Genomic DNA, 55,629 nt, shown 5'->3' with positions numbered 1-55,629 from the left:
GCAACGTGATTCTCGAAGCGCTCGCCGCCGGCCTGCCGGTGGTGGCCTATCGCGAAGGCGCGGCGCGCGAACACATGGAACACGGCAGCAATGGCTACGTCATCGAGCCGGGCGACGAGGCCGGCTTCATTGATGCGACCGTCACCCTCGCCGGCAACCCCAGCCTGATCCGCCACATGGGCCGCGCCGCCCATGCCAGCGTGGGTGCGCTGTCGCCGGAATCGGTGATCCGTGATTTCGAATCGCTGTTGAGGCAACTTGCCCGGGAGAGCGCCGATGTCCAGCCTGCCGCCACTCGCGCCCATGCCTGAGTTTCCCGCTCCGGCCATGCGCGGCCCGCGCTTCGCGTTCGACCGGCGGATGTGCGTGGCCGCCAACCGCTGGGGCGCACGGCGTGCGGTGGGACTGTTCTTCGGCGCGGTGAGCCGGCTCGGCGACGGCGTGTTCTGGTATGCGCTGATGCTGACGCTGGCGGTGCTCGACGGCCGTCGCGGCGCGCTCGCCGCCGCGCACATGGCGGCCACCGGACTCACCGCACTGGCGCTGTACCGGCTGCTCAAGCGATGGACCAGGCGACCGCGCCCGTTCCGCGTGTGCGCCGGCGTGATCGCTCACGTGCCGCCGCTGGACGAGTTCAGCTTTCCCTCCGGCCATACGCTGCAGGCGGTGGGCTTCACCGTGGTGGCGCTGGCCTGGTATCCGCTGCTGGCACCCCTGCTGCTTACCTTCACTGCGCTGGTGGCCGCCTCGCGCGTCGTGCTCGGCCTGCACTACCCGAGCGACGTGCTCGCCGCGATCGGCATTGGCAGCACGCTGGGCGCGCTCGCGTTGTGGCTGATGCCGGTGACGATGCTTGCCTGAGCAGATCGTGCTCAGGCCGTGCGCATGTGCTTTGCGATCAGCACGATAGGCTACCTATCCACAGGGTTTACCCGAGCACTTCCACAGCGGCTGTGGAAAACGACGCGGGCGCTGCGCAAGAACTGACCGCCGCGTAGCAAGTGACTGAGCGCAAAGGCACAAGGCCGGGTTGTCCACAGGGTTCTCCGCCGCTCGTGCACATTCCCTGTGGACAACGCGCCGGCGCCGACCGTGCGCCACTGGACACCCAAAGACGAAGAAGCCGCCGCATCGCGGGGATGCGGCGGCTTCGCCAGGTGCCATGCTTTGTGCGCGATCAGGCGGCGCGGGGGGCCTTCATCAGCAGACCGAGCACGTCGGCCAGCTTGTCGCGCATCTCGCGGCGGTCGACGATCATGTCGATGGCGCCGTGTTCGAGCAGGAACTCCGAGCGCTGGAAGCCTTCCGGCAGCGTCTCGCGCACGGTCTGCTCGATCACGCGGGGCCCGGCAAAGCCGATCAGCGCCTTCGGCTCACCCACGTTGATGTCGCCCAGCATTGCCAGGCTGGCCGAGACACCACCGGTGGTCGGGTGCGTCATCACGCTGATGTACGGCACCCCGGCGTCGCGCATGCGCGCCAGCGCGGCCGAGGTCTTGGCCATCTGCATCAGCGAGAACAGCGACTCCTGCATGCGCGCACCGCCGGTGGCGGAGAAGCACACCAGTGCGCTGCGGTCGGCCAGCGCGCGCTCCGCGGCACGGGCGAACTTTTCGCCCACCACCGAACCCATCGAGCCACCCATGTAGGCAAACTCGAAGGCCGCCGCCATCAGCGGGCGGCCCTTCAGCGCACCGCTCATGGTGACCAGCGCGTCCTTCTCGCCGGTGGACTTCTGCGCGGCGACAATGCGGTCGCGATACTTCTTCGAATCACGGAATTTCAGCGGATCGGTGGGCTCCAGGCTGGCCCACAGTTCCTGCGCACTGTTCTCGTCGAACAGCGAGGCGAGCCGGTCACGCGCACTGATGTAGTGGTGATGGCCGCACTTGGGGCAGACCATGAGGTTGCGCTCCAGCTCCGGCCGGTACAGCACCGTGCCGCAACCAGCGCACTTGTCCCACACGCCCTCGGGCACCTTGCCTTTTCCGGCAGCGGCGCCCTGGGTACGGGCGCGCGGAGTCATGATTTTCTGCAGCCAGTTCATCGCAACACCTCAAAACGTTCCTGACCCGGGACGGTCGGACGGACCGTCTCAGTGTGCGTCGAGCGCGGCACGGATCGGCGTCAGGAAATCGCTGATCCGGGCCACGATGTCTTCCACCTGCAACGCGCCGTCGAGCCGGTCCACCAGCGCGCTGCCGATCACCACGGCATCGGCGAAGGCGGCGATCTCGCGCGCGCTGCGTGCATCACGCACGCCGAAACCGACCGCCACCGGAGCCTTCGCGCGCGACCGGATGTCGGCCACGCGCTCGGCGATATCACGGGTGCTCAAATGCCCCGCGCCGGTGATGCCGGCAAACGACACATAGTACAGGAAGCCCTCGGCAGACTCGCACAGCTGCGCCATACGCGCGGGTGCGGTGGTGGGCGCCGCGAGCCGGATCGGCTGCAGTCCGGCCGCGCGCAGCGGCTCCAGTACCGCCGACTCCTCCAGCGGGCAATCGACCAGCAGCACGCCGTCGACACCGGCCTCGGCGGCCTCCTTGCCGAACCGCGCATAGCCGTGGATCTCCACCGGATTGAGGTAGCCCATCAGCACGATCGGCGTATCCGGGTCGCGCTGGCGAAACTCCGCCACCCAGCGCAGCACGTCGACAAGGCCGACGCCCTTGGCAATCGCCCGCTCGCTGGCGTGCTGGATCACCGGGCCATCGGCCATGGGGTCGGAAAACGGCACGCCGAGCTCCAGCAGGTCGGCGCCGGAGTCCACCAGCGCATGCATCAGCGCCACCGTGTGCTGCGGCGACGGATCGCCTGCGGTGACGAAGGTGATCAGCCCGGTGCGACCGGCGGACTTGAGGGCGGCGAAGCGTGCATCGATACGGGACATGGGCGGACCAGGCAAGGAGGGAGTTGAAGGTGTGAGCGAACCGGCGCGGCGGCGAACGAGGCACAAGGCGGGGTCGGCCAGCCGGGAACACCGGGCAAGCCTGCCCGCGCTTCACGGCTGACGCCCGCGACTACACCGTGACGCCTTCGCGGGCGGCGATCGTGTGCACGTCCTTGTCGCCGCGCCCGGAGAGGTTGCACAGCACCAGGCCGTCCCTGGGCAGCTCGCGCGCGAGCTTCATCGCCTGGGCAATCGCGTGACTGGACTCGAGCGCGGCGAGGATGCCCTCGGTGCGCGCCAGCAGGTGGAATGCCTCCATCGCCTCGGCGTCGGTGATGCCCACGTACTCGGCGCGGCCGGCATCCTTGAGGAAGGCATGTTCCGGGCCGACGCCGGGATAGTCGAGACCAGCGGAGACGGAGTGGGTTTCGGCGATCTGGCCGTTGTCATCGCACAGCACGTAGGTGCGGTTGCCGTGCAGCACGCCGGGCCGTCCGGCCGCGAGCGAGGCCGCGTGCAGCCCGCTGCCGATGCCCTCGCCGGCCGCTTCGGCCCCGACGATGCGCACGTCGCGATCATTGAGGAACTCGTGGAACAGGCCGATGGCATTGGAGCCACCGCCGACGCAGGCGGTGATCGCGTCGGGCAGGCGGCCATACTCGGCCAGCATCTGCGCACGCGCCTCGCGGCCGACGATCGCGTTGAAGTCGCGCACCATCTGCGGGTACGGGTGCGGACCGGCCACCGTGCCGATGATGTAGAAGGTATCGGCGACGTTGGTCACCCAGTCGCGCATCGCCTCGTTCAGCGCATCCTTGAGCGTCTTCGAGCCCGAGGTCACCGGCACCACCTCGGCGCCGAGCAGCTTCATGCGATAGACGTTGATCTTCTGCCGCTCGATGTCGGTGGCGCCCATGTAGACCACGCACTTGAGCCCCAGCCGCGCCGCGATGGTGGCACTGGCCACGCCGTGCTGGCCGGCACCGGTCTCGGCGATGATCCGCGGCTTGCCCATGTGGCGCGCCACCAGCCCCTGCCCCACGGTGTTGTTGATCTTGTGCGCGCCGGTGTGGTTCAGGTCCTCGCGCTTGAGCAGGATGCGCGCGCCGCCGACGTGCGCCGACAGCCGTTCGGCGTGGTAGATCGGGCTGGGCCGGCCGACGTAGTGGGTGAGATCGCGATCCAGCTCGGCGATGAACTGCGGATCCTTGCGCAGCCGCTCATAGGCCTCGCTCAGCTCGGCCAGCGGCGCCATCAGGGTCTCGGCGACGTACTGCCCGCCGAACGCGCCGAAACGGCCGTGCGCATCGGGCCAGGCATGGAAGTCCTGGACGGGAGCGGGCGACAGGGGCTGGGCGTTGGCCATGGCGATGATTCCTGTGTGGAGCGGAGTCAGCGGGCACCATCGCCCGCGATAAGCGTGAATTCTAATCCTCGGATCACACCCGGAAAAGCGATAAGATCGCCGCAAATTGTCAGGAAATATCACATGACAGAGCGCGACCTGCCTCCGCTGAATGCCCTGCGCGCGTTCGAGGCCACCGCCCGGCTGGAGAGCGTGACGCGGGCCGCGCAGGAGCTGCACGTCACCCACGGCGCCGTGAGCCGGCAACTGCGGCTGCTCGAGGATGCGCTGGGCCGTCCGCTGTTCGCGCGTCAGGGGCGTGGCCTGGCGCTGACTGACGCGGGCGCGCAACTGCGCGATGCCGCGGGCACCGCGCTGGAACAACTGCGCGACAGCTGGGCCGGCCTGCGCCGCAGCACTCGCGCGCCGTTCGTGCTCGGTTGCTCCGGCAGCCTGCTGGCACGCTGGGTGATTCCACGGCTGCACCGGCTGAACCGGGATCTTCCCGACCTGCCGCTGCACCTGTCCGCCCAGGAGGATGCCCCGGGCGCGGAACTGGACGGGCTGGACGGCGCCCTGCTGCTGGCGGCGCCGCCGTGGCCGTCCGCGTGGCGGGTGGACACGCTCGCGACGGAGCGGATTGGCCCGGTACTCAGTCCGCGGTACGCGGGCTGGCCGCGCCTGCAGGGGCAGCCAATCAGCGCGCTGCTGGACGAACCGGTCTTGCAGACCCGCTCGCGCCCGCAGGCGTGGCGCGACTGGTCCGATGCCGCCGGGCTGGCCGGCCCGCCGCACGCGACGGGACAGGAATTCGCCCACCTGTACTACCTGCTCGAAGCCGCGCTGGCGGGCCTGGGGGTCGCCATTGCCCCCGCACCGCTGGTGGCCGAAGACCTCGCCAGCGGCCGGCTGATCGCGCCGTGGGGTTTCTGCGAAACCGCCTCGAGCTGGGTACTGGCTACGCCACAGCGGGCGGGCGATGGCCGTGCCCTGGCGCTGGCGCACTGGCTGCAGGCAGAGCTGGCGGGCGGCTGAGCGGCCACCGTCAAGGTTCGCCCGGAGCAAGCTGCCTCGGACCCAAGGGTGACTCAGAGATAGCGCTTGATCGCCTCGCGCAGCCGCTGCGCCTGTGCCGGCGACAGCGTGCCCAGCACGCCGCGACGATCCGCCGGAATGTGTTCGGCATCGGCGGGGTCGCCAAAAGCGAAGTGATTGACGATGGCACGCCAGCCGGCGCGCTCGCTGGCGCCCATTGAACGGAACACCAGCGTCGCGTGCAGCAGCGCCCCGAGCGCGGTAGCGGCCGCCACGCCACCGGGCGGCACCGGTTTCCACCAGTAGTTGGCCAGCGCGTTGATGCGCTCCAGCGATGTCACGTGGTGCCACCACAACGGCGGCAGGTAGATTGCGTCGCCCGGCGCCAGCTCGGCCACCTGCGCCGCCGCCAGCGCGTGCTTGAGCCGCGGAAAGCGCGGATCGTCCGGCTGGTCCAGCCGGGCCATGCTGATCGCCGCCCCGGTGGGGGCAAAGTCCAGCGGACCGATGTACAAGTTGTCCACCTGGTCCGGCGCGAACACGGTGAAACGACGGCGGCCGCCGATCACGCAAGCCACGTTGTGGAACTCGTCGAAGTGCGCCGGCGTGGTCACCCGGTTGCCGATCCACAGGCGCGGAAGGATCGCCGGGTCCAGCATGGGCAGACGATGGTGGTCGAGAAAGCCCGGCAGGCACGTCGCCACCGGCGCACTCTGGATCGCCAGTCCGTACGGCCGCGCCTGCCGGCTCTCGTGCACCAGCCGCTTGAGTCCGTCGGTGACGCAGATGCGGTAGTGCTCATAGTTGAAGCCGCTGAGGTCGGCGTTGTAGCCGACCCGTCCGCCTTCCTCCGGCGACATCAGCAAGGCGTCCACCTCGACGCCGCTGTCCAGGGCACCCAGGCCACGGGCCAGCGCGGTGTCGGACTCCCGCGCCCATGCCACCACCGGCCACGCGTCGACCAGGCCCCGCAGCACACGCGGCCTTGCCTGCTGGATCAGCGCCGCGAGGTCGAGCTCGCCCGAGCGGCAGTCGCACTCATCGATCGGCGTGGGCATGGCGGAGTGGGCCACCGGTGCGGCTCAGGCGAGATCCGCCGCGTGCACGGCGGCAATGAAGGCCGCCAGTCGCGCCGGATCCTTGATGCCGGGCGCCGACTCGATGCCGCTGGCCACGTCCACCGCCCACGGCCGCGCCCGCCGGATGGCCTCGCCGACATTGCCCGGGTGCAGGCCCCCAGCGAGGACCAGCGGCTGCTCCGCCGCGGCTGGCATCAGCCCCCAGTCGAACGCCTTGCCGCTGCCGCCGGGCTCACCGAGCCCATGGCCGTCCAGCAGCAGGCCCTCGGCCTGCGGATAGTCCCGCAGGCGCGCCAGCGCAGCTGCGCCCTCGCCCATCGCCACCGCCTTGAGGTACGGCCGACCGAACTGGGCACACCAGGCGTCGGTTTCACTGCCGTGGAATTGCAGCAGGTTCGGCCGCACGCCCTCGGCGACGGCGCGCACCCATTCGGCGTCATCGTCCATCAGCAGCGCCACGCTGGTGACGAACGGCGGCAGGGCCGCCACGATCCCGCGCGCCTGCTCGATGGTGACGCGGCGACGGCTGCACGCGGTCAGCACCACGCCGATGGCATCGGCGCCCAGGCGGGCGGCAAGCAGCGCATCCTCGACGCGGGTCATGCCGCAGCATTTGATGCGTGTGCGGGTCATGCCGTCACCGCCGCCGGCAATCCCCAGTGCGGCTCGTAGCGCGGACCGATGAAGGTGAGTCCGGAAGCCGGCGCCGTGGGTCCGGCGACTTCGCGGTTGCGCCCGGCCAGCAGCTGCGCCAGCCAGCCCGGTTCGCGTTCGCCGCGGCCGATCGGCAGCAGCGAGCCGACGATGTTGCGCACCATGTGGTGGAGAAACGCGTTGGCCTCGATCTCGATACTCACCTGTTCGTCCTCGCGCCGCACCGACACCGCCAGCACCTCGCGCCGGGCGTGCGCAGCCTGGCAGGCGATCGCCCGGAACGCAGTGAAATCGTGCTCGCCACGCAGCACCTGCGCCGCCTCGTGCATCCGCTCGGCATCCAGCGGCTGACGCTCCCAGGTGACGTATCGCGCATCCAGCGCCGCCCGCACCGGACGGTTGAGGATGCGATAGCAGTAGCGGCGGCTGCGCGCGGAGAAACGTGCATGGAACGCGTCGGCGACCGGCATGGCCCAGAGCACCGCGACCGCGGTCGGGAGATTCGCGCACGTCCCCAGTACCCAGCCGCGTGGATCGCGCTGCACCTCGGTGTCGAAGTGCACCACCTGGCAGCGCCCGTGTACGCCTGCGTCGGTGCGCCCGGCACAGGTCACCTCGACCGGCTGCGCGGCCACCGATGAAAGGGCCTTTTCCAGCGCGCCCTGCACGCTGGGACGGTGGCTCAGCCGCTGCCAGCCGGAGAAGTCGGTGCCGTCGTATTCAATGCCCAGGGCGATGCGCATGACCGGGTGCAGATGCTCTCGAAACGCGGCCGCAAAGCATAGCAGCCCGCATAAAAAAACCCGGGCCGCATGAGCGGCCCGGGTCGATGGTGTTGCGGCCGCTCGGCGGCGCTCAGGCGATACCGTCGAGCAGACGGCGCGCCACGTCGCGCTGCGGCTGGCTGCCCTCGGCGAGCACTTCCTCGAGCATCGCACGCGCGCCGTCGGCGTCACCCATGTCGAGGTAGGCACGGGCCAGATCGAGCTTGGTGTCGATCGGATCGTCGCTGAACTCGGTCGGCTCGAAGTCGGTGTCGGCACCGTCGGCCTGCCAGGCCGGAGCGGCATCGGTCGACCCGGCAGTGTCGGCCGCGTGCAGGTCGTCCTCGAAGGCAAAGTCGACGTCCTCGATGGTGTCCGCGTGCCCTTCGTCGTCGTGCGTGGTGTCGGTCAGCGGGGCGCGGGCCGGTTCGCGCTGCGGCGTCAGGTTGAAGTCGAAATGGTATTCGCTGACCTTGGCCGGTGCCGGCGTGGGTGCAGGCATCGGCGGGGGCACCGAGTCGGCCGTCGCGTCGGACGGATAGCTGTCGAGGTCGAAGCCACCGAGCGGCTCGCGCTCGTTCTCCGGCACCGAGGTGTCCACCCCCACGAACAGCGGGTGGCCAGGCACCAGGTCCTCGCCCATTGCCGCCACGTCCTGCCACTCGGACTGCTGCGGATCGCTGATGTGCGCGTACATCGCCTCGGCCGCCGCTTCGAAATGCTCCACATCACGGCGGTGGTAGTAGAGGCTCACAAGCTCCAGATGCAGGCCGACATCGTCCGGATGCTCGGCCAGCTGGTCGAGCAGCTCGTCCTGGTCCGGATCGTCCGAGCCGTCGACGGGCAGCGGGGCTGCGCCGAAGCGGTCGGCGAGCGAGGAACCGGCCGGCTTGTTCGGTGCCTTGGAACGGCGGCCACGCAGGGCCAGCAGCAGCGCCAGGGCGATCGCCACGGCACCAGCGGCCCATGCCCAGGTCTGCATGTACCAGGGATCTTCGACCGGCGTGGGCGCGGGCGCACGCTTGACCGGGGCCGGCTTCTTCGCCGGCTTGGGCGCGACGGCTGCCGGCGTGGCGGCCGCCGTCGCGCTGGCAGCCGAAGTGCTGGCAACCGGTGTCGCCATCGCCGGCGTCATCGCGGTGCCTGCCGCTGCGGCGGCGGTCTTTTCGGCAGTCGGTGCGTTGGCTGGCGCACCGGCCGCCGCCGGCACAAGCGCGGTGGTGGCCTTGGCCGGGGTTGCGGTCGCAACTTCCGCACCGGCACCCTTCTGGGCCTCCGCCAGCTTGCGCTGCAACTCGGCGATCTCGTTGTCTTTCAGCGCCAGCAGGCGCTCGTTCTTGCCGTTGATATCTTCGAGGTCTTTCAGCCGCGACTTCAGCTCGGCGCCCTGTTGCTGCAGGGTGGCCAGGCTCTCCTGGCTACGCTGCAGCTCGCGCCGCACCTCGGCGCCACCCTTGCCCGAGCCGGCCGATGCACCCTTGCCGTCGGCGGAGGGAACCAGCGCCAGATGATCGTCCGCCGGCGTCGCCGGGGCGCTGGGCGACGTCGACGCACCGGCGCGGGTGGCCGAGTCGGCCACGGCGGTGGGCGCACTGACCGTGCCAGAACGCCAGTCGCCGTTCTGCCGACGCACTTCGGCCATCGCAGCCGCGGCGCTCATGGCACGGGCCTCGTCCGCGGTCGGTACGCGCAGCACGGCACCGCTCTTGAGGGCGTTGATGTTGTCGCGATAGAACGCGTCGGGATTGGCTTGCTTGAGCGCCAGCAGCGTCTGGTTGAGGTCGGCCCCCGCCGGCATCACCTGCTGCGCGATCGAGGACAGGTTCTGCCCGCTCTGGACCGGTCCGAACTGGCCGTCGACCACGGCACCACGGCTGGCCGCCGGCGCCGCGGCCGGCCGGCTCGCGCGGGGCGTGGTGCCTGGCACGGCGGGAGCGCGCGACGACGGCGCAGCAGCAACCGGCGGCGGCGCCGCGGCCACGCCGGGCGGATCGAGCAGGATGGTGTATTCCCGCACGCTCTTGCCGGCGGCGTTGTCCACCTGCACCAGCAGGTCGAGATACGGGTCGTTGATCGCGTCGTTGCTGGTGATGCGGATCAGCTTGCTGCCGCCGGGCCCGTTCACGATGGCGAAGTTCAGCGGTACGGCGGTGCGGCCGTCAGTGATGCCGGCGCGGGCGAAATCCTCGTTCGAGGCCAGCCGGGCGCTCAGGTTGCGCAGGTCGGCGGGGCTCTCCGGGGTCACCGGGATCTCGGCCAGCAGGGGCTGGCCCAGGGCCGACTTCACCTGGATCTGGCCCAGCTCCAGTGCCACTGCCTGGCTGCTTCCCAATGCCAAGGCCAGCAGCATGGACAGTTTCAACGAACGATTCATCGCGTTTTCCCCCGAACGACCCGTGACGCTCCCCGTGCCGTCGCAGAACGCGGCGGCCTCCCGAATAGCGCGTCACTTTAGTTAGATGCCAGCCAATCAACAATAGGCGTGGCGAATACTTGCACGATATTGCTGCGCCAGCTTCTCGAACACGCACGCGCTCAGGAACCGTCCTTTCCGGACGGCGGCGCAGGATGCGTCGCCTGCAACTGCTGACGCAGCTGCTCCAGCGCCCGATCCTGCTCGCGCAGGCGCTCCTGGGCCTGCCGGCTGCGCGACTCCTGCGCTGCCACCGCCTGCTGCAGCTGCTGCACCTCCGAGGCGGTGCGCTTGAGGTGCAGGCCGATCCGCTGGGGATCGGCCTGCGTGGTCGCGGCGGCGTCCTGCCCGCGGGAAGCCGCGGCAAGCGCGGGAGCGCCGCCGGCCTGCGCCACGGTCAGGAGAGCAACAAGGAAGGTACAGCGCATGGTTTCACCTCAGAGGTAGTCCTCGATCAGCAACTCGGCGATCTGCACGGCGTTGAGCGCCGCGCCCTTGCGGATGTTGTCCGCCACGATCCACAGGTCCAGACCCCGATCGTGCGATATGTCCTCGCGGATGCGGCCCACCAGCACCGCGTCCTTGCCGGCCGCGTCGCCCACCGGCGTGGGGTAGCCGCCGGCCTTGCGCTCGTCCATTACCTCCAGTCCGGGCGCCTGCTCCAGCAGTTCGCGCGCCTGTTCGGCGGTGATCTTGTCGCGCGTCTCCACGTGCACCGCCTCGGCATGGCCGTAGAACACCGGCACGCGTACCGCCGTGGGATTGACCGCGATCGAAGGGTCTTCGAGGATCTTGCGCGTCTCCCACACCATCTTCATCTCTTCCTTGGTGTAGCCGTTGGGCTGGAAGTCGTCGATGTGCGGAATCACGTTGAAGGCGATCTGCTTGGGAAACTTGGCCGGCTCCGCTTCCTGGAAGTTGAGCAGCGCGGCGGTCTGCCGCCCCAGCTCCTCCATGCCCGAACGTCCGGCCCCGGAGACCGACTGATAGGTGGCGACGTTGATCCGCTCGATGCCCACCGCGCGATGGATCGGCGCCAGTGCCACCAGCATCTGCATGGTCGAGCAGTTCGGGTTGGCAATGATGCCGCGGACGGTGTAGTCGGCAATGGCATGCGGGTTCACCTCGCTCACCACCAGCGGAATGTCGTCCTGGTAGCGGAACTCCGAGGTGTTGTCGATCACCACCGCACCGGCCGCCGCCGCACGCGGCGCGTGCTCGCGACTGACCGAACCGCCGGCGGAAAAGAACGCGATGTCCACGCCGCTGAAGTCGTAGTCGGCCAGATTCTGCACCGTGATTTTCTTGCCCGCGAATTCCACCTGCCCGCCCGCGGAGCGCTCGCTGGCCAGCGGCACCAGCTCGCTGATCGGGAAATCGCGTTCGGCCAGGATCGACAGCAGGGTTTCGCCCACGGCGCCGGTCGCTCCTACCATCGCCACCTTGTAACTGCTCTTCTTGCTCATGATCGTGTCTGTCTGCCTGGGAACTGAAAAAGGCCGCCGGGGCTTGGCCGTTCCCGCATCAGCGGAAATCTAGCCCGGGCGGAGCTCAACACAAACCAGCCATCTGCACGACCGTGAAAGCGGTCACGCTTTGCCCGGCGCTGGCCGGGCGTGCAGCAGCTGCGGATTGATCGGTGTGGGTGGATCGCCCGCCGCCGACCCTAGCCCGAGGCCCGCCAGCACATTGTCGACCGCCAGGTGCGCCATGTTGCGGCGGGTATCGGCACTGGCGCTGCCCAGGTGCGGACTGAGCACGACCTGGTCCAGTGCCAGCAGTGCCGGATGCACCACTGGCTCGTCCTCGTACACGTCCAGTCCCGCCGCCGCCAGCTGCCCCGCCGCCAACGCGGCGGCCAGTGCGGCCTCGTCCACCAGGCCGCCGCGCGCGATGTTCACCAGCACGCTGCCGCGCTTCATGCGGGCCAGCTCGGCGGCACCGATGATGTGATGATTCCCGGGCGTGTACGGCAACGCCAGCACCAGATGGTCGGACTCGGCCAGCAGCGTGGGCTGATCCACCCAGCGCGCAGCGCACTGGCGCTCGGTCACCTCCGGCAGCCGGTGGCGATTGTGATAGAGCACGCGCATGTCGAACCCGCCGGCGCGGCGCGCCACGGCCTGGCCGATCCGCCCCATGCCGAGGATGCCCAGCGTCCTGCCGTGCAGGTCCACGCCGAGCCAGTCGTCGATGCGCATGGTCCCGGTCCACTGCCCCGACCGCAGCCAGCGTTCGGCCGCGCCGACCCGACGTGCCGCCGCCAGCAACAAGGCCCAGGCGTAGTCGGCGGTGGTTTCGTTGAGCACATCGGGCGTGTTGCAGGCGAGCACACCGGCCCGGGTGAGCGCGTCGATGTCGAGGTTGTTGTAGCCCACCGCCAGATTGGCGATCACCCGCAGGCGCTCGTTGCCGGCAAGCGTGGCGGCATCGACGCGATCGGACAGGCCGATGATCGCCGCATCCACGTCGGCCAGCCGCTCGCGCAGCTGGGCCGGCGAGTGCTGGCGCTCGGTCGCCTCTGCAACCAGCGTGACGTGCTGGTCCAGTCGCGCCAGCGCCTCGGCGAACAGCGGACGTGACACCCACACTTTGTACCGCTTGGTCATGCCGGTTCCTGCAGGGATGGATCGATCGCGCGCCGCTCAGCCGATCAGCGGCTGCACCGGCCCGACATCACCGCACTGCGCGCGATGGCGCAGCGCGTGATCCATCAGCACCAGCGCCAGCATCGCTTCGACGATCGGCGTGGCGCGTATGCCGACGCAGGGATCGTGTCGGCCCTTGGTCACCACCTCCACCGGCTCGCCGGCGAGATCCACGCTCTGGCCCGGAATCAGGATGCTGGAGGTGGGCTTGAATGCGACCGAGACGGTGACCGGTTGGCCGGAACTGATCCCGCCGAGAATGCCACCGGCGTGATTGGACGTAAAGCCGTCCAAATGCATTTCATCGCGATGCTGGGTGCCGCGCTGGGCGACGGCGGCGAACCCGTCGCCGATCTCAACGCCCTTGACCGCGTTGATCGACATCATCGCGGCAGCGAGGTCGCCGTCGAGCTTGCCGTAGATCGGCTCGCCCCAACCCGGCGGCACGCCCTCGGCGATCGCGTTGACGCGCGCGCCCACCGAATCGCCCGACTTGCGCAGCGCGTCCATGTAGCGCTCCAGCTCAGGCACTTGGCCGGCGTCGGGCCAGAAGAACGGATTCTGCTCGATCGCCTCGACGTCGAACGCCGCCGGCACGATCTCGCCGAGCTGGGCCAGGTAGCCGCGCACCCGCACGCCATGGCGCTCGGCCAGCCACTTCTTGGCGATGACGCCGGCCGCCACGCGCATGGTGGTCTCGCGCGCCGACGAACGACCGCCGCCGCGCGGATCGCGGATACCGTACTTGTGCCAGTAGGTGTAATCGGCGTGGCCGGGGCGGAAGGTCCGGGCGATGTCGCCGTAGTCCTTGCTGCGCTGGTCGGTGTTGCGGATCAGCAGGGCGATCGGCGTGCCGGTGGTGCGGCCTTCGTAAACGCCGGACAGGATCTCCAGCTCGTCGGCCTCGCGGCGCTGCGAGGTGTGACGGGTGCGACCGGTGGCGCGGCGACCGAGATCGGCTTCGAACTCCTGTGCCGAGAGCGGCAATCCCGGGGGACAGCCATCAATGACGCAGCCGATGGCCGGCCCGTGGCTTTCGCCGAAGGTGGTGACGGTGAAGAGCTTGCCGAAGGAGTTGCTGGACACGGGATCTACCGACGCGACAGGGGCACTGACGCCGGACGGCCCGGCCTCATGCTGCACTGCATCTTGCCACAGCCGCGGCGGTGGACGGCCGCGTCGCGGCGCTCAGCGACGCGCCTGCGCCGCGGCGCGGATGGCATGGGCGTGCTCGATCAGGTCACGGCGCTCGAGCGCGAACACGCCCATCGCGCCCACCTTGAACTCGATCCACACGAACGGCACCTCCGGCAGCAGCGCGTTGAGCGCATGCTCGCTTTCGCCCACCTCGACGATCAGCAGACCGTCCTTGGTCAGGTAGTCGGCCGCCTCGTCGAGCATGCGCAGGCACAGGTCCAGCCCGTCCACGCCGGAGGTCAGGCCCAGCTTGGGCTCGTGGCGGTATTCGCCCGGCATCGCCGCGTACTCGTCCTCGGTGACGTAGGGCGGGTTCGACACGATCAGGTCGTAGCGTCGCCCTTGCACGCCGGCAAACAGGTCGGACTCGATCGCCTCCACCCGGCCCTCCACGTGCTGGAACACGATGTTCTCGCGCGCCAGCGACAGCGCCTCGGGGCTGATGTCCACGATGTCCACCTGCCAGTCCGGGTTGTACTCGGCCATCGCAATGCCGATGCAGCCCGAGCCGGTGCACACGTCCAGCGCGCGCTCCACGTGGCGGTGGTCCAGCCAGGGCGCAAAGCCCGACTCGATCAGCTCGGCGATCGGCGAACGCGGCACCAGCGCGCGGCGGTCGCTCTTGAACTTCAGGCCCGCGAACCAGGTTTCGCCCACCAGGTAGGCCACCGGCACACGCTCGCTGACGCGGCGTTCGATCAGCCCCAGCACGCGCTCACGCTCCTCGGCCACGAGCGCACCCGTACCGTAGGCCGGCGGCAGATCCGGCGGAAGGTGCAACGCCGCCAGCACCAGATGCGTCGCCTCGTCGATCGGGTTGTCGTGGCTGTGGCCAAAGGTCAGCCCGGCAGCCGAAAAGCGGCTGGCGCCATAGCGGATGAAGTCGATGATGGTGGACAGTTCGGCGGTCACGGCGATCCGGAGGGCGGCAGGTTGGCCGCCGATTATAAGCCGCGCTCCCGCTCGTTCGCGTCCGCCCGTGAGCCGCCACGCAGCCGCCCGACTCCGGCGAGGCCTCGAGCACCGAGGCCGGGCGCTGGAAACCCGTGTACCGGCGTCCGATGTGCGGGGGCTGCGACCGGCCGCTGACGCGGTAGCGACGGTTGCTCCGGCGCGCCGTCGAGGGCTTGCGGTTCGCGCCTTATACTGCCTCGATGAATCTCAAAGTCTTCCTGCAATACATCCTTCCGCACCGGGCGCTGTCGCGGCTGGTTTACTGGGCCACGCGCTGGAGATTCGGGCCGTGGAAGAACTGGCTGATCGGCACGATCGTGCGCAATTACCAGGTCGACATGGCCGAGGCGGCGCAGCCGGACCCGCGGGCCTACGAGCACTTCAACGCCTTCTTTACCCGCGTGCTGAAGCCGGGCGCGCGACAGGCGGATGCCGATCCGTCGTCCGTGCTGAGCCCCGCCGACGGGCGCATCAGCCAGTCCGGCGCGATCGCCGACGGGCGCATCTTCCAGGCCAAGGGCCAGTCGTACACCGCGGCGGAGCTGCTGGGTGACGAGTCGGCCGCCGCCCCGTACCGCAATGGCCGGTTCGTCACCGTGTACCTGTCGCCGCGCGACTATCACCGCGTGCACATGCCCCTGAGCGGCACCCTGACCGAGACGGTGCACGTGCCGGGACGCATCTTCAGCGTCGCCCCGTTTGCGGTGGAGGCGATCCCCCGCCTGTTCGCGCGCAACGAGCGCCTGGTATGCCACTTCGAGGGTGAGCACGGGCCGTTCGCAGTGGTGCTGGTCGGCGCCATCCTGGTGTCGTCGGTGTCGATCGTCTGGGACGGGCTGGTGATCCCGCCCTACGCGCCGGGGATCCGTCGCAAGTCGTTTGCGGGACGGAACATCCGGCTGGAACGGTTCGCCGAGATGGGCCGCTTCAACATGGGCTCCACGGTGATCCTGCTGCTGCCCGACACCGGCGCGCCGCTGGACCCGCTGACCCCGCAGCAGCCGATCAAGGTCGGCCAGCGGCTCGGGCAGATGTGACGCGCTGCGTCACCCCGACCTTGTTGCGCTGACGTCGCGAGTCACCTTGTGACGCACGTGGTGCAAATGTGCCGCTGGCTCAGGTATGCTCGCCGCCAGCGCCCAATGCGCTGCCGCTCCAAGCCAGGGATCGTCCATGCGCCTCTTGACCCAGCTCATCGCCATCAATCGTGCCCGCCAGCTGAGCCGGCAGTTGCGTGACATCCAGGGCAGCATCCAGGCCCTGTCCCGCCAGAACAAGACACGCCTGAGCACGCTGACGCTGCGCGAGATCGGCCAGGCCACCCGCTGCGATTTCCCGCATCTTTACGGCACCCCGCCGGAAGAGCGCTATCTGCCGTGGGGCCAGGGCACCGAAATCGGCTACGTGCGCGCGCGCTCGGAGAATGTCGAGGTGGCAATCCGCGGCATCGCCCTGTGGTTGGCCGTGGCTTACCACGAGACCAAGGACGCACGGCAGGGTGGACTGCAGAATGTCTACCGCCAGGTCATGCGCCAGTTGCGCGAACTCAAGGAAGTGCGCCGCGAAGGTGGCGCGACCACCGCCGACAGCTGGATGAACGAGTCGGCCGCAGCCTGAGCTCCCGGCCAACGGCACGCCTGCCGCTGGCTCAGCCGCAGTCCGGCACCTTGAGTACCTGCCCTACGCGAATCTCGTGGCGGCGCAGCCGATTGGTCCGGGCAATCTCCTCCACGCTGGAGCAGCGCAGCTTGCGCACGATGCTGATCAGCGTATCTCCACCCCGCACCTTGTAGACGCGATCACCCACGGGGGTGGACCGCGCCGGCGGCGGCGCGGGCACGGCTGCATGGTGCAGGTCGCTGGCAAGAATCGGCCACGGACCGTCCGCACAGCGAGAGGCGTAGGCCGACTCGAGCGGCTGGGGCAGCTTGATTGTGGCGCCGACCGGCTGGGCCTCTTCCGGATTGAGCCGCGGATTGAGGTTGCGCAAGGTGCGGAACCAGCCGTCACTCATGTCACCCGCGCTGCCCAGGCACACGGTGAGCTCGGAGATCGACGCAGGGCGCTTGAGCGTGACCTGCCCGGGACGACCGTCCACCTTGGGGAACCGCAGGTTGTAACTCTCCGGATGCAGGAACAGCCACGCGGCCGCCAGCACGGACGGCACGTAGTCGCGCGTCTCCTGCGACAGCTCGTCGTACACCGACGGGTCGTAGAAACTCACCTCGGGGCGATCCCCTGCAAGCCGGCGCATGCGCCCCTCGCCGCCGTTGTAGGCGGCCAGGCTGAGCTCGAGGTTGTCGTTGAACACGCGCAGCTGCTCGTTCAGGTAGGCGGCGTTGGCGCGTGCCGACTGACCCGGATCGAAGCGTGTGTCGAAACCGCTGTCGCTGCTCAGCCCGAAGCGCAGGCCGGTGGCATACATGAATTGCAGCGGCCCGGCGGCGCCCGAGCGCGACACGGCGTGCACCTTGCCACCGGACTCCTTGGCCATGATGCCGAACAGCACGGCCTCGGGCAGATCGGCCTTCTCGTACTGCGGCCACATCTCGAAGCGCATGTACTGGTAGTTCACCCACGCGTCCATCAGGTTCGGCCGCCACTGGGTCAGCCACATCTCCAGCGCCGCCTTCACCGGGCCGTTCATCGCGATCAGCTCAGACAGCTTCTGGCCGTGCAGCAGCGTCACGCTGCGCTGCGCCTGCGGCAGGCTGGCGGCGCCGGTGTTGGCGCCGCCGTCGGGCGAGGTGGTCTCGCCGGCGGTCTCCAGACCCTCGTCGCCGATCGCGCTGCCGTCCTTCAGCCGCAGCAGGCGGTCGAACACAGCGTAGAAACGCTGCGGCTCGCAACCCGGCGTGCTGTCGCAGCGGGCCGACGCACGCTTGAGCTGGTCCAGCGCCGCCGACAGGGTCTTCTGCGACGCCTGCTCGTTCCCCTCGCGCGCCTGCCGCAGGGCGGCCTCGTAGCCCTTGCTGGCGCTGTCCACCTGCGCATAAAGATCGTTGAGCGAGGAGCCGGCCGGACCCTTGCCTGGCGAGGAGGCACAGCCGCCAAGAGCGGCCAGGGACACGAGCAGCAGCGGGCGACAGACGGAACGCGGGGAGAACGACGACATGGGGGACTTCGGGAGCAGGTAAACCCCCACCATAGCCGGCAGCGCAGGCGGACTCAATCGCGCCGCGGCATTACAGGCTGCAGCGCGCTGCCCCGTCTCGTGGCTGGGTAGAATCGGCGAACTCACGGGGAGACACCAGCGCATGAGCGACATCCTGATCGGCTGCAACGATGACGTCCGGGTTAGCCTCGATCCGCGCTACGGCAACCGCCACGGCATGATCGCCGGCGCCACCGGCACCGGGAAGTCGGTCTCGCTGATGGTGCTGGCGGAGGGCTTCTCACGGCTCGGCGTGCCCTGTTTCCTGGCCGACGCCAAAGGCGATCTGGCCGGCCTGGCGATGGCCGCCGGCGAGCCGGGGGAGACGCTCAAGGCACGGCTGGCCAGGCTCAGGCTCACCGACTGGAAGCCGCAAGCCAACCCGGTGGTGTTCTGGGATATCTACGGCAAGCTCGGCCACCCCGTGCGCGCCACCATCAGCGAGATGGGGCCCACGCTGCTCGGCCGCGTGCTGGAGCTCAACGACACCCAGCAGGGCGTGCTCGAAGTGGTGTTCAAGGTCGCCGACGATCAGGGCCTGCTGCTGCTCGACCTGGCCGACCTGCGCAGCATGCTCGGCTTTGCCAGCGAAAACGCCAAGACGATCTCCGCCCAGTACGGCCTGATCAGCCCGCAAAGCATCGCGGCGATCCAGCGCGCCCTGCTCAAGCTGGAGCAGGACGGTGCCGACCAGTTCTTCGGCGAGCCGGCGCTGGACCTCGTCGACCTGATGCGCCAGGACATGAGCGGGCGTGGCGTCATAAACGTGCTGGCCGCCGATCAGCTGATCATGAAGCCCAGGCTCTACTCGACCTTCCTGCTGTGGCTGCTGTCGGAGTTGTTCGAGCAGCTGCCGGAAGTGGGTGATCTGGACCAGCCCAAGCTGGTGTTCTTCTTCGACGAGGCGCACCTGCTGTTCGACGACTGCCCGCCGGCGCTGCGCCAGCGCGTGGAGCAGGTCGTGCGACTGATCCGCTCCAAGGGCGTGGGCGTGTACTTCTGCTCGCAGAACCCCGACGACGTGCCCGGCGAGATCCTCGGCCAGCTCGGCAACCGCGTGCAGCACGCGCTGCGCGCGTTCACCCCGCGCGACCAGAAGGCGGTGAAAGCCGCCGCCGAGACCTTCGTCGTCAATCCGAAGCTCGACGTGGTGACGGCAATCACCCGGCTGGCAGTGGGCGAAGCCCTGGCCTCCACGCTCGGGGCGGGCGGCGTGCCGGCACCGGTGCAGCAGGTGCTCGTCACCGCACCGTGTTGCCGTATCGGCGCAATCACCAGCGAGGAGCGCCATGTCGTGCGGATGCGCTCGCCGGTCGGCGGCAAGTACGACACCGCCATCAACCGTGAATCGGCGGCCGAGAAGCTTGCTGCCCGCGCGCAGGAAAAAGCCGCCGATGCGGAACGGGTCGCCACCAGCGCGCCTTCCACCGCCGGCACGCCCGGGTCGGCCTGGGGCGGCGCCGTGCATGACGCCCTTTTCGGCACCAAGCGCCGCCAGGGCATGATCGAGGCGATGGGCAAGTCAGCCGTGCGTACGGTCGGTTCCCAGCTGGGCCGGCAGATCCTGCGCGGCGTGCTTGGCGGCATCTTCGGCGGCCGGCGTTGAAAGCCGGGCACGCGCGTCGCCCGGCGGTCGACCCGGGTACGCCACTGCGCGAGCGCTTTGCCCTCGGGCTGCGCTACCCGCTGCGCGGCGCCGCGCTGCCGACCCTGGTCGGACTGGCGCTGGTGCACTGGGTGGGTCTGCTGCCGCTGACCCTCGGCCTGCTCGGCAGCCTGCTGGTCTGGGGCGCCACCTGGCGCTACGCCGCCGAGTGCATGCTCCATACCGCCAACGGTTTTGCCGACCCGCCCGATGTGGGGCTGGGCGACAGCGATCGGGCCGCCTGGGGCCTGACCGTGGTGCACGTGCTGGCGGCGCTTTTCTGCGTTGCCATGACCTTTTACTCGCCGGCACTGTTCTGGCCCGCCCTGCTGGCGGCGGCGCTGGTGCTGCCGGCCATCGACATGGCGCTGGCCTTCGACGGCGGCCTGCTGCAGGCGCTGAACCCGCAGCACTGGGGCGAGATCATCCGGCGGTTCGGGTGGAGCTATCTGCTGCCGGTGGCCGTCAACGTGGCGGTAGGGCTGCTTGCCGTGCTGGCATCGCTGGTCAGTGCCAGTCTGCCGCGGCTGATATCGCTGCCGCTGTTCGGATTCGCCTACAGCTACCTGATCGTGCTCGGCTTCCATCTGATGGGCGTCATGATCCACCGCCGCCACGAACAGTTCGGACTGGTGCCCGAGGCCGAGGTACTGGCCGAGGCCTTGGGGCTGAACGCCGACCAGCGACTGCTGGCCGCCGTGCACGAGCTGGCGCGCACCGATGCGCCTGCCGCGCTGCGCATGCTGGTGCCACGGCTGCAGGACCGGGAGGCGCCGGACGAGCTGCACCAGGCCTACCGCGACCTGCTGCGCGCGCAGAACCAGCGCGAGGCGTTGCTGGTGCACGGGCAGATTCGTATCGCGGCCTGGATCGCCCACGGGGAGTCGCGGCGGGCGCTGGGGATGCTGCAGGACTGCTGCGCGCTGGATCCGGCCTTCATCCCGGACGATCCGCGCACCTGCGGCGAGCTGGCCGACCTGGCTGCGCGCCTGGGCATGCGACGCACCGCCATCGGGCTATGCCGCGGCTACCTCGCCACCTGGCCCGCCGATCCCCACGGCCCGCATTACGCGCTGCTCGCCGCCGGCCTGCTCGATCTCCACGACGAACAACGCGACGATCTGGCGCGCGCGCTCGGGCGCCTGCTGCAGGCGTGGCCGGGGCATCCGCTGCAGGCGGACCTGCGCGAGGCCGCTCGGCGCCTTGGCCCCGACGCCCTGCCGGCGCGCTGAGCCAGACAGCAGCAGCTGCACCTTGCATTGCGCCCGACGGCGCGCGCGCGCATTACCATCGCCGTCCCGCCGACGCTGACCGGATACCGCATGACTCGCTGGCGACCGCCTGCCCCCCGCTCGACCGCCATCATCACGCGCGCCGGCTTCGATCGGCTGAAGGCGGAGCTGGACCACCTGTGGCACACGCTGCGCCCGGAAGTGGTGCGCGCGCTGGCGGCCGCGGCAGCCGAGGGCGACCGCTCGGAAAACGCCGAGTACACGTATCGCAAAAAGCAGCTGGGCGAGATCGACCGCCGCGTTCGCTACCTGAGCAAGCGGATCCCGTCGCTGAAGGTGGCCGAGGGTGCGCCGTCGGATCGCGGCACCGTGTTCTTCGGCGCGGAGATCGAGCTGGAGCAGGTCAAGAGCGGCGAGACAGTGCGCTACCGCATCGTCGGCCCCGACGAAACCGATGCTAGGAAAGGCTGGATAAGCATCGACTCGCCACTTGCCCGGGCAGTGCTGAAAAAACGCGTGGATGACGAGTTTTCCGCTGAGTTGCCCGGCGGCGAAATGCAGTTCGCGATCGTGTCCATCAACTACGACTAGGCTTGCACGGAACGCCGCACGCGCGCCGTGCTGAGGCCTGCTGCGGCGGCACCGAAGAGGGCGCCATCCATGGCAGCGGCGCTTTACGGGGATAGCTGCCGTCGAGCGGGCGGGCGCCCACGGCAGACCAGGAGAACGGTGCATCCCAGCCCATACGGTCGACCACGACTCGCCTGCAGCCTGTCGGCCGGTCGGACCTCCCGAGTCCGGCGGGTTGCGCGCGAACGATCAGAACCCGGCCGGCACGTAGCCAAAGCGCTGCATCTGCTCCCGGTGCGCTGCCACCACGCGCTGAGCCTGTTCGCGCGTGAGCGCCAAACGCCATTCGTTGACGCGGCCCTTGCGGAAAAAGCGGGCCCCCTTGTCCGATGCCTCGATGAATCCGTGCTGCCTCTCGAGGGTGGCCAGGCTGCGGAACTCTGCATGGCGCACGGCACGGTCGACGCGCGCTCGATCCGCACCCGCGCTCACCAGCTTGGCGACCTTCAGAAAAGCCTTGAGCGGCTTGTCGATCATGTCTTCATAGCGAATCACCAGCACGCGGTCATGCTTGATGTCCGCCCAGCTCCTTGCATGCAGCGACCAGGAGCCGAGGATCTGGCTCACGAAGCGAGCGTCATTGGCGGTGGCGACATTCTCATCGCCCAGCCGTTCGATCGCCTCGTCCACGCCGATGCCGAAGTGATGCGTCATGCTCACCGCGAGATCGAGCGGATTGCGCACCACGTAAATGGCTCCTGCGGTCACCTGCATATTGTGGAGCGGATAGCCGTTGAAGCTGCCCGCCATGTTGTGCGTCTTGACGAAACACGTCCCCGCGGCGCGCGCCGCGATTTCCGCGTGAACTTGCGGACGCAGCGCCGAAATCTCGTCGATGTCGAGTCCACTGCTGGGTCGTCCGCCCAAGCTGGTGAAGAGATCCGGATTCGCCTCATCTTCGGCGTAAAGAGACAGCTCGTTGAGCGGTACCGGCGCTGACCGGTTGGCGATGAAATTGGCGAGGAAGGCGCGCAGCCATGTGTTTCCGGACTTGGGATACGAGGCAAGCCAGACGATGTTGCCCATGGTGCGTTCGCCGGTGACAGGGGGCGCAGATCCTAGCAGTCACCGCGCAGGCGTTGCGAACGGCCGGGCCGACCAGCCGCGACGGGAGCGCGCGTCGATTGCGACCGGTGCTCGATGAGATGGCGGGTCTTCTGGCGCCATGCGGGCATCACCACGGCGGCGGATAACGGCGGCCCGGGCGTAGCGGTTGGTAGCAGGGCGTGGCGTGGTGGAAAGCCTCCGCGCCGTTTTCCCGGTGCCATCCTGGAATGCCCGACAGCGGCAAGGGGCGTAGTTCGAGTGGGTCGGTCAACAGCTGGCCACGCGCGATGCGCGCCGCCGTGGCCGCGGCGAGGCTGTCCCAAGCGACATCGACACCACTTCCGCACACCAGCGCCTTGCCCACCAGCAGCTTGCCTGGCGTGAGGGCGTGTTCGAGCAGCGCATGGCCGAACACGGTGACCGCGATGCGCCCGTCCACCCACGCCGCCCGCTCGCGCCAGAACAGGCCGTGCCAGTCGTGCGCATCCCACAGCGCCAGCAGCGCCGGATCGGCCAGGCGCACCAGCACGCCGGCCTCGTCGAAATGGGTCATGGCGTATTGCGGGCGCGAGCGCTGGCGCGGCCCCATGCGGGCGATCTCCTGCACCTGGCGGCGATTCAGCGCGGCCTTCAGCGTGGGATGGCGCAGCCATACCAGCGCGTTGAGCAGGTCGTGCCAGTTGCGTTCGCGGGTGGCGATAAGCCCGCATTCGGCGATGCGCTGCTCGTAGTGCAGGCCGTCGGCGAGCAGCGCGTGATCCTGCGCGGCGAAGCGCGGCATCGTCGTATCGTGGCGCAGTGCGTTGAGCGCATCGATCGCGGGCCAGTGCGGTCCGCGCAGCAGCGCGTCGTACTCGCTCCAGTCAGCCAGCGGCGGCTTTGCGAATACGGCCGGATCGACCGCCTCGCGCGCCGGGGCGGCGTAGCGCTGCCGCTTCACACCACCGGCAGCACGGGCTGGGCCAGGCGCGCGTGCAGGTCGTGCTCGCCGGCCGATTCCACCACCACCTGCACGAACTGGCCGGGCTTGAGCTTCTGCCCGTCGGCGATCAGCACGGTGCCGTCGATCTCCGGTGCGTCTGCCGCCGAGCGCGCCACCGCACCCTCCGCATTCGCCTCGTCGACCAGCACTTGGATCGTGCGGCCGACCTTGCGCTGCAGCTTGGCGGCGGAGATTTCCGCCTGCACCGCCATGAACTGCTCGAGGCGGTCTTCCTTCAGCTCCTCGGAGACCGGATCGGGCAACTCGTTGGCCCGGGCGCCCTCGACCGGCGAGTAGGTGAACGCGCCCACCCGATCCAGCTCGGCCTCGCGCAGGAAGTCCAGCAGCTCCTCGAACTCGGCGTCGGTCTCGCCGGGGAAGCCGACGATGAAGGTGCTGCGGATGGTGAGGTCCGGCACCACCTTGCGCCAGTTGCGGATGCGCTCCAGCGTCTTGTCGATGTTGCCGGGGCGCTTCATCAGCTTGAGGATGCGCGGGCTTGCGTGCTGGAACGGGATGTCCAGGTAGGGAAGGATCTTGCCCGCTGCCATCAGCGGCATCAGCTCGTCCACGTGCGGGTACGGGTAGACATAGTGCAGCCGCGTCCACACGCCCAGCTCGGACAGGCCCTCGCACAGCTCGGTCATGCGCGTGCGGTAGGCCTTGTCGCGCCACAGGTGCTCGGCGTACTTCACGTCGACACCGTAGGCGCTGGTGTCCTGCGAGATCACCAGAAGCTCCTTCACGCCGCCCTTGACCAGCCGCTCGGCCTCGCGCAGCACTTCGTCGACCGGGCGCGAGACCAGGTCGCCGCGCATCGACGGAATGATGCAGAAGCTGCAGCGGTGGTTGCAGCCTTCGGAAATCTTCAGATACGCATAGTGCTTGGGCGTGAGCTTCACGCCGGTGTCCGGCACCAGATCCAGGAACTTGTTGCGTGCCGGCGGCAGCGCCGTGTGCACCGCACTCATCACGCTGGCGTAGTCCTGCGGACCGCTGATCGACAGCACGTCGGGGTAGGCCTCGCGGATCAGCGCCTCGCGCTTGCCCAGGCAGCCAGTGACGATCACCTTGCCGTTCTCGTGCAGCGCCTCGCCGATCGCGTCCAGCGACTCCTGCACCGCCGAATCGATGAAGCCGCAGGTGTTCACCACCACCGCGTCGGCCGCGTTGTAGCTGGGCACGATCTCGTAGCCCTCGACCTTGAGCTGGGTGAGGATGCGCTCGGAGTCGACCAGCGCCTTGGGGCAACCGAGGCTGACGAAACCGATTTTCTGCGTGGACGCGGGCGTGGACATGGCGTGGGACCGGAAGAATCAGCCGGCGATTGTACCGCGGTCCTGCGCGGGGGCTGCCCGCGAGGACTAACGCGATGCTGACGGGTGCCGCGTTAAGGTTGCGGGCTTGCCGTGGCCCCGCGCTGTCAGCGCGCCGGCGCCACCGCCCTTCCCCGTAGCCACCAGAGGAACCTCACCATGGGTCAGATGATCAAGCTGCAGAGCGCCACCGCGATCGACGCCTACGTCTCCGAGCCGGCCGGCCCCAGCAAGGGCGGCATCGTGGTGATCCAGGAGATCTTCGGCGTCACCGGGCACATTTGCGATATCGCCAACCGCGTCGCGGCAGCCGGCTATACGGCCATCGCTCCGGCGCTGTTCGACTCGGTGCAGCCCGGCGTGAAGCTCGGTTACGGCGAGGATGGCATGCGCGAAGGCATCGCCCTCATGCGCAAGGTGGGCATGGAGCGCCCGCTGCAGGATGTTGCCGCGGCGGCCGCCCACGTGGCCGGCGCCGGCAAGGTCGGCACGGTCGGTTTCTGCTGGGGCGGTACGGTCGCCTATGCGGCGGCGATCGAGCTCGGGCTGCCGGGCGTGAGCTACTACGGCGGCGGCAATACCCACTTCGTCGACCGGCCGACCAAGGCGCCGGTGATGTTCCATTACGGCGAGAAGGACACGCACATCAGCGCCGAAGACCGCGCCAAGGTCGCCGAGGCGAACCCGGACGCGCCGCTGTATCTCTACAACGCCGGCCACGCCTTCAACCGCGATGTCGACTCGAGCACCTACGATGCCAGCAGCGCCCAGTTGGCCTGGCAGCGGACGCTCGCCTTCTTGGCCGAACACGTGGGCTGACCTGCTCGCCCGCCGCCCACCGGCTCCTCGGCGGCATGCCGGGGCGCTGCCACTAGACTGGCCACCCACGCCGTCGCTGAGCAGGACTCATGGGCCACTCGATTCATCTCAACACCAACCGGCTGCACTGCATCGGTGGCTACCTCGCCGAAGCCAACGGCACGCCGCGCGGTGGCGTGGTAGTGGTGCAGGAGATCTTCGGCGTCAATGCGCACATGCGGGCAGTGGCCGACCGGCTCGCCGCGGCCGGCTATACCGCCGTGGCGCCCTGCTTCTTCGATCATCTGGAATCGGGGGTGGAGCTGGGTTACGACGACGCCGGCGTCGCGAAGGGGCGTGAACTGGTGGCCGAGCTGGGGCTGGACCGGGCGCTGGAGGATGTCGCCAGCGCGGCCGAAGCGATCGCCTCGGCCGGGCGCATCGGGGTGGTCGGCTTCTGCTGGGGCGGCACGGTCGCGCTGCGCGCCGCGCAACGGCTGGGACTGCCCGCCGTGAGCTATTACGGCGCACGCAACGCGGCCTTTCTCGACCAGGCACCGCGGGCGCCCGTGCTGTTCCACTTTGGCGAAAGCGACCCCTCGATCCCGCCGGAAACCGTGCAGCTGCATCGCGAAAAACTGCCGCAGATGACTGTGCACACCTACCCCGCCGGCCACGCCTTCAACCGCGACGTCGATCCGCACGCCTATCACGCGCCCAGCGCGCAACTGGCCTGGCAGCGCACGCTGGACTTCTTCGACCGCGAACTGGGCGGTGCGGCATGAGCAGGTTCGTGCTCGACCCCCGCCTTGCCGCCGACTCGGTGCCGGTGATCGAGCTGCCGCTGTGCGGCGTGCGCCTGATGAACGACGCCCGCTTCGCCTGGCTGCTGCTGGTGCCGCGGCGCGACGGCATGAGCGAGCTCCACGATCTCGACGCCGCGGACCAGGACCGGTTGTGGCGCGAGATCCGCTTCGCCAGCGCGGCCCTGCGTGACGCGGCGCCCTGCGACAAGCTCAACCTCGGCGCGCTGGGCAATATCGTGCGCCAGCTGCACGTGCACCTCGTGGCGCGCGTGGCGGGCGATGCCGCGTGGCCCGGCCCGGTGTGGGGCAGCGGCGCGGCGCAGCCGTACGACGCGGCGGCGCTGGAGGCCACGATGGCCGCGCTGCGCCGGCGGCTCGCCGGTTACCAGGACTGACGCGCGGTGATCGCACCGCTTCGCGACGAGGCGCTGGCCGAGGACGCGCTGCTGCTGCACTTCGGCGACAGCATCGACGAGGCGACCAGCGCCCGCGTGCTGGCCGCCGCGGCAGCGATCGCGCTACATGTGCCGTCGCTCGAATGCGTGCCCGCCTACGCCAGCCTGCTGCTGCGCTTCGACCCGGGTGCGTGGCGCGGCAATGCCGCCGATATGCCGCACGCGCGCGTACGCGCGGCGGTGGCCGAGGTGCTGGCCACGGCTGATGTCGCCGATGCGCCTGCACGCGAGCGGGTGATCCCGGTGCTTTACGGCGGCGCACACGGGCCGGATCTTGCCGCGGTGGCGCAGCACGCCGGGCTGAGCGAGGCCGAGGTCATCGCGCGTCATGCGGGCGGCCGCTATCGGGTGGCGATGCTGGGGTTCGCGCCCGGCTTCCCCTATCTGCTGGGGCTCGATCCGCGGCTGGCGGTGCCGCGACGCGCCGATCCGCGCGCGCGGGTGCCGGCCGGCAGCGTCGCCGTCGGCGGCGCGCAGACCGGCATCTACCCCGAAGCACTGCCCGGCGGCTGGCAGCTCATCGGCCGCACGCCGCTGGGCCTGTTCGACATGCGCGCCATTGTGCCGTCGTGGCTGCAACCCGGCGACCGGGTGCGCTTCGAGGCCATCGATGCCGCGCGCTTCGATGCGCTGCAGGAGCGCGCGGCGTGAGCCTGCGCGTGCTGCAGGCGGGCCTGCTCACCACCGTGCAGGACGGCGGCCGCCCCGGCCACGCCGCGCTCGGCCTGGGCCGCGCCGGCGCGATGGACCGGCCGGCCTGGCGGCTCGGCAACGCGCTGGTCGGCAACGTCGGCGACGAGGCCGCACTGGAAATCGCCCTGCGCGGCCCGGTGCTGCGGATCGAACGCGCCACCCGCCTCGCACTCACCGGCGCGCCCATCGACGCCCGCCTTGACAACGTCGCCCTGCCGCCGTGGACCGCGGTGGACGCGCCCGCCGGCAGCACGTTGCGGCTGGGTGGCATGCGACAGGGGTGTCGCAGTTATCTGGCGCTGCGCGGGGGCATCGCCACCGAGCCGGTGCTCGGCAGCCGCAGCGAAGACGTGCACGCGCGGATCGGCCCGCTCGGCGGACGCGCGCTGCGCGCCGGCGACGTGCTGCCGCTCGGCGCGGCGTTCGATGCAGCGTCCATCTCTCGCGTGAGCGTGCGCCGCTGGGGCGTGGATCCGCGGTCGTGGTTCGATTTCGCCATGATGCCGATCGCCCTCCTGCCCGGCAGCCACGTCGACGCGCTGGACGACGACGCCCGCCACCAGCTGCACGGCGCGCGCTTCCGGGTCAGCGCCTCGAGCAACCGCACCGGCAGCCGGCTCGATGGCCCCGCGCTGCACCTGCGCGCCCCGCTGGAGCTGATCTCCGCCGCCGTGCTGCCGGGCACCGTGCAATTGCCGCCGTCCGGCCAACCCATCGTGCTGATGGCCGAGGCGCCGGTGACCGGTGGCTACCCGCGCATCGGCCAGATCGCCGCGGCGGACCTGCCGCGCATCGCCCAGCGCCGGCCCGGCGATGCCGTATGCTTCGAGGCCGTTTCGCTGGCGCAGGCGCTGGACCGCCAGCACGACCGCGAGCAGCAGCTGCAGCGCCTGGTGCAGCGCGTGATCGCCCGAGGGGAGTCCTGCTGACGTGAACCGCATCGACCTCAATTGCGACCTCGGCGAATCGTTCGGCGCGTGGCGCATGGGCGAGGACGCCGCGCTGCTGGATCTGGTCAGTTCGGCCAACGTCGCCTGCGGTTTCCACGCCGGCGACCCGGCGATCATGCAGCGCACGGTGGCGCTGGCCGCGCCGCGCGGCGTGGCGATCGGCGCACACGTGTCGCTGCCCGACCTGCAGGGCTTCGGCCGCCGCGAAATGGCGGTAACGCCCGCCGAGGTGCACGCCATGACGCTGTACCAGCTCGGCGCGCTGCACGCGTTCGCCCATGCCGCCGGCACCGCCGTGGCGCACGTCAAGCCGCACGGCGCGCTGTACAACATGGCCGCGCGCGACCGCGCGCTGGCCGACGCGATCGCCGATGCCGTGCGCGCGTTCAATCCGGCGCTGGCGCTGTTCGGGCTGGCCGGATCGGCGCTGCTGGACGCCGGTCGCGCCGCCGGGCTGCGCGTCGTCGCCGAAGCCTTCGCCGATCGCCGCTACCGCGCCGACGGCTCGCTGCAGCCGCGACGCGAACCCGATGCGGTGATCGACGACGCCGACGCCGCCACCGCGCAGGCTCTGCGCATGGCGCAGCACGGCGAGGTCATCGCCGTGGACGGCCAGCGCGTGGCACTGACGGTCGACACGCTGTGCCTGCACGGCGACGGCGCGCACGCGGTGGAGTTCGCGCGCCGGCTGCGCGCCGCGCTGGAAGCGGCCGGCCTGCATATTGCCGCGCCCGCGCTGGCATGAACGCGAAGCCGGGCTCCACACGATGAACTACTGGCCCCTGCTCGGCGTCGCGGTGATCGCGCTGGGCTTCGTGCTGCGCTTCAACCCGGTGCTGGTGGTGGTCGTGGCGGCGCTGGTCAGCGGCGTGCTGTCCGGCATGCGCGTGCCGGAACTGCTGGCCCTGCTCGGTACCAGCTTCGCCTCCAGCCGGATCCTGCTGATCATCATCCTCACCCTGCCGGCGATCGGCCTGCTCGAGCGCGCCGGCCTGCGCGAGCACGCCCAGCAATGGATGGCACGGATGCGCGGCATGACACTGGCGCGACTGCTGATCGGCTACCTGCTGGGACGCCAGCTGCTGTCGATGATCGGCCTGCAGAGCGTGGCCGGCCCCGCCCAGACCGTGCGTCCGCTGCTCGCGCCAATGGCCGAAGCCGCTGCCGCACGCATCGATCCGGCGCTGCCGGAAGACGAGCGCGACCGCCTTCGCGCGCTGGCTGCGGCCACCGACAACGTGGGACTGTTTTTCGGCGAAGACGTTTTCATCGCGCTGGGCGCGGTGCTGCTGATCCAGGGCTTCTACGACCAGCACGGGATCGCGTTGACGCCGTTGTCGATTGCGCTGTGGGCGCTGCCCACGGCGATCGCGGCATTCGTGATCCACAGCGCACGGATCGTGCTGTACCAGCGTGGCCTGCGCCGTCGACGCGCCGCCCGGGCGGAGGACTGAGCCGTGCTGCAGATCGAGCAGGCCCACCTGCTGCTGGCGGTGTTCATGGCCTACACCGGCTGGCGCAACCTGCGCGAGCGCGAGCGGTGGCGCGGCGCGTTCTGGCTGATCCTGGCCGCGCTGTTCGGCAGCGGCGGCGCCGTGCTGCGCGCCGCGCACGCCGGACACCCCTTGCCCGCGCAGATCGCCGGCGCGGCAGTGATTGCGCTGGCGCTGATCGCGCCCCGGCTCGGCCAGCGCCGCCCGGCGGAACAGAGTACGCCGGCGCAGCGGCAGGCCTGGGCGCAGCGACTGGGGCATCGGCTGCTGTTGCCTGCGCTGCTGATCCCGATCGTGACTGTGGCGGTGGCGCTGGGCGGCGATCAACTCCAGTGGCACGGACTGCGACTGTTCGATCCCGCCCAGATGACCCTGACCGGGCTGGCGCTGGCCTGCCTGCTGGCGCTCGGCGCCGCCAGCGCGGTCACGGGTCAGGCACCGTCACACGGACTTGCCGAAGGACGCCGCCTGCTCGACACCATGGGTTGGGCGGCGCTGTTGCCGGTACTGCTGGCCGCGCTGGGCCAGGTGTTCACCCGCAGCGGCGTGGGCGAGGCGATCGCCCAGCTCACCACCGACTGGCTACCGGCCGGCAGCGCCGTGGCCTGCCTGCTGGCGTACGCGCTGGGCATGGTGCTGTTCACCGTGATCATGGGCAATGCGTTTGCCGCATTTCCGGTGATGACGGCCGGCATCGGCCTGCCCCTGCTGGTGCAGCGCTATGGCGCGAACCCGGCCGTGCTCGGTGCGCTGGGCATGTTGTGCGGCTACTGCGGCACGCTGCTGACGCCGATGGCCGCCAACTTCAACCTGGTGCCGGCCGCACTGCTGGAGCTGCGCTCGCCCTACGGCGTGATCCGCGCACAGGTGTGGACGGCCGTGCTGCTGTTCGCGGTCAATCTGGCCCTGATGATGCTGCTGGTATTCCGGTAACCGAGGAGGCGAACCGCCCATGGCCACCACCCTTCCCCGCATCCTGCTGACCGGTTTCGACCCGTTCGGCGGGGAAAACCTCAACCCCTCATGGGAGGCGGCGCGCGCCCTGCACGGCAAGCGGCTGGGCGGACACCGGGTGGTGGCGCGACAGCTGCCGACCGAATTTGCCCGTTCGCTGGTGGTGCTGAAAGCGGCGCTGCGCGAGGTGCGGCCAGCGATCGTGATCGGCGTGGGCCAAGCCGGCGGCCGCAGCCGACTGTCGATCGAGCGGGTGGCCATAAACGTCGATGACGCGCGGATCGCCGACAACGCCGGCGCGCAGCCGATCGACGTACCGGTGGTGCCGGGTGGTCCCGCGGCCTACTTCTCCACCCTGCCGATCAAGGCCATGCTCATTGCGCTGCAGGCGGCGGGCGTTCCCGCGGAGATCTCCAACACCGCCGGCACCTATGTTTGCAATCACGTGGCCTACGCGCTGGCGCACGTCACCGCCCGTCAGCGCGGCGTGCGCAGCGGATTCATCCACATACCGCTGCTGCCGGATCAGGCAGTCAGGCATCCGCATGCGCCAAGCATGGCGCTGGAAGAGGTGACGCGCGGCCTGGCGATTGCCCTGCGCGTCGCCGCGTCGACCGGCACGGACATCCGCGCTGCCGCCGGCACGATCAGCTAGGCCGTCGCACCGGGGGCGGTCAACGCATGTTGGTCAGTAGCCGCGCGACCTGTCTTCGATGGAACTGCCGGCCGCACTCTTGCTCTCCTGCTCCTGACTCATCTTGGCCGGCGCGTGGTAGTCCTCCAGCGCGCGGGCCTTGGTCTCCTGCGGGTTGATCTGCTTCAGCTCGCCATCGTCGTCGTAATACACCACCACGCCATAGTCGAGCGCGATGCGCGCCATGTACTGCAGGTGCGCCTTGCGCACCTTGGACTCGTCGCTGGGTGCGAGCAGTACGGTCTTGGGCAGCTTGCCGGCGTCCTTCAGGTAGGCGAAATGGCTGCCGGTATCGAGCGCCGACAGCACACCGCCGTCGACCAGGAACTGGCCGCCCTTGTAGGCCTCGATGGTGGTGTCGAACTGGCCCTTGGCCTGGAGCGCCGCGACGTCTTCCTTGGTGGCACCGCGATGGCAACCGGCGAGCACGAGCGTGCCGGCCAGCGCAGCGGCCACGAGCAGGCGGCCGGTAAAGGTGGAAAGACGGTTCATGGGAGTCTCCTGCAGGGTGTTCGTGACAGCATGCGAGTGTAGCGCCGCGGCGGGTGGCCCGGCGGCCTGCGCAACAGGCCCGTGAGCGGCATTCAGGTGCGCGGCAGGGTCACGCCCTGCTGGCCCTGATACTTGCCGCCGCGGTCCTTGTAGCTGGTTTCGCACTCTTCCTCCGACTCGAAGAACAGCATCTGCGCCACGCCCTCGTTGGCGTAGATGCGCGCCGGCAGCGGCGTGGTGTTGGAGAACTCCAGCGTCACGTGGCCTTCCCACTCCGGCTCCAGCGGCGTCACGTTGACGATGATGCCGCAGCGCGCATAGGTGCTCTTGCCCAGGCACACGGTGAGCACCGAGCGCGGGATGCGGAAATACTCCACCGTGCGCGCCAGCGCGAACGAGTTGGGCGGGATGATGCACACGTCCGCTTCGACGTCGACGAAGCTGGTGGGATCGAACGCCTTCGGGTCGACGATGGTGGAGTTGATGTTGGTGAAGATCTTGAACTCGCGCGCGCAGCGCACGTCGTAGCCGTAGCTGGAAGTGCCGTACGAGATCAGCCGCTGCTCCTCGCGCATCTTCACCTGGCCCGGCTCGAACGGCTCGATCATGCCGTGCTGCTCGGCCATCCGGCGGATCCACTTGTCGGGTTTGATGCTCACGCGCGCTCCGGTCATCAGGGGTCGGCGCAGCCGCCATCGGCTGCCGCCAAAGGCGAAAAAATAGCACGGCGACGCGCCGTCAGGCTTGCGCCAGCGCCCTGTCCAGGCGGGCCAGCAGCGCGCCGAGCGTCTCTACCAGGGCCGGCTGGGCGAGGATCTGCGCCGGTTCGCAGCCCGCGCCCGACAGCGGCACCGCGGCCGAGACAGTGTCGAGCAAGGTGGCCGACATGGTGCGCAGAATCTCCGCCAGGGCATCTTGTGCATGATGCGAGCCGCGACCCGAAGCGTTGATCAGCGCCACCGGCTTGCCCGGAAACTCCAGGCTGCCGACCAGCCAGTCCAGCAGGTTCTTGAAGGCGCCCGGTACCCCGTGGGCATATTCGGGACAGGCGACAAGCAGCGCGTCACTGGCGCCGACCGCCTTGCGCAGCGCGATCACCGGGGGAGGCAGCGGATCGTGTTCGTCGTCGGGGTTGAACCACGGCAAGACTGCCAGGCCGTCATGCAGCACCAGCGCCAGCGATGGTGGCGCCAGGACACGCGCCGCTTCCAGCACCGCCGTATTGGCTGACACGCGCCGCAGGCTGCCGGACAGGCACAGCACCCGGCGAGGTGCTGCCAACGTCATGCCCCAGGCGCGCCCTGCACCACCACCTTGCCCAGCCCAAGCGCCTTGTTGCGTGGCTGGCGCGACAACCGCCCCGCGGCGTTGCGCGCGATCTCGCGATAACGGGCTGCGAGGTCGGAATCCGGGATCGCCACCACGGTGGGATTGCCGCCATCGGCCTGCTCGCGGATGCGGATGTCCAGCGGCAGCGAGCCCAAGTAGGCCACGCCGTACTGCTCGGCCATGCGCTGGCCGCCGCCCTCGCCGAAAATGTGTTCTTCGTGGCCGCAGCTGGAGCACACGTGGGTGGCCATGTTTTCCACCACACCCAGCACCGGCACCTCGACCTTCTCGAACATCTTCAGCGCCTTGCGGGCGTCGAGCAGGGCGATGTCCTGCGGCGTGGTGACGATCACCGCGCCGGCCACCGGCACCTTCTGCGACAGCGTGAGCTGGATGTCGCCAGTGCCCGGCGGCAGATCCACCACCAGATAGTCGAGCGCCTCCCAGCGCGAGTCGTTGAGCAGCTGCATCATCGCCTGGGTGACCATCGGGCCGCGCCAGATCATCGGCGTCTCCTCGTCAACCAGGAAACCGATCGACATCGCCTGCAGCCCGTGCGCCTGCATTGGAATGATGCTCTTGCCGTCGGGCGACTCGGGCTTGCCGCTGATGCCCAGCATGCGCGGCTGGCTGGGGCCATAGATATCGGCGTCGAGAATGCCGACCCTGGCGCCTTCCGCCGCCAGCGCCAGCGCGAGATTCACCGACACGGTGGATTTGCCCACGCCGCCCTTGCCGGAGGCGACCACGATGATGTTCTTCACGTTGCCCAGCGGTGCCAGCTGCCCCTGCACCTTGTGCACCTGCACGCGGCTGGTGGCCGAGACGGCGGCGGCGGCAATGGCCGGGTCGGCCTGCAATGCGTCGCGCACCCGCGCGGCAACCGCCTCGTGCGCCGTGGCCGCGGGATAGCCCAGCTGGAGGTCGACCGACACACGGTCGCCATCCACGCCGATGGCGCGTACGGCGTCGGTCATCGGCGCGCCGGTATGGGGGTCGGTGAGGTCGCCGAGGATGCGGCGGACCAGCGCTTCGTTCGCCTGGGTCATGGGACATGTCTTGAGGGGGAGAGACCGCCGATTATGCCAGCCCGCGGTGGCGCTCCGGCTGCGCCAGATCAGGGCGGGATGCGCCCGGCTGCGCTCTTGCGCATTGCAGCTTGACCCACCCCGGAGGCCTCGGCACGCTCGCCCCATACGCTTTCGTACGGGAGGATCACCATGACACTGCTGTCCCGCTTCACCCTCGCCACCGGCCTGCTGCTGATCGCCGGCTCCGCCTTCGCCGCCACCGACACCCCGGTCGGCACCTGGAAAACCATCGACGACAAGACCCACCAGCCCAAGTCGATCGTCGAGATCACCGAAAACAATGGCGAGCTGCAGGCCAAGGTGGTCAAGGTGCTCAACTCCGACGAAGGCCCCAACCCGATCTGCAAGGAGTGCGACGGCGAGCGCAAGAACCAGCCGATCGAGGGCATGACCATCATGTGGGGCGTCAGCAAGGACGACGACGTGTGGGACGGCGGCAAGATCCTCGATCCCAAGAACGGCAAGGAATACAAGGTCAAGCTCACCCTGATGGACGGCGGCCAGAAGCTGGACGTGCACGGCTACATCGGTTTCGCCCTGCTCGGCCGCTCGCAGGTGTGGGAGCGCCAGGAGTAACCGTGTAGCTCCCGCTCGATCGACCGGCCCGCCACTGGCGGGCCTTTTTCATGGGGCCCCGGTCCGGCGGGAGCCGGGGGCGGTTTGGACGTCCATGCCATAATGCGCGGTCATTCCAGCACGCGTACCGCCATGAGCCGCCGCCTCCTCGTCACCAACGCCCTGCCCTACGCCAACGGCCCGCTGCACATGGGTCACCTGCTGGGCTACATCCAGGCCGACATCTGGGTGCGGGCGCAGCGCATGGCCGGCAGCGAGGTGGTCTACGTCTGCGCCGACGACGCGCACGGCACGCCGATCATGCTGGCGGCGGAAAAGGCCGGCCTGGCGCCGGAGGTCTACATCGACGGCATCCGCGCCGGCCACGAGGCCGACTTCGCCGCCTTCGGCGTGGCGTTCGACCACTACCACAGCACCCATTCGGACGAGAACCGCGAGCTGGCGACGCTGATCTACACGCGCCTGCGCGACGGCGGCGCCATCGCCAAGCGCGACATCCAGCAGTTGTTCGATCCGGACAAGCAGATGTTTCTGCCGGACCGCTACATCAAGGGCACCTGCCCGGTGTGCAAGACGCCTGACCAGTACGGCGACAACTGCGAGAACTGCGGCGCCACCTACGCACCCACCGACCTGATCAACCCGTACTCGGTGATGTCCGGCGCCACGCCGGTGCTGCGCGATTCGGAGCACTACTTCTTCCAGCTGTCGAAGTTCGAGGGCCTGCTGCGCGACTGGTTCGCCGGCAAGTACTCGGGCGGCCAGCCGGTGGCCAACAGCGGCGTGGCGGCCAAGCTGCGCGAGTGGCTGGACGGCGGCCTGAAGGACTGGGACATCTCGCGCGACGCGCCGTACTTCGGCTTCCCGATCCCCGACGCGCCGGGCAAGTTCTTCTACGTGTGGCTGGACGCGCCGGTCGGCTACCTGGCCAGCTTCAAGGCGCTGTGCGACCGGACCGGGCTGAGCTTCGACGACTTCCTCGCCCCCGACAGCACTGCCGAGATGCACCACTTCATCGGCAAGGACATCATCAACTTCCACGGCCTGTTCTGGCCGGCGATGCTGCACGGCGCGGGTTTCCGCACGCCCACGGCGCTGCACGTCAACGGCTACCTCACGGTCAACGGCGCGAAGATGTCCAAGTCGCGCGGCACCTTCATCCAGGCCCGCACCTACCTGGACGCAGGATTGAATCCGGAGTGTCTGCGCTACTACTTCGCCACCATGCTCGACGACGCGCCGGTGGACGTGGACCTGGACCTCAAGGCCTTCGAGGAGCGCGTGAACTCGCACCTGGTCGGCAAGTGGGTGAACATCGCCAGCCGCACCGCGGGCTTCGTGCACAAGTTCTTCGACGGCCGACTGGCCGAGCGCTTCGGCGTCACCGAGACCGTGCTGTGGAACCGTCTGCAGGAGCACTACGACGGCCTGGCCGAGCTCTACGACCAGGGCCAGTTCGCCGAGGTCACCCGCCGCTTCGTGCTGATGGCCGACCTGGTCAACGGCCACATCGCCGCCACCGCGCCGTGGACGCTGGCCAAGGACGAATCGCGCCGCGTCGAGCTGCACCAGGTGTGCTCGTTCGCGATCGCCGCGTTCCGCCTGCTGGGCGGCCTGCTCAAGCCGATCCTGCCCGCCACGGTGGCCGCGGCCGAGCGGTTCCTGGCCGCGCCGATCATCGACTTCGACGACGCCCGCGCCGCCCTGCACAACCACATCATCGCGCCCTTCGAGCCGCTGCTCGGCCGCCTCGATCCGAAGCAGATCGAAGCGATGGTCGAGGCCTCGAAAGAGTCGCTCGGCGCGCCCGCCAGCGCGCCTGTTTCCACCGACAAACCCAAGCAAGCGAAGAAAGCCATGACCGACCCCACGCCCGCCCCCGCAACCACCGACGCTGCCGCTGCCACCACCATCGGCATCGACGATTTCGCCAAGCTCGATTTGCGCGTGGGCAAGGTGACCGTGTGCGAGTTCGTCGAGGGTTCGGACAAGCTGCTGCGCTTCGAGCTGGACGCCGGCCCGCTGGGCACGCGGCAGATCTTCTCCGGCATCCGCGCCGCCTACGGCGAGCCGGAAAAAATGGTGGGCCGCAACGTGGTGTTCATCGCCAACCTGGCGCCGCGCAAGATGCGCTTCGGCCTGTCCGAGGGGATGATCCTGTCCGCCGGCGACGGCGGCAGCGACCTGTTCCTGCTCGACGCGGACGCCGGTGCCAAGCCCGGCGCCACGGTGCGCTGAAGCAGGCTCAGCGGCGGGTGTAGGTCACGAAGAAGCCGACCAGGTCGCCGTTTTCGTTGTATGGCGCCATGTCGACATAGCGGTATCCGCGGGCGGCATACAGGGCGTGCGACTTGGTGAGCTGGTTGGCCATGTGGCCTTTGCGCATGCCGAAGGTGGCGTCGACGAACACGGTGAGCGTTTCGGCCTCGTCGGCAGCAGCCGGGCGCGCCTGCACCGGCGACACGCGGGCCAGCGCAAATGCGCCGCCGCAGACGAGTGCGGCCGCAAGCAGGATCGACGCGACAGGCGACGGGCGGCGTGACGGGAGAAGAGACATGGCAGAGCTCCGGATAGGACGAATGGGCGACAATGGTTGCGTGATTATCGCCGCACCCCGTCCCCGCGCATGAGTGACCCACTCGACACCCTGGCCACGCGCATCGATGCCCTGCTGCCGCAGACCCAGTGCGAGCAGTGCGGCTTCCACGGCTGCCGGCCCTACGCCGAGGCGATCGCCCGGGCCGAGGCGCCGATCAACCGCTGCCCGCCCGGCGGCGCGGCGGGTATCGCGAAGCTCGCCGCCCTGCTCGATCAGCCCGTGCTTGCGCTTGATCCCGAGCACGGCGCGGAGAAGCCGCGGACGTTGGCGCGGATCGTCGAGGCCGACTGCATCGGCTGCACGAAATGCATCCAGGCGTGCCCGGTCGACGCCATCGTGGGCGCCGCCAAGCTGATGCACACCGTGCTGGTCGATGACTGCACCGGCTGCGAGCTGTGCGTGCCGGCCTGTCCCGTCGATTGCATCGTGCTGGACCCGATGCCGCCGGCGTGGGTCGCGACCCCCGCCCGGGCCGACGCTGCGCGGGCGCACTTCCAGCGCCGCGAGGCGCGACTGGCGCGCGAGCGCGCCGCCCACGAGGCCGAACTGGCCGCGCGCAAGGCGGCCGTGGATGCCGCCGCCGCGAGCAACCCGGTGCTGGCCGCACTGGCACGGGCCAAAGCAAAGAAGCAGGGCTATCTGGAATGAAACGCGCCGATGTCGTGGAGATGTTCACCCGCCTGCGCGAGTTGAACCCCAGGCCGACCACCGAACTGGCGTACACCACGCCGTTCGAGTTGCTGGTGGCGGTGGTGCTCTCGGCCCAGGCGACCGACGTCGGCGTCAACAAGGCCACCCGCCGGCTGTATCCGGTCGCCAACACACCGCAGGCGATCCTCGCGCTCGGAGAGGACGGGCTCAAGAGCTACATCAGCACCATCGGGCTGTTCAACGCCAAGGCGAAGAACGTCATCGCGCTGTGCCGGCTGCTGATCGAGCAGCACGGCGGCGAGGTGCCGCGCGAGCGCGAGGCGCTGGAGGCGCTGCCCGGCGTGGGCCGCAAGACGGCCAACGTGGTGCTCAACACGGCGTTCGGCGAGCCGACCATCGCGGTGGACACGCATATTTTCCGCGTGTCCAACCGCACCGGCCTGGCGCCCGGAAAGGACGTGCGCGCGGTGGAGGCGAAGCTGGAGAAAGTCGTGCCGGCCGAGTTCAAGCTCGACGCCCACCACTGGCTGATCCTGCACGGTCGCTATGTGTGCAAGGCGCGCAAGCCGGATTGCCCGAATTGCGTGATCCGCGATCTGTGCCGGTACCGGGACAAGACCCCCGGCTGACCGTCGCACCCGGCCCGCTCTGGTGCCGGGTCGAGCCGGGGGGCCGATCCGCTGCCACCTCGCGACGCGCACCGGCACCGCAAAAAGCAAACGGCGGGCTGCTGCCCGCCGTTTTTCCGTCCCTGGGTCGAACTCCCTTCAGATAACCTGGCCCGTCCTGCCTGCCGCATCATGCAGCAGGCATGTGACAGTTTTCAGAACTTCACCTCGCCGAACACGCCGATCTCGTCGGTCTTGACGTTCTGCACGTGCGGCGGGATCGGCGTGGCCACCGACTTCTCGCCCTTCTCGTGCTTGTACACGGCAGCCAGCTTGAAGCCCTTGGTGATGTCGAACTCGACGCCGGCGTTGTAGTAGGTGTCCTTGGCGTCGCTGTCGAGGTCCTTGCTCAGCTTGGCGCTGTCGTAGCGGGCGAACAGCGTCACGCCGTCGGCCACGCCCACGCTGCCCCACACCGAGTAGCCGTCCGACTTGTCCGACACCGGCGACAGGATCGTGTTCCAGTCCTTGGCGGTGAAGTACTCCACGCCCACGCGCACCGACTTGTCGGCGTAGGCCACCATCACGTCGCCGCGGGTGGCGGTGTTCTGCGCGTTGACGCTCTGGGTCTCCTGACCGCGATGGCCGCTGTAGCCACCCACGGCGACGATCATGTTCTCGAACGGGACGAAGCCGATGCGGCCTTCGAAGTCCACGCCCTTGCTGCGGCTGGGGTTCTTGTAGCCGTTGCCGTTGACCACGGACACGGCGTAGTTGACCGACTTGCTGGCGCCGAAGTCGCCGGCCGCGTGCAGGCCCCAATCGGCCGAGTTGGCGTACTTCAGGCGGTCGGTCAGGGTGTTCTCGACGTACCGGAAGCCGTAGTAGTTCTCGACGAACGGAATCCAGGGCATGTCCGCCGAACCGATGCGCAGCTTGAACGCCGGATCGAACTTGCCTTCGACGTAGGCCTTCTTGACGAACAGGTTGGTCTCGCCGTCGTTGCTGACGTAGTTGAAGTCGGTGGTCAGGTTGGCCGACCAGACGTCGTCGAACTTGTGGTCCACGGTCAGGTAGAAGCGCTTGACGTCGATGCCGGTGCCGGTGGCATTGGTGCTGCCGGTATCGCTGTTCTTCTGGTCGATATTGGTGAAGTCGAAGTACATCTTGCCCGACAGCGTGGTGTTGTTGATCGCCTTCTCGAGGGCGGCAATCTTGGTGTCATTGGCCGAGGAGGCCTGCACCTTCTCGATCGCCTGGCCGGTGCTCACGTTGATGTCGGACTGCGCGTCCGTGCGTTGCTCAAGCTCGTCGAGCTTGGCCTGCATCGCGGCGACCTGCGCCTTGAGCATCTCGATTTCGGCATTGCTGGCCGTCGACGACTTCGACGACTGCGGGGCCGGGGCTGCTACGGAAGCCAGGCTGGTGAAACCCAAACCGGCAGCAATCGCTACCACGAGCAACTTCGAACGCATGGAAAATCTCCGCTTGATGGATGAAGACACCTCGACCGCACCCCCGTGCAACATGTGGTCGGCGAAGCAGGACGTTAAAAGTTTGCAGTCGTCCTTTTGCAGAGATATTGAAGATGTGTGACAAAACGAAGTCAGCGTCATCTCCCCCGTCCCCGCGAGGGCGGCTGATATGCTTTGCCGATGGATGACCTCAACAAGAGCCTGGCCACGCGCATGGCCGACCGCTTCCGCGGCTTTCTCCCGGTGGTGGTGGACGTGGAAACCGGCGGCTTCGACGCCGATCACGACGCGCTGCTGGAGATCGCCGCCGTCACCCTGGGCATGGACAGCGAGGGCTACCTGCACCCGCAACCGGCCGTGGCGGCCCACGTGGAGCCCTTCCCGGGCGCCAATCTCGACCCGCGGGCGCTGGAGATCACCGGCATCGATCCGGACAACCCGTTGCGCGGCGCACTGAGCGAGCGGATGGCGCTGGATCACATCTTCGACGAGGTGCGCCGGGCCATGCGCCACCACAACTGCCAGCGCGCCGTGCTGGTGGGGCACAACGCGGCGTTCGACCTGGGTTTCGTCAACGCGGCGGTGCGCCGCGTCGGCCACAAGCGCAATCCGTTCCACCCGTTCAGCTGTTTCGACACCGCCACGCTGGGCGGCCTGGCCTACGGCCAGACCGTGCTCAGCAAGGCAGCACACGCCGCCGGCCATCTGTTCGACACGCGCGAGGCGCACTCGGCCATCTATGACGCCGAGCGCACCGCCGAACTGTTCTGCGGCATCGTCAACCGCTGGCGCAAGCTGGAAACCTTCGAGCGCGAACACATCGGCCTGGGCGTGCTGTAAGCCGCGCTGGCGCTGCGTTGCGGGGGGTTGCCCGTGCCGCTGTGTGACAGCCTGTCACACGGATGCAACATTCATCTCATTTCATTGCAACACGCCACCCATGTAATGGCGGAAGGGGCGGGCCTCGTCCCGTGACTTTCCTCCTCAAGGAGCTACCGTGTTGACCTCAACCAAATCACGCATTGCCACCATCGCCGCTGCCTCGCTGATGAGCATGGCGGCCCAGGCCACCGACATCACCGGCGCCGGCTCCAGCTTCGTCTATCCGGTGCTGACCAAGTGGTCGGCAGCGTATGCCGAGAAGACCGGCAACCAGCTCAACTACCAGTCGGTCGGTTCGGGCGCGGGCATCGCGCAGATCAAGGCCGGCACCATCGATTTCGGCGCCTCCGACGCTCCGCTGAGCCCGGAAGACCTGAAGAAGTTCGGCCTGGGCCAGTTCCCGCTGGTGGTGGGCGGCATCGTGCCGGTGGTGAACATCGCCGGCGTGCAGGCGGACCAGATCAAGCTCGACGGCGCCACGCTGGCTGACATCTTCATGGGCAAGATCACCAACTGGAACGACCCGAAGATCGCCGCGCTCAATGCCGGCATGACGCTTCCGGCCGGCAAGATCACCGTGGTGCATCGCTCGGACGGTTCGGGCACCTCGTACAACTTCACCAACTACCTGAGCAAGGTCAGCCCGGAGTGGGCCTCGCAGGTCAAGTTCGGCACCGCCGTTGACTGGCCGACCGGCGTGGGTGGCAAGGGCAACGAGGGCGTGTCGCAGTACGTTCGCCAGATCAAGGGCTCGATCGGCTACGTCGAGTACGCCTACGCTATGAAGAACAAGATCGCCTGGGTCGACATGAAGAATGCCGCCGGCCAGATCGTCAAGCCGGATGCCGACGCGTTCGCTGCCGCCGCCGCCACCGCCGACTGGGCCAGCGCCAAGGACTTCAACCTGATCATGACCAACGCCCCGGGCGAGACCGCGTGGCCGATCACCGCCACCACCTGGGCGATCATGTACAAGAAGCCCAAAAACGTCGAGCACACCAAGGTGGCCTTCGACTTCTTCAAGTGGTCCTACGAGAACGGCCAGCCGCAGGCTGCCTCGCTCGACTACGTGCCGCTGCCCGACTCGCTGGTCGAGCAGATCGAAGCCTACTGGGCCTCGGATTTCCAGATGTAATTCCCCGACCGGATGACGGCGGCCGTCGGACTCCCGACAGCCGCTCCGGCACGGACGCCGGTGGATCAGCCGCCCCAGCACCTGGGGCGGTTTTCCATTGAAGCGTTCGCTACCATCTGCCGCCTGCCTCTCCAGGATCTACCGCCCCATGTCCACTCCGCCCGAAGCCGTTGCCCTCGGCGACGTCGAGGACCAGCGCAGTCGCCGCGATGCGCGGCACGACCGCCACTTCCGCTGGCTGCTGATGGGCTGCGCACTGCTGGTGCTGGCCTCGCTGCTCGGCGCCGCGGGCGCCACGCTGTGGGGCGGCCGCCATGCGTTCGGCACGTTCGGCTGGGGCTTCCTCACCAGCACGGCATGGGATCCGAGCAACGACGTCTACGGCGCGCTGGTGCCTGTCTACGGCACCATCGCCACCTCGCTGATCGCGCTGATCATTGCGGTGCCGGTGAGCTTCGGTATTGCGCTGTACCTGTCCGAGGTGGCGCCGCCGTGGCTGCGCACGCCGGTGTCCTCGGCGATCGAACTGCTCGCGGGCATCCCCTCGATCATCTACGGCATGTGGGGCCTTTTCATCTTTGCGCCCTTCTTCGCCGAACACATCAAGCCCTGGCTGACCAATTACCTGGGCAACAGCCCGGACGACGGCAACCCGTCATGGGTCGCCGAGCACGTACCGTTCATCGGCAAGCTGTTCGCCTCCAGCTACCCGTTCGGCGCGAGCGTGCTCACCGCCGGCATCGTGCTGGCGATCATGATCATCCCGTTCATCTCCTCGGTGATGCGCGAGGTGTTCCAGACCGTGCCCACGCGCCTGAAGGAGTCGGCCTATGCGCTGGGCTCGAGCACCTGGGAGGTGTCATGGGACATCGTGCTGCCGTACACCCGCTCGGCGGTGATCGGCGGCATCTTCCTCGGCCTGGGCCGCGCGCTGGGCGAGACGATGGCGGTGACCTTCGTGCTCGGCAATGCGATGGAGCTGTCGCCGTCGCTGCTTGATCCGGGCGCGTCGATCGCTTCCACCATCGCCAACCAGTTCAGCGAGGCAGTGGGGCTGCAGAAATCCACCCTGATGGCGCTGGCCTTCCTACTGTTCGTGGTGACCTTCATCGTGCTGCTGATCGCACGCCTGATGCTCGCCCAGCTGAAGAAACGGGAGGGCAACTGATGAGCAGCGCACTGTATCTTCGCCGCCGCGTCGCCAACTGGGTGGCGCTGTCGCTGAGCGTCTTCGCCACCCTGATCGGGCTGGGCTTTCTCGCCTGGATCCTGTGGGAAACCCTGCGCCAGGGCATCAGCGCGCTGGATCTGAAGCTGTTCACCAAGATCACCGCCTACGGCGCCGACGGCGGGCTTTCCAATGCCATCGTCGGCAGCCTGATCATCGACCTGATCGGCATCGCCATCGCCACGCCGATCGGCGTGCTGGCCGGCACCTGGCTGGCCGAGTACGCCAATCGCACCAAGCTCGGCGAGACGATCCGCTTCCTCAACGACATCCTGCTGTCGGCGCCGTCGATCGTGATGGGCCTGTTCGTCTACACCATCGTGGTGCTGCCGAGCACCGCGCTGACCCATGGCGACACCACGTTTTCCGGTTTCGCCGGCGGCGTGGCGCTGGCGCTGATCGCGCTGCCGGTGATCGTGCGTACCACCGACGAGATGCTGCGCCTGGTGCCCTCCACCTTGCGCGAGGCCGCGCTGTCGCTGGGCGTACCGCAGTGGAAGCTCACCGTGCAGATCCTGATCCGCGCCGCGCGCTCGGGCATCATCACCGGTGTGCTGCTGGCGCTGGCGCGCATCAGCGGCGAGACCGCGCCGCTGCTGTTCACCGCGTTCGGCAACAACTTCATGACCGTCAACCCGATGAACAAGATGGCCAGCCTGCCGCAGATCATCTACCAGTACGCGAACGATCCGGGCGACGCGATGCATGCGCTGGCCTGGGCCGGTGCGTTCGTGGTGACCATGTTCGTGCTGCTGCTGAGCCTCGCTTCCCGTCTGGTCCTTTCACGCAACAAGGTGTCCCATGACTGAGTCCGCCGCTGCCGGCCTCCATCCGCAGGCTGCGACCAGCGCCATGCCGATCGTGCCGACCAAGATCCAGGTCAAGGATCTGCACTTCTACTACAACGGTTTCCATGCCCTGAAGGGCATCAGCATGGACATCCCGGAGAAGAAGGTCACCGCCATCATCGGCCCGTCCGGTTGCGGCAAGTCGACCCTGCTGCGCATCTTCAACCGCATCTACGCGATCTATCCCAAGCTCGAGGCCAAGGGCGAGATCGTGCTGGACGGCGAGAACATCCTGGCCCCCGGCTATTCGATGAACCGCCTGCGCAGCAAGGTGGGCATGGTGTTCCAGAAGCCGGTGCCGTTCCCGATGACGATCTTCGAGAACGTCGCCTACGGCATCCGCCATCACGAGAAGCTCTCGCGTGCGGACATGGAGATCCGGGTGGAGAAGGCGCTGCGCGACGCGGCGCTGTGGGACGAGGTGAAGGACAAGCTCAAGCAGAACGCGCTCGGCCTCTCCGGCGGCCAGCAGCAGCGACTGTGCATTGCCCGTGCCATCGCCCTGCGGCCCGAGGTGCTGCTGCTGGACGAGCCCACTTCGGCACTGGACCCGATCGCCACCGGCCGCATCGAGCAGTTGGTGGAAGAGCTCAAGAGCCAGTTCACCATCGTCATCGTCACCCACAACATGCAGCAGGCGGCGCGCTGCTCGGACCAGACCGCCTTCATGTACATGGGCGAGCTGATCGAATACGACGGCACCGAGCGCATCTTCACCAAGCCCGGCAAGAAGCAGACCGAGGACTACATCACCGGGCGGTTTGGTTGATCCAATGCGGGGAATGGGGAACGGGAAACGGGAACATCGGGCGCAAGCCACGCTACACGCTCCCTGTTTCCTACTCTCCGTTCCCGCCCCACAGCCACCCTTATGCCGGACGTCATTCCCGCGAAAGCGGGAATCCACTTTGATCTTCGGCAAGAGCACATGGGTTCCCGCTTTCGCGGGAATGACATCAAGGCAAGCATCCCATCATCGGCGTGACGCCAGCCCCGTCCGCAGCAGGTAACAGAGGTTCCCATGAGCAGCGAACACATCATCAAGAGCTACGACAGCGAGCTGACCCGGCTTACCGGCGAGATCGTGCGCATGGGCGAACTGTCGGTCAGCCAGCTGGAAGCGGCGATCGACGTGGTCGAGCGGCGCGACGAGCGCGCTGCCCAGCGCGTGGTCGGCAACGACGACGCGATCGACCAGCTGGAGCAGGAGATCAGCCACGACGTGGTGCGCCTGCTGGCGCTGCGCGCGCCGATGGCCGGCGACCTGCGCAATGTGTTCGCCGCCCTGCGCATTGCCGCGGACATCGAGCGCATCGGCGACTACGCCGCCAACGTGGCCAAGCGCTCGATTCCGCTGTCGATGGTGGCGCCGGTGTCGCCGGCCAAGGGGCTCGGCTACCTGGCCAAGCTGGCCGCCGCCGAAGTACGCGAGGTGCTCAAGGCGTACCGCGACCTGGACGCCGAGAGCGCCTACCAGGTATGGAAGAGCGATGCCGAGCTGGACGAGGCCTACACCGGCTACTTCCGCCAGCTGCTCACCTACATGATGGAAGACCCGCGCAACATCACCCCGTGCACGCACCTGCTGTTCATGGCCAAGAACATCGAGCGCATCGGCGACCACGCCACCAACATCGCCGAGAGCGTGTGGTTCCAGGTGCATGGCGAGCCGCTGGACAAGCAGCGCACCAAGCGCGATTTCACCTCCAGCCCGGAACTGGGCAAGCTCGGCGAGTAAGCGCTGACGCGGGCTGCGGCCGTTGGCTGATTGCGGCTCGCCGACAGTCACGGCGCACGGTCATCGGTCCGCGCCGTCGTCCACTTCGCGATGGCATCCACTTCGCGGGGTCGCCCCACTCCGCCGTGCCGCCCACTTCGCGGTGTCGCCCACTTCGCGATGTCGTCCACTTCGCGCCGTGATCCCCGAGAACACGGGGATCCATGGTGATCCTGCATCAAGGCCAGATGGATGACCAGACATCCGTCTGTTGAAAACCCCGCGTGCGCGGGAATGACGAGGCGGAGCATGACGGCTCGCGCAACGGACGACGCAACATGACGTGCTGGTCTGCGCGCGAGAGCGCCACGGACCTCGAACCAGGCCCGGGACCTCAGGGCATCGATGACTGCTGCGCGCGTTCTCTTGTCTCGCGCCAACGCGCCGCCCCGCGCACCATCCCGCATGCGGCACTACTGCGCGCCATCATCCACGCCCTGCCGTCATCCCCGCAAACGCGGGGATCCATGGTGATCCTGCATCGAGGTCAGATGGATGACCAGACATCCGTCTGTTGAAAACCCCGTGTGCCCGGGAATGACGGCGCCGAGCATGGCGGCTCGCTAAAGCGACGAAGCAGCAAGACGTGCTGATCTGCGCCCGACGGAACCACGGACCTCGAACAACGCCCGGAATCTCAGGGCACCGGTGACTGCTGCGCGCGTTCTTTTGCCTCGCGCCGACGCGCCACCCCGCGCACCATCCCGCATGTGTCACTACGGCGCGCCATCATCCACGCCCTGCCGTCATCCCCGCGAACGCGGGGATCCATGGTGATCCTGCATCGAGGCCAGATGGATGACCAGACATCCGTCTGTTGAAAACCCCGCGTGCGCGGGAATGACGACGCGGAGCACAGCTGCTCGCTAAAGCGACGAAGCAGCGAGACGTGCTGATCTGCGCCCGACGGAATCACGGGCCTCGAACGAGGCCCGTAACCTCAGAGCATCGGTGACTGCTGCGCGCGTTCCTTTGCCTCGCGCCGACGCGCCACGCCGCGCACGATGCCGTAGACGCCGATGGCGATCCACGCCACCTGCATCAGGAACGCTGGCCAGTTGATCGGCCCCAGGCTGAAGCTCAGCGAGAGGATCACACCGATCGCACCGGCCACGTTCATCAGCTGGTAGATCAACCCGTTCCCGTGCAGCTTGTGGGCCTGCAGCAGGAAGTACGCCAGCAGCACCAGCGCCACGCCCAGATAACCCACCCAGTCGTACCAGAAGATGTTCATCGCTTTGCACTCCTCTGTCGCAACGCCTCGAACAGCACCACGCCGGTCGCCACCGACACGTTGAGGCTTTCCATCGTGCCGGGCATGGGGATCTTCGCCACGAAATCGCACAGCTCGCGGGTCAGCCGGCGCATGCCCTCGCCTTCGCTGCCCAGCACCAGCGCCACCGGGCCGCGGAAGTCCACGCCGTAGAGCGAGGTGTCGGTGTCGCCGGCCAGGCCGGTGATCCAGACCCCGGCATCCTTGAGCTCACGCAGTGTGCGGGCCAGGTTGGTGACCGCGATCAGCGGCACCCGGTCGGCACCGCCGGCCGAGGCGCGGCGCACCACCGGCGTCAGGCCGACCGCGCGGTCCTTGGGCACGATTACCGCCGTCACGCGGGCCGCCGCGGCGCTGCGCAGGCAGGCGCCGAGGTTGTGCGGATCGGTGACGCCGTCGAGCACCAGGATCAGCGTGTCGGCGCCATCGCGTTCCATCAGGGCGGCCAGATCGGCTTCGCCGGCCATCGGCGGCGGCTCGTAGAGCGCCGCCACCCCCTGGTGCCGCGCCTCGCCGGCGAGCTTTTCCAGCTCCTCGCGCGAGCGGTGGTGCACGGGGATCTTCAATCCCCGGGCCTGCTCGATCAGCGCCAGCACGCGCGCATTGCGCTGGCCCTGCTCCACCAGCAGCTCGCGCACGCGCTCGGCATCGTTGCTCAATGCGCCCTCGACCGGGTTGATCCCGACGATCCAGCTCTCACTCATGACTTGCCTTTGGGTTTGGAGGAACGGCCACCGCCGCGCTTGCCGCCACCGGGCGGGCTCGCCGCACCCTTGCCACCGCCGCGATTGCCGCGTGGCGCCGGTGCGCTGGAAGCGGCCGGCGAGCCACCCTTGCGCTGGCCCCCCTGGCCGCCCTGACCGCCCTGACCGCCTTTTCCGCGGCCGCCGCTACGCGAGGAAGGCGCGCGCGACGGCCGCTCGTGCGGCGCGTCGGCAGGCTGCGAACGCGGCGGCGGATTATGGCTTGCCGCGGGTGCTTCGGGCACCACCGCGTCCTTGCGCCCGAACGCACGGCCGATCGCCTTTGCCGCGCGGCCGAACATGCTGCCCTTGTCCGGCTTGGTCGCCAGTGCCGCCGCCGTCTTGGGCAACGAATAGCGCTCGCCGCTGGCGCCGTAGTCGTACGCCTTGGCGGTGCGCGGCGGCGGCACGCCCTTCTTCTTGGTCGGCACCAGCCGGAAATCGATCTTCCGATCCTCCAGGCTGGCCCGCAGCACCTGCACGCGCACGTGGTCGCCCAGGCGGAACTGCTCGCCGGACTTCTCGCCCTTGAGCAGCTTGCGGATCGGGTCGAAGTGGTAATAGTCGTTCGCCAGCTGGCTGATGTGCACCAGGCCGGACACGCGCGATTCGTCCAGCTCCACGAACAGGCCGAACGAGGTCACTCCGGTGACCACGCCGTCGAACTCGCTGCCCACGTGCTTGGACATCCACGCGCACTTGAAGCGCTCGTCGACATCGCGCTCGGCCTCTTCGGCACGCCGCTCGCGCTGCGAGCAATGCACCGCGAGCGAACCCATCTCGGCCGGCGTGTAGCTGTACTTCTCGGGCTTGCCGCCGGTGAGGGCATAGCGGATCGCCCGGTGCACCAGCAGGTCGGGGTAACGACGGATCGGCGAGGTGAAATGCGCATACGCGCTGAGCGCCAGGCCGAAGTGTCCGCGGTTGTCCGGCTGGTAGGCGGCCATGCTCTGCGAGCGCAGCAGCACCGACTGGATCAGCTCGCGCTCGGGACGCTCGCGCACCATCCGCAGCACCTCGGAGAAGTCGCCGGGCGTGACGCGGTCGATCGGCGGCATGCTCAGCTTGAACTCGCGCAGGAACTGCTGCAGGTCCTCGTACTTTTCCGCCGGCGGCGGCTCGTGCGCACGGAACAGCGCGGGGATCTTCTTCTTTTCCAGGAACAGCGCGGCCTGCACGTTGGCCGCGATCATGCATTCCTCGATCAGCTTGTGCGCGTCGTTGCGCTCGGTGGCGCCCATGGCCTCCACCTCACCGCGCTGGTCGAGGCGGAACTTGACCTCCGGCGTCTCGAAGTCGATCGCGCCACGGCGCCTGCGCTGCTCGGCCATCGCCTTGTACAGCGCATGCAGGTTGCGGATCTGCGGCAGCACGTCGGCCACTTCGTCGATCGCGTCGGCATCGTTCAGCCCGACCACCTGCCACACCTTGTCGTAGGTGAGGCGCGCGTGCGAGAGCATCACGGCGTCATAGAACTTCGCCTTGGTCACCTCGCCCGAGGCATCGACCTGCATGTCGCAGACCATGCACAGCCGCTCCACCTTGGGGTTGAGCGAACAGATGCCGTTGGACAGCGTCTCCGGCAGCATCGGCACCACGAAGCCGGGGAAATAGGTGGACGTGCTGCGCTCCACCGCCTCGGTGTCCAGCGCGCTGCCCAGCCTGACGTAATGCGACACGTCGGCGATCGCCACGATCAGCCGCCAGCCGCCACCGCGCCGCGGCTCGGCATACACCGCATCGTCGAAGTCGCGCGCGTCGGCGCCATCGATGGTCACCAGCGGCAGCTTGCGAAGGTCGACGCGACCCTCGCGCTCGGCCGCGCTCACCTCCGGCTCGACCATCGCCGCGTCGCGCATTACCGCCGCCGGCCACTCGTGCGGCAGGTCGTGGCTGGCGATCGCCATTTCCACCAGCAACGAAGGCTGCAGGCGCTCACCCAGTACCGAGCGGATCTCGCCCAGCGGACCACGGTGCTGGCTCGGCGGGTCAGTGATTTCCACCACCACGATCTGCCCGGCGGTGGCGCCCTGCTCCTTGCCCGGCGGGATCAGGATGTCCTGGTGCAGGCGACGGTCGTCCGGCGCCACCACGGTGACGCCGTTCTCCACCACCACCCGTCCCACCAGCCGCGGCGAACGCCGCTGCAGCACTTCGACGATGGCGCCCTGGCGGCGGCCGCGGCGGTCGACACCGACCACGCTGGCCAGCACGCGGTCGCCGTGCATCACGGTTCGCATCTGCTGCGGGGATAGATAGAGATCGTCACCGCCTTCGTCCGGGCGCAGGAAGCCGTAGCCCTCCACGTTGGCGATCACCGAGCCGGGAATCAGGTCGAGCTTCTGCGCCGGGGCAAAGTCGCCGCGTCGGCCCTGCAGCAGCTGGCCATCGCGCACCATCGCGCCCAGGCGCTTGTGCACGGCCAGCAGGTCGGTCTCGTCGTCGAGCTTGAGCGCCTCGGCGATGCGCGCCTCGCTGAGCCACTCGCCGCGGTCCTCCAGCAGCGCGAGGATCGCCTCGCGGCTGGGGATCGGGCGCTCGTAGCGCTGGGCCTCGCGCTCGGCATGGGGATCGCGGATGGCGCCGGCGCCCTTGCGCGCCGCGCCGCCGCTGGAACGGGGCTTGCGCTGAGCGGGCTTGGGTTTGTTATTGCGGGCGTCGTCGGACGACGCGGGCGCCTGGCTGTCGCCGGCGCGGGTGGTCTTTTTTCTGGTCACTCAATTGCCTTGTTGGAGCGCGGCGCGGGGATGCGTCGGCGCGATGAAAAGGTTGCGAAAGAATAGTTGACAACCCCTGGGGAGGTGCCTAATCTACGCGGCTCACGCAGCCCGCAACGGCGACGTGACACCTGCCCAGGTGGCGGAATTGGTAGACGCACTAGCTTCAGGTGCTAGCGGGGGCAACTCCGTGGAGGTTCGAGTCCTCTCCTGGGCACCAATTGTAAACGAAGGCCCGCAGCGATGCGGGCCTTCGTCTTTTCCGGGTGCCGACCGTGCACGCCCGCCGCGAGAACACGATGGCCGCCATCCGCTCCGCTTCCCGCCTGCGCCAGTGCCGCCACTGGGTGTTCGACCTCGACGGCACGCTGACCGTGGCGCTGCACGACTTCGCCGCAATCCGGCGCGCGCTGGGCATCGGCGAGGCGGACGACATCCTGGCGCACGTGGCCGCGCTGCCTGCGCCCGAAGCGAACGCGGCCAACCAGTGGCTGCACGCCCACGAACGCGAACTGGCGCTGGCGGCCGCACCGGCACACGGTGCCGTGGCCCTGGTGCAGGAACTGGCCAGCCGCGGTTGCCGGCTCGGCATCCTCACCCGCAACCTGCGCGAGCTGGCGTTGATCACGCTGCAGGCGATCGGGCTCGACGCGCATTTCCATCCCGACGATGTGCTGGGCCGCGAAGAAGCCGCACCCAAACCGGACCCGGCCGGACTGCTCCACCTCGCGACGCGCTGGGCGGTGCCGCCGGACGAACTGGTGATGGTGGGCGACTATGCCTACGACCTCGCCTGCGCCCGCGCCGCTGGCGCCGCCAGCGTGATGGTGAACGTGCCCGGCGATCCCTGGCCCACGCTTACCGACTGGCGCTTCGAGCACTGCCTCGGCCTGCGCGACGCATTGGCCTAAAGCCGAGCCGGCCGCTGCCGCAGCACACCTCAGCCGGCCAGCGGCGGCCCCTTCAGCTCGACCCGGTTGCCTTCCGGGTCGAGGCAGTAGATCGACGGTCCCTGGCCACGGGCGCCGTAGCGCAAGCCGATCTCGCCCACACGCACGCCGTGCGCGTGCAGATGCGACACGATGGCGGCCTCGTCGTAGCCGCGCACGCTCAGGCACAGGTGATCCATGTTGTGGCCCTGCTCACCCGGCGGCGCCCCGCCTTGCTGCCCGAGCTTGCCTTCCACGCTGACCAAGTCGATCAGCGAGGCGCCAGCGCGCAGTTGCACCAGGCCAATCTCGTCCTGGCGGCGCTCCTCGGTACAACCGAGCACGACGCAGTAGAAATGCTGCATCACCGGCACGTCGCGCACACGCAGCACGACGTGATCGAGCTGCTCGAGATCGAATGGGGGACGGTTCATGGCCAGCTCCAGCGGTCGGGAATGCCCATGGTAGGCGCGGCGGCACGACGTCGCACCCGCGCCCGGGCGCGCCGCGCCGGCTGAACGAGCGCGACCGCGTGACCCGACGACCCCGGACGCGCAGCCGCCGGCCTGTATAATCGACCGGTAAACGCACGATGGGAGAAGCGCTCGAACCCTCGCCGGATCGATCGCTGCCGAAGGCGCAACGCCCGTAATCGCTCAGGCCCAAAAACCATCGCGTGCAAACACTCTGGAGAGACCGGTTGAATCCGGCGCCGAAGGGGCACCAGGCACGGCAGTGGATCGCCGCGCCTCCAAACTCTCAGGCAAAAGGACAGAGGGGCGCCCCACGTGCGGCACGGCACGTTGCCTTCGGATGCCTCCAGTCATGAGCCACAAGACCTCCCCCTCGCTGCGCGAGCTCGAGCACCACGGTGCGTTCATCGAGCGCCACATCGGCCCCAACGACGCCGAGATCGCCCACATGCTCGACGCCATCGGCCAGCCCTCGCTGGATGCGATGACCGACGCGATCGTGCCGGCCTCGATCAAGTCGCCCGCGCCGCTGGCCCTGCCCGCCCCGGTCACGGAGGTGGAGGCACTGGCAAAGATCCGCGCGATCGCCACCAAGAACAACGTCTTCAAGAGCTTCATCGGCCAGGGCTATTACGGCACCCACACGCCCAACGTGATCCTGCGCAACATCCTGGAAAACCCCGCCTGGTACACCGCCTACACGCCGTACCAGGCCGAGATTTCGCAGGGCCGGATGGAGGCGCTGATCAACTTCCAGACCATGGTGGCCGACCTCACCGCCATGGACATCGCCAACGCCTCGCTGCTGGACGAAGCCACCGCCGCGGCCGAGGCGATGACGCTGGCCAAGCGTTCGTGCAAGTCCAGGAGCAACCTGTTCTTCGTGTCCAAGGGCGTGCATCCGCAGACGCTGGAAGTGCTGCACACGCGCGCCGAGGCGATGGGCATCGACCTCAAGATCGGCGACGACGCCGAGGCCGCCACCGTCGACAGCTTCGGCGTGCTGCTGCAGTACCCGGACACCTTCGGCCAGATCCACGACTACGCCGAGGTCGCCGCAGCCGTGCACGGCCGCGGTGGGCTGGTCGCGGTGGCCACCGACCTGCTCGCGCTCACCCTGCTCAAGGCACCGGGCGAATGGGGCGCGGACATCGTCATCGGCAACAGCCAGCGCTTCGGCGTGCCGTTCGGCTTCGGCGGCCCGCACGCGGCGTTCATGGCCTGCCGCGACGCGTTCAAGCGCTCGATGCCGGGCCGGCTGATCGGCGTGTCGATCGACGCCGAGGGCAACAAGGCCTATCGCCTCACCCTGCAGACGCGCGAGCAGCACATCCGCCGCGAGAAGGCCACCTCCAACATCTGCACCGCACAGGTGCTGCTGGCGGTGATGGCGAGCATGTACGCCGTCTACCACGGTCCCGAGGGGCTCACCCGCATTGCCCGCCGTACCCACCGCTTGGCGACCATCCTGGCGGCCGCGCTGACCAAGGCCGGGGTCACCGTGGGCAAGCAGTTCTTCGACACGCTGCACATCACCGGCGTCGACGCCGATGCCGTGCACGCGCGGGCCGAGTCAATGCGCATCAACCTGCGCCAGATCCACGGCACCAGCATCGGCATCAGCCTGGACGAGACCACCACGCGCGAGGACGTGATCGCGCTGGCCGGCCTGTTCGGCGCCACCATCGACGATATCGACGCGCTCGATGACGCCGCCGCCGACGCACTGCCGCCTGCGCTGGTGCGCAGCAGCGCGTTCCTCACCCATCCGGTGTTCAACACCCACCACAGCGAGCACGAGCTGCTGCGTTACATGCGCGCGCTGGCAGACAAGGATCTGGCGATGGATCGCACCATGATCCCGCTGGGCAGCTGCACCATGAAGCTCAACGCCACCGCCGAGATGATCCCCGTGACGTGGCCCGAGTTCGGCGCCATCCATCCGCTGTCGCCGGCCGGCCAGACCGAAGGCTACGAGGAGTTGATCACCAGCCTGGAGGCGATGCTGGTGGAGTGCACCGGCTACGACGCGGTGAGCCTGCAGCCGAACTCCGGTGCGCAGGGCGAGTACGCGGGCCTGCTGGCGATCCGCGCCTACCACCGCTCGCGCGGCGAGGGCCATCGCGACATCTGCCTGATCCCCGAATCGGCCCACGGTACCAATCCCGCCAGCGCGCAGATGTGCGGCATGACCGTGGTGGTCACCGCCTGCGATGCCAACGGCAATGTCGACGTCGACGACCTGCGCGCCAAGGCCGAGAAGTATTCCGATCGGCTCGCCGCGCTGATGGTCACCTACCCGTCCACGCACGGCGTGTTCGAGGAGGAAATCGTGCAGATCTGCGAGATCATCCACGCGCACGGCGGCCAGGTGTACACCGACGGCGCCAACATGAACGCGCTGGTGGGCGTGGCCAAGCCCGGCAAGTGGGGCTCGGACGTAAGCCACCTCAACCTGCACAAGACCTTCTGCATCCCCCACGGCGGCGGCGGTCCGGGCGTCGGCCCGTGCGCGGTGAAGTCGCACCTGGCTCCGTTCCTGCCCAAGACCTTCGGCGGCGAAGGCGATGTCGGCATGGTCTCCGCCGCCAGCTTCGGCTCGGCCAGCATCCTGCCGATCAGCTGGATGTACATCGCCATGATGGGCAGCGAAGGCCTGCGCCGTGCCACGCAAGTTGCGCTGCTCAACGCCAACTACGTGGCCAAGCGCCTGGCGCCGCACTACAAGACGCTCTACACCGGCCGCAACGGGCTGGTGGCGCACGAGTGCATCCTGGACCTGCGCCCGCTCAAGGACGCCACCGGCATCGGCGCCGAAGACGTGGCCAAGCGGCTGATCGACTTCGGCTTCCACGCGCCCACGCTGAGCTTCCCGGTGGCCGGCACGCTGATGGTCGAGCCGACCGAGAGCGAGAGCCAGCACGAGCTGGACCGGTTCATCGACGCGATGATCCAGATCCGCGAGGAGA

General features: G+C 68.7%; 55 protein-coding genes, 1 tRNA gene and 1 riboswitch (2 of these 57 running past the window's edge). Of the genes, 30 read left to right on the top strand and 26 right to left on the bottom strand.

Features of this window, described 5'->3' with window-relative positions; translation table 11 throughout:
* Together VFG40_RS10295 and VFG40_RS10290 are read left to right on the top strand one after the other, a co-directional pair.
* Positions 1-311: the 3' end of a glycosyltransferase family 4 protein gene (locus VFG40_RS10295; protein WP_324897262.1), read on the top strand. The gene continues 853 nt to the left of window position 1, outside the view; only the last 311 of its 1,164 coding nucleotides appear in the window; the start codon falls outside the window, past its left edge; the stop codon is at positions 309-311.
* Entirely contained in the window at positions 277-861 is a 585-nt protein-coding gene (locus VFG40_RS10290) for a phosphatase PAP2 family protein (RefSeq protein ID WP_324897261.1), read from the top strand. The genes VFG40_RS10295 and VFG40_RS10290 overlap by 35 nt, the downstream gene beginning before the upstream one ends.
* A gap of 316 nt (positions 862-1,177) precedes the next feature.
* Here the strand turns inward: VFG40_RS10290 and accD are convergent, their stop codons facing one another.
* The 3 genes from accD to trpB form a co-directional block, all read right to left on the bottom strand.
* Positions 1,178-2,047, bottom strand: a complete 870-nt coding sequence (accD, locus tag VFG40_RS10285) for an acetyl-CoA carboxylase, carboxyltransferase subunit beta (protein ID WP_324897260.1) — start codon at positions 2,045-2,047, stop codon at positions 1,178-1,180.
* A 48-nt stretch (positions 2,048-2,095) separates the two neighbouring features.
* Positions 2,096-2,896, bottom strand: coding sequence for a tryptophan synthase subunit alpha (gene trpA / locus VFG40_RS10280; RefSeq protein WP_324897259.1), 801 nt, complete (start codon positions 2,894-2,896; stop codon positions 2,096-2,098).
* Between the two features lie 130 nt (positions 2,897-3,026).
* Complete coding sequence (trpB, locus tag VFG40_RS10275; protein WP_324897258.1) at positions 3,027-4,262, bottom strand: tryptophan synthase subunit beta; 1,236 nt, start codon at positions 4,260-4,262, stop codon at positions 3,027-3,029.
* A gap of 123 nt (positions 4,263-4,385) precedes the next feature.
* On the opposite strand from trpB, the gene VFG40_RS10270 reads away from it, so the two are divergent.
* On the top strand, positions 4,386-5,276 hold the full coding sequence (locus tag VFG40_RS10270; RefSeq protein WP_324897257.1) for a LysR family transcriptional regulator: 891 nt from the start codon (positions 4,386-4,388) through the stop codon (positions 5,274-5,276).
* 53 nt (positions 5,277-5,329) lie between these two features.
* Here the strand turns inward: VFG40_RS10270 and VFG40_RS10265 are convergent, their stop codons facing one another.
* The 9 genes from VFG40_RS10265 to prmB form a co-directional block, all read right to left on the bottom strand.
* Positions 5,330-6,349 carry a cupin-like domain-containing protein gene (locus VFG40_RS10265; protein WP_324897256.1) on the bottom strand — a complete coding sequence of 340 codons (1,020 nt, stop codon included), beginning with the start codon at positions 6,347-6,349 and terminating at the stop codon, positions 5,330-5,332.
* 9 nt (positions 6,350-6,358) lie between these two features.
* Positions 6,359-6,988, bottom strand: coding sequence for a phosphoribosylanthranilate isomerase (locus tag VFG40_RS10260; RefSeq protein WP_324897255.1), 630 nt, complete (start codon positions 6,986-6,988; stop codon positions 6,359-6,361).
* Entirely contained in the window at positions 6,985-7,752 is a 768-nt protein-coding gene (gene truA, locus VFG40_RS10255) for a tRNA pseudouridine(38-40) synthase TruA (protein ID WP_324897254.1), read from the bottom strand. The genes VFG40_RS10260 and truA overlap by 4 nt, the downstream gene beginning before the upstream one ends.
* A 112-nt stretch (positions 7,753-7,864) precedes the next feature.
* Positions 7,865-10,147 (bottom strand): motility hub landmark protein FimV, encoded by a 2,283-nt coding sequence (locus tag VFG40_RS10250; protein ID WP_324897253.1) that lies wholly within the window; start codon positions 10,145-10,147, stop codon positions 7,865-7,867.
* Between the two features lie 161 nt (positions 10,148-10,308).
* Positions 10,309-10,614 (bottom strand): hypothetical protein, encoded by a 306-nt coding sequence (locus VFG40_RS10245; protein WP_324897252.1) that lies wholly within the window; start codon positions 10,612-10,614, stop codon positions 10,309-10,311.
* A 9-nt stretch (positions 10,615-10,623) separates the two neighbouring features.
* Positions 10,624-11,652 (bottom strand): aspartate-semialdehyde dehydrogenase, encoded by a 1,029-nt coding sequence (locus tag VFG40_RS10240; RefSeq protein ID WP_324897251.1) that lies wholly within the window; start codon positions 11,650-11,652, stop codon positions 10,624-10,626.
* A gap of 123 nt (positions 11,653-11,775) precedes the next feature.
* Positions 11,776-12,795: a 2-hydroxyacid dehydrogenase gene (locus tag VFG40_RS10235; protein ID WP_324897250.1), complete on the bottom strand. Its 1,020-nt coding sequence runs from the start codon at positions 12,793-12,795 to the stop codon at positions 11,776-11,778.
* Positions 12,796-12,831: 36 nt separating this feature from the next.
* Positions 12,832-13,920, bottom strand: coding sequence for a chorismate synthase (gene aroC, locus VFG40_RS10230; RefSeq protein WP_324897249.1), 1,089 nt, complete (start codon positions 13,918-13,920; stop codon positions 12,832-12,834).
* 102 nt (positions 13,921-14,022) lie between these two features.
* Entirely contained in the window at positions 14,023-14,943 is a 921-nt protein-coding gene (gene prmB, locus VFG40_RS10225) for a 50S ribosomal protein L3 N(5)-glutamine methyltransferase (RefSeq protein WP_324897248.1), read from the bottom strand.
* A gap of 242 nt (positions 14,944-15,185) precedes the next feature.
* Between prmB and asd the strand changes: the two genes are divergently transcribed.
* Positions 15,186-16,022, top strand: coding sequence for an archaetidylserine decarboxylase (gene asd, locus VFG40_RS10220; protein ID WP_324897247.1), 837 nt, complete (start codon positions 15,186-15,188; stop codon positions 16,020-16,022).
* A gap of 136 nt (positions 16,023-16,158) precedes the next feature.
* Entirely contained in the window at positions 16,159-16,602 is a 444-nt protein-coding gene (locus tag VFG40_RS10215) for a hypothetical protein (RefSeq protein ID WP_324897246.1), read from the top strand.
* A gap of 31 nt (positions 16,603-16,633) precedes the next feature.
* Here the strand turns inward: VFG40_RS10215 and VFG40_RS10210 are convergent, their stop codons facing one another.
* The gene (locus VFG40_RS10210; RefSeq protein WP_324897245.1) at positions 16,634-18,100 is read right to left on the bottom strand and encodes a transglycosylase SLT domain-containing protein; all 1,467 of its coding nucleotides are present in this window, start codon (positions 18,098-18,100) and stop codon (positions 16,634-16,636) included.
* A 142-nt stretch (positions 18,101-18,242) separates the two neighbouring features.
* Between VFG40_RS10210 and VFG40_RS10205 the strand changes: the two genes are divergently transcribed.
* The 3 genes from VFG40_RS10205 (at position 18,243) to greB (ending at position 21,607) form a co-directional block, all read left to right on the top strand.
* Entirely contained in the window at positions 18,243-19,745 is a 1,503-nt protein-coding gene (locus VFG40_RS10205; RefSeq protein WP_324897244.1) for a helicase HerA-like domain-containing protein, read from the top strand.
* A complete protein-coding gene (locus VFG40_RS10200; RefSeq protein WP_324897243.1) occupies positions 19,742-21,016 on the top strand; it encodes a hypothetical protein in 1,275 nt (424 codons plus the stop codon). The genes VFG40_RS10205 and VFG40_RS10200 overlap by 4 nt, the downstream gene beginning before the upstream one ends.
* Before the next feature lie 90 nt (positions 21,017-21,106).
* On the top strand, positions 21,107-21,607 hold the full coding sequence (greB, locus tag VFG40_RS10195; protein WP_324897242.1) for a transcription elongation factor GreB: 501 nt from the start codon (positions 21,107-21,109) through the stop codon (positions 21,605-21,607).
* Between the two features lie 228 nt (positions 21,608-21,835).
* On the opposite strand, the gene VFG40_RS10190 is transcribed toward greB, so the two are convergent.
* From VFG40_RS10190 to rimO, 3 genes are all read right to left on the bottom strand, one after another.
* Positions 21,836-22,672, bottom strand: a complete 837-nt coding sequence (locus tag VFG40_RS10190) for a sulfotransferase domain-containing protein (RefSeq protein ID WP_324897241.1) — start codon at positions 22,670-22,672, stop codon at positions 21,836-21,838.
* Positions 22,673-22,820: 148 nt separating this feature from the next.
* Positions 22,821-23,633 (bottom strand): DUF3025 domain-containing protein, encoded by an 813-nt coding sequence (locus VFG40_RS10185; RefSeq protein ID WP_324897240.1) that lies wholly within the window; start codon positions 23,631-23,633, stop codon positions 22,821-22,823.
* Complete coding sequence (rimO, locus tag VFG40_RS10180) at positions 23,630-24,973, bottom strand: 30S ribosomal protein S12 methylthiotransferase RimO (protein ID WP_324897239.1); 1,344 nt, start codon at positions 24,971-24,973, stop codon at positions 23,630-23,632. Before rimO ends, VFG40_RS10185 begins: the two co-directional genes overlap by 4 nt.
* A gap of 177 nt (positions 24,974-25,150) precedes the next feature.
* Between rimO and VFG40_RS10175 the strand changes: the two genes are divergently transcribed.
* The 9 genes from VFG40_RS10175 (at position 25,151) to pcp (ending at position 31,795) form a co-directional block, all read left to right on the top strand.
* The gene (locus tag VFG40_RS10175) at positions 25,151-25,810 is read left to right on the top strand and encodes a dienelactone hydrolase family protein (RefSeq protein WP_324897238.1); all 660 of its coding nucleotides are present in this window, start codon (positions 25,151-25,153) and stop codon (positions 25,808-25,810) included.
* Positions 25,811-25,899: 89 nt separating this feature from the next.
* Entirely contained in the window at positions 25,900-26,574 is a 675-nt protein-coding gene (locus tag VFG40_RS10170; protein WP_324897237.1) for a dienelactone hydrolase family protein, read from the top strand.
* A complete protein-coding gene (locus VFG40_RS10165; RefSeq protein ID WP_324897236.1) occupies positions 26,571-26,990 on the top strand; it encodes an HIT domain-containing protein in 420 nt (139 codons plus the stop codon). The genes VFG40_RS10170 and VFG40_RS10165 overlap by 4 nt, the downstream gene beginning before the upstream one ends.
* Before the next feature lie 6 nt (positions 26,991-26,996).
* Positions 26,997-27,701 (top strand): 5-oxoprolinase subunit PxpB, encoded by a 705-nt coding sequence (gene pxpB, locus VFG40_RS10160; RefSeq protein ID WP_324897235.1) that lies wholly within the window; start codon positions 26,997-26,999, stop codon positions 27,699-27,701.
* Positions 27,698-28,672, top strand: a complete 975-nt coding sequence (locus VFG40_RS10155) for a 5-oxoprolinase subunit C family protein (RefSeq protein WP_324897234.1) — start codon at positions 27,698-27,700, stop codon at positions 28,670-28,672. The genes pxpB and VFG40_RS10155 overlap by 4 nt, the downstream gene beginning before the upstream one ends.
* Position 28,673: 1 nt before the next feature.
* Complete coding sequence (locus tag VFG40_RS10150; RefSeq protein ID WP_324897233.1) at positions 28,674-29,438, top strand: LamB/YcsF family protein; 765 nt, start codon at positions 28,674-28,676, stop codon at positions 29,436-29,438.
* 22 nt (positions 29,439-29,460) lie between these two features.
* Positions 29,461-30,147, top strand: a complete 687-nt coding sequence (locus VFG40_RS10145) for a 5-oxoproline transporter, DUF969 family subunit (RefSeq protein WP_324897232.1) — start codon at positions 29,461-29,463, stop codon at positions 30,145-30,147.
* A gap of 3 nt (positions 30,148-30,150) precedes the next feature.
* Positions 30,151-31,119, top strand: a complete 969-nt coding sequence (locus VFG40_RS10140; RefSeq protein ID WP_324897231.1) for a 5-oxoproline transporter, DUF979 family subunit — start codon at positions 30,151-30,153, stop codon at positions 31,117-31,119.
* Positions 31,120-31,138: 19 nt separating this feature from the next.
* On the top strand, positions 31,139-31,795 hold the full coding sequence (gene pcp / locus VFG40_RS10135) for a pyroglutamyl-peptidase I (RefSeq protein WP_324897230.1): 657 nt from the start codon (positions 31,139-31,141) through the stop codon (positions 31,793-31,795).
* Positions 31,796-31,828: 33 nt separating this feature from the next.
* Here pcp and VFG40_RS10130 read toward each other — a convergent pair whose 3' ends face one another.
* The 4 genes from VFG40_RS10130 to apbC all read right to left on the bottom strand — a co-directional run bounded on the left by VFG40_RS10130 (position 31,829) and on the right by apbC (position 34,704).
* Positions 31,829-32,326, bottom strand: coding sequence for a hypothetical protein (locus tag VFG40_RS10130; protein ID WP_324897229.1), 498 nt, complete (start codon positions 32,324-32,326; stop codon positions 31,829-31,831).
* A gap of 92 nt (positions 32,327-32,418) precedes the next feature.
* The gene (dcd, locus tag VFG40_RS10125; protein ID WP_324897228.1) at positions 32,419-32,985 is read right to left on the bottom strand and encodes a dCTP deaminase; all 567 of its coding nucleotides are present in this window, start codon (positions 32,983-32,985) and stop codon (positions 32,419-32,421) included.
* A gap of 79 nt (positions 32,986-33,064) precedes the next feature.
* A complete protein-coding gene (locus tag VFG40_RS10120; protein ID WP_324897227.1) occupies positions 33,065-33,613 on the bottom strand; it encodes an NADPH-dependent FMN reductase in 549 nt (182 codons plus the stop codon).
* Entirely contained in the window at positions 33,610-34,704 is a 1,095-nt protein-coding gene (gene apbC, locus VFG40_RS10115) for an iron-sulfur cluster carrier protein ApbC (RefSeq protein ID WP_324897226.1), read from the bottom strand. Before apbC ends, VFG40_RS10120 begins: the two co-directional genes overlap by 4 nt.
* Positions 34,705-34,875: 171 nt before the next feature.
* Between apbC and VFG40_RS10110 the strand changes: the two genes are divergently transcribed.
* Entirely contained in the window at positions 34,876-35,322 is a 447-nt protein-coding gene (locus tag VFG40_RS10110) for a DUF2147 domain-containing protein (protein ID WP_324897225.1), read from the top strand.
* 132 nt (positions 35,323-35,454) lie between these two features.
* Positions 35,455-37,560: a methionine--tRNA ligase gene (metG, locus tag VFG40_RS10105; protein WP_324897224.1), complete on the top strand. Its 2,106-nt coding sequence runs from the start codon at positions 35,455-35,457 to the stop codon at positions 37,558-37,560.
* A gap of 7 nt (positions 37,561-37,567) precedes the next feature.
* Here the strand turns inward: metG and VFG40_RS10100 are convergent, their stop codons facing one another.
* Positions 37,568-37,879 carry a hypothetical protein gene (locus VFG40_RS10100; protein WP_324897223.1) on the bottom strand — a complete coding sequence of 104 codons (312 nt, stop codon included), beginning with the start codon at positions 37,877-37,879 and terminating at the stop codon, positions 37,568-37,570.
* Between the two features lie 69 nt (positions 37,880-37,948).
* On the opposite strand from VFG40_RS10100, the gene VFG40_RS10095 reads away from it, so the two are divergent.
* Positions 37,949-38,569, top strand: coding sequence for an RnfABCDGE type electron transport complex subunit B (locus VFG40_RS10095; protein WP_324897222.1), 621 nt, complete (start codon positions 37,949-37,951; stop codon positions 38,567-38,569).
* Positions 38,566-39,201 (top strand): endonuclease III, encoded by a 636-nt coding sequence (gene nth, locus VFG40_RS10090; RefSeq protein WP_324897221.1) that lies wholly within the window; start codon positions 38,566-38,568, stop codon positions 39,199-39,201. Before VFG40_RS10095 ends, nth begins: the two co-directional genes overlap by 4 nt.
* Before the next feature lie 194 nt (positions 39,202-39,395).
* Here the strand turns inward: nth and VFG40_RS10085 are convergent, their stop codons facing one another.
* Positions 39,396-40,655 carry a porin gene (locus VFG40_RS10085; protein WP_324897220.1) on the bottom strand — a complete coding sequence of 420 codons (1,260 nt, stop codon included), beginning with the start codon at positions 40,653-40,655 and terminating at the stop codon, positions 39,396-39,398.
* Positions 40,656-40,835: 180 nt separating this feature from the next.
* Here VFG40_RS10085 and rnt point away from each other — a divergent pair, with 180 nt between their 5' ends.
* The 6 genes from rnt (at position 40,836) to phoU (ending at position 46,486) form a co-directional block, all read left to right on the top strand.
* On the top strand, positions 40,836-41,495 hold the full coding sequence (rnt, locus tag VFG40_RS10080) for a ribonuclease T (RefSeq protein ID WP_324897219.1): 660 nt from the start codon (positions 40,836-40,838) through the stop codon (positions 41,493-41,495).
* Between the two features lie 157 nt (positions 41,496-41,652).
* Entirely contained in the window at positions 41,653-42,672 is a 1,020-nt protein-coding gene (gene pstS, locus VFG40_RS10075; protein WP_414649285.1) for a phosphate ABC transporter substrate-binding protein PstS, read from the top strand.
* A gap of 148 nt (positions 42,673-42,820) precedes the next feature.
* Positions 42,821-43,840: a phosphate ABC transporter permease subunit PstC gene (pstC, locus tag VFG40_RS10070; RefSeq protein WP_324897217.1), complete on the top strand. Its 1,020-nt coding sequence runs from the start codon at positions 42,821-42,823 to the stop codon at positions 43,838-43,840.
* The gene (gene pstA / locus VFG40_RS10065; protein WP_324897216.1) at positions 43,840-44,709 is read left to right on the top strand and encodes a phosphate ABC transporter permease PstA; all 870 of its coding nucleotides are present in this window, start codon (positions 43,840-43,842) and stop codon (positions 44,707-44,709) included. Before pstC ends, pstA begins: the two co-directional genes overlap by 1 nt.
* Positions 44,710-44,752: 43 nt before the next feature.
* The gene (gene pstB / locus VFG40_RS10060) at positions 44,753-45,517 is read left to right on the top strand and encodes a phosphate ABC transporter ATP-binding protein PstB (RefSeq protein WP_324897416.1); all 765 of its coding nucleotides are present in this window, start codon (positions 44,753-44,755) and stop codon (positions 45,515-45,517) included.
* Positions 45,518-45,769: 252 nt separating this feature from the next.
* Positions 45,770-46,486 carry a phosphate signaling complex protein PhoU gene (gene phoU, locus VFG40_RS10055; protein ID WP_324897215.1) on the top strand — a complete coding sequence of 239 codons (717 nt, stop codon included), beginning with the start codon at positions 45,770-45,772 and terminating at the stop codon, positions 46,484-46,486.
* Between the two features lie 979 nt (positions 46,487-47,465).
* Here phoU and VFG40_RS10050 read toward each other — a convergent pair.
* Genes VFG40_RS10050 through rnr form a run of 3 tightly spaced genes read right to left on the bottom strand, consistent with a single transcriptional unit; the run spans position 47,466 to position 51,258 of the window.
* Positions 47,466-47,759 carry a CBU_0592 family membrane protein gene (locus VFG40_RS10050; protein WP_324897214.1) on the bottom strand — a complete coding sequence of 98 codons (294 nt, stop codon included), beginning with the start codon at positions 47,757-47,759 and terminating at the stop codon, positions 47,466-47,468.
* Entirely contained in the window at positions 47,756-48,502 is a 747-nt protein-coding gene (rlmB, locus tag VFG40_RS10045; RefSeq protein ID WP_324897213.1) for a 23S rRNA (guanosine(2251)-2'-O)-methyltransferase RlmB, read from the bottom strand. Before rlmB ends, VFG40_RS10050 begins: the two co-directional genes overlap by 4 nt.
* On the bottom strand, positions 48,499-51,258 hold the full coding sequence (gene rnr / locus VFG40_RS10040) for a ribonuclease R (protein WP_414649284.1): 2,760 nt from the start codon (positions 51,256-51,258) through the stop codon (positions 48,499-48,501). Before rnr ends, rlmB begins: the two co-directional genes overlap by 4 nt.
* A 133-nt stretch (positions 51,259-51,391) precedes the next feature.
* On the opposite strand from rnr, the gene VFG40_RS10035 reads away from it, so the two are divergent.
* Both VFG40_RS10035 and VFG40_RS10030 read left to right on the top strand, forming a co-directional pair.
* Positions 51,392-51,478, top strand: a tRNA-Leu gene (locus VFG40_RS10035).
* A gap of 79 nt (positions 51,479-51,557) precedes the next feature.
* Complete coding sequence (locus VFG40_RS10030; protein WP_324897212.1) at positions 51,558-52,169, top strand: HAD family hydrolase; 612 nt, start codon at positions 51,558-51,560, stop codon at positions 52,167-52,169.
* 29 nt (positions 52,170-52,198) lie between these two features.
* Here the strand turns inward: VFG40_RS10030 and VFG40_RS10025 are convergent, their stop codons facing one another.
* The gene (locus tag VFG40_RS10025; RefSeq protein WP_324897211.1) at positions 52,199-52,621 is read right to left on the bottom strand and encodes a VOC family protein; all 423 of its coding nucleotides are present in this window, start codon (positions 52,619-52,621) and stop codon (positions 52,199-52,201) included.
* Positions 52,622-52,864: 243 nt separating this feature from the next.
* Positions 52,865-52,972: riboswitch (glycine riboswitch) on the top strand.
* A 40-nt stretch (positions 52,973-53,012) separates the two neighbouring features.
* Here VFG40_RS10025 and gcvP point away from each other — a divergent pair.
* Positions 53,013-55,629, top strand: partial view of an aminomethyl-transferring glycine dehydrogenase gene (gcvP, locus tag VFG40_RS10020; protein WP_324897210.1) — the 5' portion only. The gene runs 275 nt beyond the window's last position; only the first 2,617 of its 2,892 coding nucleotides appear in the window; it begins with the start codon at positions 53,013-53,015; its stop codon lies beyond the right edge, outside the window.

This window comes from Dyella sp. (assembly GCF_035685805.1).
GTDB lineage: Bacteria > Pseudomonadota > Gammaproteobacteria > Xanthomonadales > Rhodanobacteraceae > Dyella_A.
This window is presented reverse-complemented; position numbering and strand designations above follow the sequence as displayed.

What these genes read in the sequence shown, in the direction of transcription:
- VFG40_RS10290 (WP_324897261.1), top strand. Translation starts at nt 277, where the DNA reads ATGTCCAGCCTGCCGCCACTCGCGCCCATGCCTGAGTTTCCCGCTCCG.
- accD (WP_324897260.1), bottom strand. Translation starts at nt 2,047, where the DNA reads ATGAACTGGCTGCAGAAAATCATGACTCCGCGCGCCCGTACCCAGGGC.
- trpA (WP_324897259.1), bottom strand. Translation starts at nt 2,896, where the DNA reads ATGTCCCGTATCGATGCACGCTTCGCCGCCCTCAAGTCCGCCGGTCGC.
- trpB (WP_324897258.1), bottom strand. Translation starts at nt 4,262, where the DNA reads ATGGCCAACGCCCAGCCCCTGTCGCCCGCTCCCGTCCAGGACTTCCAT.
- VFG40_RS10270 (WP_324897257.1), top strand. Translation starts at nt 4,386, where the DNA reads ATGACAGAGCGCGACCTGCCTCCGCTGAATGCCCTGCGCGCGTTCGAG.
- VFG40_RS10260 (WP_324897255.1), bottom strand. Translation starts at nt 6,988, where the DNA reads ATGACCCGCACACGCATCAAATGCTGCGGCATGACCCGCGTCGAGGAT.
- truA (WP_324897254.1), bottom strand. Translation starts at nt 7,752, where the DNA reads ATGCGCATCGCCCTGGGCATTGAATACGACGGCACCGACTTCTCCGGC.
- VFG40_RS10250 (WP_324897253.1), bottom strand. Translation starts at nt 10,147, where the DNA reads ATGAATCGTTCGTTGAAACTGTCCATGCTGCTGGCCTTGGCATTGGGA.
- VFG40_RS10245 (WP_324897252.1), bottom strand. Translation starts at nt 10,614, where the DNA reads ATGCGCTGTACCTTCCTTGTTGCTCTCCTGACCGTGGCGCAGGCCGGC.
- VFG40_RS10240 (WP_324897251.1), bottom strand. Translation starts at nt 11,652, where the DNA reads ATGAGCAAGAAGAGCAGTTACAAGGTGGCGATGGTAGGAGCGACCGGC.
- VFG40_RS10235 (WP_324897250.1), bottom strand. Translation starts at nt 12,795, where the DNA reads ATGACCAAGCGGTACAAAGTGTGGGTGTCACGTCCGCTGTTCGCCGAG.
- asd (WP_324897247.1), top strand. Translation starts at nt 15,186, where the DNA reads ATGAATCTCAAAGTCTTCCTGCAATACATCCTTCCGCACCGGGCGCTG.
- VFG40_RS10215 (WP_324897246.1), top strand. Translation starts at nt 16,159, where the DNA reads ATGCGCCTCTTGACCCAGCTCATCGCCATCAATCGTGCCCGCCAGCTG.
- VFG40_RS10210 (WP_324897245.1), bottom strand. Translation starts at nt 18,100, where the DNA reads ATGTCGTCGTTCTCCCCGCGTTCCGTCTGTCGCCCGCTGCTGCTCGTG.
- VFG40_RS10205 (WP_324897244.1), top strand. Translation starts at nt 18,243, where the DNA reads ATGAGCGACATCCTGATCGGCTGCAACGATGACGTCCGGGTTAGCCTC.
- greB (WP_324897242.1), top strand. Translation starts at nt 21,107, where the DNA reads ATGACTCGCTGGCGACCGCCTGCCCCCCGCTCGACCGCCATCATCACG.
- VFG40_RS10190 (WP_324897241.1), bottom strand. Translation starts at nt 22,672, where the DNA reads ATGGGCAACATCGTCTGGCTTGCCTCGTATCCCAAGTCCGGAAACACA.
- rimO (WP_324897239.1), bottom strand. Translation starts at nt 24,973, where the DNA reads ATGTCCACGCCCGCGTCCACGCAGAAAATCGGTTTCGTCAGCCTCGGT.
- VFG40_RS10175 (WP_324897238.1), top strand. Translation starts at nt 25,151, where the DNA reads ATGGGTCAGATGATCAAGCTGCAGAGCGCCACCGCGATCGACGCCTAC.
- VFG40_RS10170 (WP_324897237.1), top strand. Translation starts at nt 25,900, where the DNA reads ATGGGCCACTCGATTCATCTCAACACCAACCGGCTGCACTGCATCGGT.
- VFG40_RS10165 (WP_324897236.1), top strand. Translation starts at nt 26,571, where the DNA reads ATGAGCAGGTTCGTGCTCGACCCCCGCCTTGCCGCCGACTCGGTGCCG.
- VFG40_RS10145 (WP_324897232.1), top strand. Translation starts at nt 29,461, where the DNA reads ATGAACTACTGGCCCCTGCTCGGCGTCGCGGTGATCGCGCTGGGCTTC.
- pcp (WP_324897230.1), top strand. Translation starts at nt 31,139, where the DNA reads ATGGCCACCACCCTTCCCCGCATCCTGCTGACCGGTTTCGACCCGTTC.
- VFG40_RS10130 (WP_324897229.1), bottom strand. Translation starts at nt 32,326, where the DNA reads ATGAACCGTCTTTCCACCTTTACCGGCCGCCTGCTCGTGGCCGCTGCG.
- VFG40_RS10120 (WP_324897227.1), bottom strand. Translation starts at nt 33,613, where the DNA reads ATGACGTTGGCAGCACCTCGCCGGGTGCTGTGCCTGTCCGGCAGCCTG.
- apbC (WP_324897226.1), bottom strand. Translation starts at nt 34,704, where the DNA reads ATGACCCAGGCGAACGAAGCGCTGGTCCGCCGCATCCTCGGCGACCTC.
- VFG40_RS10110 (WP_324897225.1), top strand. Translation starts at nt 34,876, where the DNA reads ATGACACTGCTGTCCCGCTTCACCCTCGCCACCGGCCTGCTGCTGATC.
- metG (WP_324897224.1), top strand. Translation starts at nt 35,455, where the DNA reads ATGAGCCGCCGCCTCCTCGTCACCAACGCCCTGCCCTACGCCAACGGC.
- VFG40_RS10100 (WP_324897223.1), bottom strand. Translation starts at nt 37,879, where the DNA reads ATGTCTCTTCTCCCGTCACGCCGCCCGTCGCCTGTCGCGTCGATCCTG.
- VFG40_RS10095 (WP_324897222.1), top strand. Translation starts at nt 37,949, where the DNA reads ATGAGTGACCCACTCGACACCCTGGCCACGCGCATCGATGCCCTGCTG.
- nth (WP_324897221.1), top strand. Translation starts at nt 38,566, where the DNA reads ATGAAACGCGCCGATGTCGTGGAGATGTTCACCCGCCTGCGCGAGTTG.
- VFG40_RS10085 (WP_324897220.1), bottom strand. Translation starts at nt 40,655, where the DNA reads ATGCGTTCGAAGTTGCTCGTGGTAGCGATTGCTGCCGGTTTGGGTTTC.
- rnt (WP_324897219.1), top strand. Translation starts at nt 40,836, where the DNA reads ATGGATGACCTCAACAAGAGCCTGGCCACGCGCATGGCCGACCGCTTC.
- pstC (WP_324897217.1), top strand. Translation starts at nt 42,821, where the DNA reads ATGTCCACTCCGCCCGAAGCCGTTGCCCTCGGCGACGTCGAGGACCAG.
- pstA (WP_324897216.1), top strand. Translation starts at nt 43,840, where the DNA reads ATGAGCAGCGCACTGTATCTTCGCCGCCGCGTCGCCAACTGGGTGGCG.
- pstB (WP_324897416.1), top strand. Translation starts at nt 44,753, where the DNA reads ATGCCGATCGTGCCGACCAAGATCCAGGTCAAGGATCTGCACTTCTAC.
- phoU (WP_324897215.1), top strand. Translation starts at nt 45,770, where the DNA reads ATGAGCAGCGAACACATCATCAAGAGCTACGACAGCGAGCTGACCCGG.
- VFG40_RS10050 (WP_324897214.1), bottom strand. Translation starts at nt 47,759, where the DNA reads ATGAACATCTTCTGGTACGACTGGGTGGGTTATCTGGGCGTGGCGCTG.
- rlmB (WP_324897213.1), bottom strand. Translation starts at nt 48,502, where the DNA reads ATGAGTGAGAGCTGGATCGTCGGGATCAACCCGGTCGAGGGCGCATTG.
- VFG40_RS10030 (WP_324897212.1), top strand. Translation starts at nt 51,558, where the DNA reads ATGGCCGCCATCCGCTCCGCTTCCCGCCTGCGCCAGTGCCGCCACTGG.
- VFG40_RS10025 (WP_324897211.1), bottom strand. Translation starts at nt 52,621, where the DNA reads ATGAACCGTCCCCCATTCGATCTCGAGCAGCTCGATCACGTCGTGCTG.